The following is a 57,671-nucleotide window of genomic DNA, read 5'->3' on the forward strand; positions in this document are numbered from 1 at the left end:
CTTGTAATTGTTTCTTTGTCATGTTCTGTGAAACTCCTTTGTGTAAAACATAATTACTTTATTTATATATTATAAATCAGATTTTACCCTAGTGAAATGACATTATATTATATTTTGTATAACAAAATTACGATTTAAATAAACAAAAGAGCAGCCCTCAAGGCTGCTCCTCATCTGCATCATGTTTCAGTGCAAATGCTTACGGTATTGATTCGGGGACAAGCCCGCGGCTTTCTTGAACGAGGTGCTGAAATAATGCTGCGATTCGTAGCCCGTTCTCTCCGCGATTTCATTGATCGACAAGTCGGTTTCGCTAAGCAGGCGAATCGCTTGCTCGATTCTGGTATGGGTTAGAACGTTGATGAACGAGGCGCCCACTTCCTGCTTAAACAGCCTGCTCAAATAAACGGCGGATACGTTCAATTCATGGGCAACGCCTTCAAGCGACAAATCCCGGTCCGCGTAACGTTCCGCGACCAATGCCTTCGTCCGGCGCACGAGCGGGGTTAAGCGTGTTTCATTGTTCACCGAAGCCTTGGCCTCCGCGTAAAGCAGCGGCACGTTGCCGGCCTGATTCGGCAGGTAGCTGGCCACGATCGCGATCTTGAGATACTCGGCAACGTCCAGCTCGATTTGCCTGAATACGGATGCGCCCGGCTTGCCCCATATCAATAAGACAATAAGTCCGACTTCATCCCGAAAATGAATGCATGTGCATTTCCGAAGATGCTCCTCCACAATATTTTCGATCGCAAACAGGAGAAGCTGCCGGTCCTTCTCGGAATAAAACGCTTTGCCTTTCGATTGCTCGGGCCATCGGATAACGCCTACATAATCCGGGGCTTCTTCCGGCATCCTCAAGAAGGCAAGCTGTCCGGCAACTTCCTCCGGTCCGAGATCGCCCTTCATCCATTCCAGGCAGAACCGCTCGCGGAGAAGGGCAAAGTTTTTCTCGATCTGCCTTGACGCCATCTGCAGCAGTTCCTCGTTGACCGACGTTTCCTCCAGCTTATGAACCAGCTTTCTCATCACTTCGGCCAAAGCCGACGGATTGACCGGCTTCAGAATGTAATCGTCCACTTCCAGCTTAATCGCTTCATACGCATAGCTGAATTCGTCGTGGCCGGTTATAATAACGATCTTGCACTGCGGAAGCCGCTCACGGATATGGCTGATCAAGGTCATGCCGTTCATGATCGGCATGCTCAAATCAACCAGCAGGATTTGCGCTTGCTTCTCTATCGCTAATTCCAAAGCCTCTTCGCCATCCTCCGCCTCCCCCACGACCTCCAGCTTCAGCTCCTCCCACGGAATCGAAGTCCGGATTCCTTCCCGGATAATCGCTTCATCGTCCGCGATTAATGTCCTCCACTTGCGAATCATGTGCGTTTTCCCCCCTCCGACGAATAACGGGATGACAGATCTTCACGATCGTGCCGCTTTTCTCCTTGCTTTCTATCGTAAGTCCGTATGGCTCGCCGAAGCCGAGCCGAATGCGTTCCTGCACATTGCGCAAGCCGTAGCTTGCGGTTGCGGTTGATCCCTTCGCCGTTTTCGCGCTCGCAGCGGCTGCCGAGACAGACGCAAGCGTCTCGCGTAATTCGGCAAGCCTCGCTTCCGTCATGCCGACGCCGTCATCCTCGATGACCACTTCCAGCATGCCGGCCGTCACGCTCGCCCGAATGGCGATCATGCCGGGCCCTCTGCGTTCCTTAATGCCGTGATAAATCGCATTCTCCACCACCGGCTGGAGGATCAGTTTCTGCACGAACAGGTCGCCGCAGGTTTCGTCCACGTCGATGCTGTAGTTCAGCTTGTCCTTATAGCGGGTTTGCTGGATCTTCAAATAGCTGCGGATATGATCGAATTCATCGGCCAGCGGAATGATCTCCCGTCCTTTGCTGAGCCCGATCCGGAACAGCCTCGACAGCGCCTCCACCATTTCCGCCGCTTGCTGCGCTCCGTCCTTGCGTGCGAGCCACTGGATCGTATCCAGCGTGTTGTACAAAAAATGCGGCTGGATATGGGCTTGCAGGCTGCGCAGCTCCGCCTCCCGCTTCAACCGCTGCTCTTCCCATACTTGCGACAGCAGCCGGGTGATTTGCGACAGCATTTTATTGAAGCTGCGCCCCAGCATGCCGACTTCGTCCTCCCGCTCTTCGGGAATCCGGATGCTCATATTGCCTTCTTCCACCTTGCGCATGAAGGACGACAATTGCAAAATCGGGCGGGAGATCGAATGGGATAAATAATACGATGCGGCAATTCCGAGCATGCATACGACAAACACGAAAAAAATCAAATACAAGTTAATGTCCCGAATTTCCTGCGTGCTGTCCTGTATGTCGAACACGCCCACTGTCGTCCAATTGGTGAAGGCCGACTTCTGGTAAATAAACTGCAGCTCCTGCCCGTTCACTGTCTGAGAAAACGTGCCGGACGGCTGTCGGCCGAGCAGCGCCGTATCCACGCTCCCGATTTTGGAGTTCTGCGGAGCATAGATTTGTTCCCCGACATCGTTGATGACCATTAAATAGCCGGATTTGCCAAGCCTTACATTGCGGACGGTCTCGGCTACGACCCGCAGCTTAAGATCGATCAGCACGACCCCCTGCGTACGCTGCGTATCCGGATCTTGAATCGCCCGAACGACCGATACGACCTCGTTGTCCCGGTAATTGGCATGCGTCGTCACGTTCCGGTCGTACGGGTGCCCGATCATCGTGAATATACCCTTGGCGTCGACCGCTTTCCTGTACCAGTTCTCCTCCGTTAAGCTTCGGCTGCTCTTCGCGTACATCTCGTTGCTGAAATAGTCGCCGTTTGCCCTCACCACCATAATGCCGGCGACCTCGGAATAAAGCGTCGTGAAGCTTTGCAGAAATTTGGACAGCTCATACTGTTTTTCATTCTCGTCGACCGCAGGATAGCCTTCGTTCAGAAAGGACTGGACACCCGTATTCATCGCTATAAAGTAAGATATGTTTTGAATATTGCCGGCATGGGAATCCAGAGATTTATTGACGTGATCGATGAGCTGCATCGTGTGCCCGTTCGCCTGCTTCTCAACGATGCCGTTGACCGTCCACGCCATTAACAAGCCGATGCATAATGCCGGAAGGATGCTGATCAGCAGAAAATGAAAGATGAACTTGTAACGAATCGACCAGTTGTTAAGCTGAAGCCATTTTTGGTGCAGTTTGAATGCCATCTTGCGCTCACCTTCCGCTTGCCGCATATACGGATCTTTTATTTTGCATAAAAATGATCGACATTGGCTGATGTGACCACCGTAATGCCTGTATCGACATTGACCGGCAAAGGAGGCACGTCCGCTTGCCACCAATCCGGCATCGGGTCCGCAAGCTCATGGCGAAGATGGAAGAGCTGCATCAGCGACCAATACCCCATGCTCCACGTTCCTTGCGCAAGAGTGGCGGATATCGTACCGCTTTTGACCATATCCAGCGTCCTCTTGTCCGTATCAAAGCTGATAATGTTGACCTGATCCAGCTTGCCTGCCCGAAGGATCGCATTGCCGGCTCCCACGCCGCCGTTCGCTTCCGTTACGAAGATGCCCCGCAGATCCGGATTGTCCTCCAGCAGCTCCAGGGTTTTCTGCTCGGATACCATTTGGTCGCCTTTGCCGTCCATAATGCCGACGAGCCGCAGCTTCGGAAACTCTTCGCGAAGCGTATCCTTGAAACCGCGCGTCCGCTCCTGATGGTTTAATTGATTAGGATGGGTAATGATGCCGACTTTTCCGCTCCCGCCCGTTAACTCGGCCATCTTCCTCGCGGCCGTGACGCCGGCGTTATAATTATTCGTGCCGATAAAGGAATACGCTTTGCTGCCAGGCGCGTCCGAATCGAACATGACGACCGGAATGCCCGCTTCCACCGCTTTGTCGATCGCCGCATTTAGCGCTTCGGAATTGATCGCGCTTACGGCGATTCCCGCAGGATTGCGGGCGATGACCTGCTCCAGCACCATCACCTCTTCCTGCACGTCATATTGCGTCGATCCCCGGTACTCCACCGATACGCCAAGCGCCTCCGCGGCATCCTCGAACCCTTTCAAGCCGTTCTTCCAATAATCAATGCCGGTCAAAAAATTGACCATCACGTATTTCTCGTCCGTCTGCCCGTGCAGACCGGCCGTATCGTTCAGCAGCCCGCTGTCGTCCTCCCTGATAAAAGCCACATACAAATAGGCGATAAGCGTTCCGATCAGAACGAGATATACGAGTAAAAGCTTTTTCAACGCCGCTCCCCCTATCTAACAGCCTTAAACCGCTTTCATAATCATACGGCAACGAAGCGCGGGGGGTCCACTGCCGTGAACGCCTCCGCGCTTTTGCAAATCATTTAAAATTGAGGATGCCCTGCCTTAAGCGGACTTATTCTTGTTGTAGAGATCGAAAGCGACGGCCAGCAGCAGGACAAGCCCCTTGATGCCTTGCTGATAATCGATGCCGAGGCCGATCAACGACATTCCGTTATTCATGACGCCCATGACGAGTCCGCCGATAATAGCGCCGAGGACGGTGCCGACGCCGCCGGTAGCGGACGCCCCGCCGATGAACACGGCCGCGATCGCATCAAGCTCGAAATTCACGCCGGCTTTCGGCGTTGCCGCGTTCAAGCGGGCCGCGAATACAAGACCGGCCAGCGCGGCAAGAACGCCCATGTTCACGAATACCCAGAACGTCATCTTCTTTGTTTTGACGCCCGACAGCTTTGCCGCCTTCTCGTTGCCGCCAAGGGCGTAAATATGACGGCCCATTACCGTTTTGCGCATGACAAAGGTATACGCTACGATCAGAACGAAGAGCATGATCAGGATGTTCGGCAAGCCTTTATAGGATGACAGCACGAAAGTGAACAGGTTGATGATCGCAAGGACTCCCGCCAGCTTCAAGAGGAAGAAAGGGACCGGCAGCAGCTCAAGCTCATACCGTGTCTGAATCATGCGGCCGCGCCATTCCATGAACAAATAGAGCACGGACAGCACAATGCCGACGATAATCGTGAGGAGATGGATATCCCAATTCCCCGGAACATCCGGAAGAAAGCCCGTGCTGATCGCGCGAAACCCTTCCGGAAAAGGCGCGACCGATTTGCCGTCGAGCACGAGCATCGTCAGCCCCCGGAACAGCAGCATCCCCGCTAGAGTGACAATGAAGGACGGTATCCGTACATAGGCGACCCAGAAGCCCTGCCAAGCGCCGACTGCCGCGCCGATCAGGAGCGACAATACCATCGCGGCCGGGAAGGGCATGCCGTACTTCACCATCATGATAGCCGATACCGCGCCGACAAAAGCCGCAATAGAACCTACCGACAGATCGATATGGCCGGTTATGATGACGAGAAGCATGCCGATCGCCAGAATAAGAATGTAACTATTTTGCAAAATAAGATTCGTAATGTTAAGCGGCTTTAAAAGAATGCCGTCGGAAAGAAATTGAAACAAAAGCATGATTAAGATTAAAGCAATGAACATGCCGTATTGCCGCATATTGCTGCGCAATAATTTCAGAGCGGTCTCCACGCTGATTCTACCCCCTGGTCGTCGTCATATATTTCATAATCGTTTCCTGGTTGGCCTCGGCTCTCGGAACCTCCCCGGTAAAGCGGCCTTCGCTCATTACATAGATCCGGTCGCACATGCCGAGCAGCTCGGGCAGTTCGGAGGAAATCATCAGAATTCCTTTGCCTTGCTCGGCCAATTGATTAATAATCGTATAGATTTCGTATTTCGCTCCGACATCGATTCCCCGCGTAGGCTCATCCAAGATGAGCAAATCCGGACCCGTGAAGATCCATTTGCTGAGCACCACTTTCTGCTGATTGCCGCCGCTTAAGTTGCCTGTTTTCTGATGAATGCTCGGCGTTTTAATTTTCAGCTTCTTGCGGAAGCCTTCCGCCTCGGCGATTTCTTGATAATCGTCTACGACGAACCATTTGGATATGCCGCGCAGGTTGGCCAGCGTCGTATTCCGTTTGATGTCGTCCATCAGGACAAGGCCGTATTCCTTCCGGTCCTCCGTTACGTAAGCGATGCCTTCGTCAATCGCTTTACTGATGTCGTTCAGCTTGATCTCCCGGCCTTCTTTATAGAGTTGTCCGCTGATCTTGCTGCCGTAGGCTTGTCCGAAAATGCTCATCGCAAGCTCCGTGCGGCCCGCGCCCATCAATCCGGCGATGCCGACCACCTCGCCCCGCTTGACGTCGAAGCTGACATCGTCAATAACCTTCCGGTCCGCTTCCGCCGGGTGATACACGTTCCAGCGTCTCGCTTCGAACAGCACGTCCCCGATCTTCGGCTCCCGTTCCGGATAGCGGTTCGTCAAATCGCGTCCCACCATTCCTTTGATAATGCGGTCTTCCGTAATGCTGTCTTCCTTCACGTTCAGCGTCTCGATGGTTTGCCCGTCGCGCAAAATAGTAATCGAATCGGCTACCTTCATGATTTCATTCAGTTTATGGGAAATAATAATGGAGGTAATCCCCTGCTCCTTGAACGACAGCATCAGATTAAGCAAATTTTCGCTGTCCTCTTCGTTAAGCGCAGCCGTCGGTTCGTCCAATATGAGCAGCTTGACTTCCTTGGACAACGCTTTAGCGATCTCAACCAGCTGCTGCTTGCCGACGCCCATCGAACCGGCAACCGTATTCGGCGATTCCGGCAGTCCAACCGTGCTCAGCAGCTCCCGGGTGCGCACGATCGTCCGGTTCCAATCGATAACGCCGCGCTTCATCCGCTCGTTGCCGAGAAAAATGTTTTCCGCGACCGACAGCTGAGGGATAAGCGCCAGCTCCTGGTGGATAATAACAATGCCGAGCTGCTCGCTGTTCCGAATATTTTTAAATTCGCAGGTATTCCCCTTGAATAAAATGTCGCCTTCATAAGTTCCGTGCGGGTATACGCCGGATAACACTTTCATGAGCGTTGATTTGCCCGCTCCGTTCTCGCCCATCAATGCATGGATTTCGCCTTGTTTTACCTTTAAATTAACATTCTCCAGCGCTTTCACGCCCGGAAAGGTTTTGGTGATCCCGCGCATTTCCAATATCACATCAGTCAAAGCCATCACCATGCCTTCAAAGAAATTGAAAAGATGTAAGGACGGCCCGAAGGCCGCCGCGTTATAACTCCGTTGAGCGCCGCTGATAACCTTTATTTCAATTCGTCTTCGCTGTAATAGCCGGAATCAATCAATACGGCCTTGTAATTTTCCTTATCGACCGATACCGGCTCGAGCAGGAAGGACGGAACCACCTTCACGCCGTTGTCGTACGTTTCCGTGTCGTTAACCGTTGCTTCTTTCCCTTCGATGACGGCTTCAGCCATGCTTACGGCCACCTTGGCCAGCTCTCGCGTATCTTTGAATACAGTGGAAGTCTGCTCGCCGGCGATTATCGATTTAATGGAAGCAAGCTCCGCATCCTGTCCGCTGATGACCGGCATCGGCTTGTCGCCGGAGCCGTAGCCTACGCCTTTCAAGGAAGAAATAATACCGATGCTGATGCCGTCATAAGGCGACAGTACGGCGTGCACCGTATCGCTGGTATAATTGGCGCTGAGCAGATTATCCATTCGGGATTGCGCGGTCGCTCCGTCCCAACGAAGCGTCGCCACTTGCTCCATGCTGGTCTGGCCGCTCTTCACGACAAGCTTGCCGTTATCGATATACGGCTGCAGAACAGACATCGCGCCGTCGAAGAAGAAGTAAGCATTGTTATCGTCCGGCGAGCCGGCGAACAGCTCGATGTTGAACGGTCCCTTGCCGTCCTTCAGGCCAAGCTTCTCCTCCAGGTAAGAAGCCTGAAGGACGCCTACCTTAAAGTTGTCGAATGTCGCGTAATAGCTGACATGCTCGGTATTTTTGATTAAACGGTCGTATGCGATCACTTTAATGTCCTCGTCGGCCGCCTTCTGCAGCACGTCCGTCAGGGATTCGCCATCGATCGAAGCGACAACCAGAACCTTGACGCCTTTCGTGATCATGTTCTCGATTTGGGAGACCTGATTTTCGATCACGTCTTCGGCGTACTGCAGGTCTACCCCGTAACCGAGCGCTTCAAATTCGCTCTTCATGTTGGCGCCGTCGCCCACCCAACGCTCGGACGACTTGGTCGGCATCGAGATGCCGACCATTCCTTTGCCGCTGTCCCCTCCATCTGTGCTGCCGCCGTTCGATTGGGTGCCGCCATTGCCGCCGCAAGCCGCCAAAACCATAATAAGCGCTGTCATAACAATAAATGCCAATGTCTTTTTCATATCCGTCTAACCCCTCTCGCTTAATCGGTGAAATTTTGTTGATAGATGAATCATACATGGACAGGCCCGGCGAATCTTTGCAATTCGTTTACCTCTTTTTATAAAAAATAAACTTAAATGCTAGATAAGTTGAACCAGAGAATTGCGCGACTCGAGTGGAGAGATATGGCTGACACATGCCACTTGATTCGTTTAACGGACGCCACATACGTTATTTGCGCAATATCGGCCATTTTAAAAATGTAACGGAGCTGACAGACGCTATTTCCCGATTTCAGCTCATTTTCGGGCTGAAAATCTTCGGATAAGGCCTGTAGCAGCCGTTACAATTTTGAAACATGCTTTTTTAGCAAATTAGGGCTCAGACAAGGCTGTCGATTAAATGTGGGGGTTTTAAAACTTGCTGCATTCCACCGCCGTTGCCCGCTCTAACGGTTGCTGCAGAGGTTATTTGGCTTATTTGGCGCCCACTCAGACTCTAACGGTTGTGAGCGCGGCTATTATCGTGATTCTATTGATTATAGGAGCATTTCGCATCATTAGGTCCTGTGGCGACCGTTAGCATTGACAGTTAACCCGTTAGGTGACCATTTGGACTGCAAAAAGCGACCACTTCGTTTCTCCTGAACGATTGGCTCTCTCCGCTCCGCGGTTTCGTTTCTTATGTTTAACTTATATAGATGGATAGAAATAAAAAAAGCAGCAGCTAAAGACTCAAAAAATAAAGTCTTAGACTGCTGCTGCTTTATTAACTAACGTTACCCCGGCGTTACCTGTTATGCTGCCGATTTGTAAACCCGATAGCCGTTGATTTTTCTAACGGAGGATACAACCGCTATTGAAGCGATAACTGGTGTCTTGAAATACTAACGGAGCTGAACGCCACTATTAGTGGGAAACTTGAATCATTTCTTTAAAAATGGATCGAATAAGGGCGCTCCTTTCCGTTAGATTTAGATAAGCCGCTATTTGAGAAGAATTGTTTTTCCATCTATCTTCAAAACATATACTGAATCAATAAATGCCAATGCTTCTGAACATACGCAGCTGTTTCTTCATGGGATAGCTTATCCAAAATACGTTCTGATTCAACAAGCAATATTTCATCTATTTCTTTGTCACGCGGCTTTAAATCATTTTGATTTCCAATAAACTCAACAAGGAACATGGTTGTTTCCTGTCGTTCATAACCAATCCGTTTCCTGACGTCATCGGTAAAATCTAGCATTATTTTCTCAGGAAGTTCTTGTTTTACTATATATTTATCTGTTCCTGTCTCCTCATACAATTCTCGAATAACCGTATCCTCTAAGCTTAAATCCCCATCTTCCAAACCGCCTTTTGGAAAATCCCAAACTCCGGATGGCTCCCTAAAAGTATTCATTACTTTATGAATTAAAACGAATCGTTTCCCTTGATACGCTATAGCTCCCACCGCTTTTCGAACGGTTTGATAATGCGAAATATCCCCATGCAGTTCAATGTTGAAATCATTACCTTCAATAACAATTTTGTTTAATGCGGTAGGTTGAATGATTGGCGGAGTCCATAATTGTTCAAGGGGATCTCCCTTAAAAAAAGACATGATAACTTTAAGCGCAATTGCATGAGTAACAATTAGAACATTGCCACCCTTATGTTCAGATATCATATCTTTTACTTTTGGAATTAATCGATCTTGTAGCTGAAAAAAAGATTCGCCGCCGTTTGTAGGTTTATACAGATGCGGGTCATTCCAAAAGGCTTTATGCTCATCAGGGAAACTGCTTTCAATTTCCGCTCGTCGTTTCCCTTCCCAAGAACCCAAATTGATTTCCATCAGGCTGTCACATGAAGAAATATGTATTTTTCGCTTATCACGAATTATTTCGGCAGTGTGGCATGCTCTTTGACTCGCACTGGAGTAAATGGCATCGAATTCAATATCCTTGAGTGAGGTTCCCAGCCATATCGCTTGACGTCTACCCCATATAGTTAAAGGCGAGTCTTTATGACCTTGTAGTTTACCTTCAACATTCCATTCCGTTTCACCATGTCGAGTCAAATATAACGTCGTCTTCGTCATGAAGTGCCTCCTTTATCCTTCAATATCTCTTTAAATCCGTGCTATAGTTGGCTTTAAATTTGTATGTCGCAACCGTCAAAACGTTGATCGGATTGAATGAGTTTTACCGCATCCATTACTGCTTTCTGTTGAATTTCCGAGAGCCGACCTTCATCTCCATTCCAATTATGGAGCCACCAGAAAAACGAGCATATATTTCGGTAGTCCATAAACATCGGAATCTGCTGTAACCAGTGCTTATCAAGATCATTGTGCTTAATGTACCCTGTTAAGAAATCATTCAGGAAGCGCTTAGAGAATTCATTTTTTATTTTTCGATCATTGGCTGGGGATCCCCACCAGTTAGCATGAGTTGCCGCTATTGCAATGTCCAAGGCAAACCAACCATATATACTATCATCAAAGTCAAAAACCGTGATGTCTCCGTTATCTATATAAAAATTATTCATCCCGTTTTATACCTGTAGCATCATATGACTCTGAAAGTCGATGCATTTTCCCCATTGTTTCTCCCCACTTATTGAAAATAGCCGTTCCCCACATGTGTGGTTGGTCTTTTTCAAAGAATCGCCCTGTTGCCATCTCGAATGCCGTAGCAATGGCACACTTATCAGCATCATAATAAATAACGGCTAACTGACCATCATAGCTCTTAATAGGTAACGAAACATGTACTCCATTGTTGGCTAAGTAGTAGACCCACTCAACTTCTGCTTTTATTTTTCCAATAAAAGCAGAGGGCCGCTGAGATAACCGTAAGATATGAGGCTTATTGTTTTTAGTAAACCGGTATACTTCATTCGTTGAGTTACTAATAAAGAGCAAAGTCTCCAAATCGAATTGAAAGGACGTAGCCGCTTTTTTCAATACTCCTTCATTTACCATAATGCACCTCCACATATCTTAGTTCACCGGCCGGTATTAACTTAGACTAATACATATTTTCGGGAAATTGTAGACTTATCTTTTTGGCTCGATTAAACTAATAATTAAGTACAAGGTGATTTTCCATTATTACGTTAATAAAATACAGGCTGCCGTTTGATAACGGCAGCCTGTATTTTATTATAGTGTTCATTACCTTATGCTATTAGGCTTGCGTTATCGCTCGATAATCCCGGTGGTAATCTTCATGTTTGCGGCATAGGTCAGAGATACGTCGCACTTCTCTCCTTAAAGTCAGTGATAACGATTTCAGCTTGCCTCTTATAGTCTTGATCTTAACTATGGAAGGTATTCTTGCAAGAAGGGGGCAGCTTCAAAAGGATTGTCGACGTTAGTTAATCGCCCCCCATACAAAATGTCGAAAATTAGTCATTAAGGACTAAATTAAGCCAACAAGAAAGCTGACACTCATTCATAAGCGTCAGCTTTCTTCGAATATAAATATAATTATTCCGGGCCGTTAAACAGACTGCTAATCGTTTAATGCTTTCTTCAAGGCTTCCAGGTTGTTGGTCATAATGCCGATATAGTCGAGATTGTTTTTCTTGTCCTCGTCCGTCAGCCCTTCGATCGGATTAAGCACATCCGTTTTAGCGCCGATCTCATCCGCGATCGTCTGAGCGATCTTCGGGTCGACGAGCGTCTCAAAGAAAATCGTATTAATCTCATGCTCTTTCGCAAAAGCAACCACTTCCGCCATCTGCTCTGGAGACGGTTCCTGATCCGGCGACAGCCCCGCAATCGGAACCTGGGTCAGACCATATTCCTTGGCAAGATAGCCGAATGCCGCATGTTGGGTTATAAACTCGGTATGCTTAACGCCTTGAAGTCCGGATTTAAAAGCATCATCCAGTTCTTTCAGTTTAGTAATATAAGCATCCGCATTCGCCTTGTAATCATCCTTATGCGCGGGGTCAGCTTTCTCGAATGCTTCTTGAATCGCAAGCACCTCCTGCTGCGCCAACACCGGACTCAACCAGATATGCGGATCGAGGCTCCCCCCCTCTTCTTCGTGCTCCTCTTCGTGCTTTTCCTCCTCATGACCTTCTTCTTCATGGCCATCTTCTTCATGACCATGCTCTTCGCCTTCCATCAGCTGTATTCCGCCAATTGCTTCTACCACAATACGCTTATCATTTGGAGTGCTTTCTAGTGCTTGCTCTGCCCAGCCTTCGACAATTCCGTTATAGATGAATATATCTGCTTCTTTAATATTAGCCATATCCTTGGCGCTTGGCTCCCAATCATGCGGTTCGCTGCCGGCAGGAATCAAGCCAATGACGTCAGCGTGCTCTCCGGCAACCTGCTTACTGAATTCGTACATTGGATAAAAGGTTGTTACAACCTTCAACTTCTTACCGCTGTCCGCAGACTCGCCGCTGCTGTTATTCATACCCTCGTTATTTCCTCCGCACCCTGCCAATAGTAATGCGGTTACTGTAGAAATTAGAAATATTTTGCTAGACCATGCTTTCATTTTCTTTACCTCCGGTTGTATGAATGGATGAATTCTTCGTGAAACGAGGAAATGCGGTACTAACGGTGTCCGCTTTACGATTTGAATGTTTGCTTCTTAATTTGCCCGCATGTAACATCAGCTTCTTGGCAGCAATTCCGGCAACCAACAGAACTAAGAGTACAATCGCAATTGTCCCTCCGGGCGGCGTACTAAGTTCATATGAGGCGGTTAGACCTGAGAAGACGCCAATTAATCCAATTCCCATTGCGATGAACAGAGCAGATGTAAAGCTTGGCGAAACCCGGATTGCAAGCGCAGCGGGCAATACGATCAGTGAAGATACTAACAGCACGCCGACAATCGGCATAGCTGCAGCGACAATCATTCCGGTAATTATGCTGAAGATAAGCGAGATCCATTTGACCGGAATACCGTTCGTCGCGGCCGTCTCCTCATCAAAGGTTATTTGATACAAAGGTCTGCGGAACACAATAAAGAATATGGCCCCAATTAAGGCTACTGCGATCATTAAAGACAATTCGGTTTGATTCACCGCTACGACGGAGCCGAACAAATAAGACGAGAAGCTTTTATTCATGCCTTGATTCAAGCTCATTAGCACAACCGCACTGGACAAGCCGCCAATCATAATAATGGCTGTAGAGATCTCGCTGTACGTCTTGTACGATCTTCTTACATATTCCACAGCAATGGCTCCTGCAATCGCAATAACAAAACCCGTAAGCGACGGATTAAGTTGAAGATATGCGCCTCCTGCTACTCCCGCCAGCGAGACATGCGAGAGCATATCAGCCATCAGCGCTTGGCGCCTAAGCATGAGATACACGCCAAGAACAGAAGCAACCAGAGCGATTAGCCCGCCGGCGAAAAATGCCCGCTGCATGAAGTCGTAGTGCAGCATTTCCATCCTCCTTCCTCCTTCTTTTCCAGCTCAATAATACGGTCCAGGTAGGAGTGAACCTCTGTAAGACTATGGGTAACCATAACGACGGTCCGTCCATGCTCTTTCACATGATGATGCATCAACTCATAGAAGCCGAATCTGCTTTCCTGATCCATACCGGTAGTCGGCTCATCCATTATGAGTAAGTCCGGCTGCTGCGCTAATGCGCGGGCAATGCAAATTCGCTGCTTCTGCCCTCCTGAAAGCTCGCCGATCTTCCGGTTACGATGCTGCCACATGCCCACCTGGCGAAGCGCTTGCTCCGTAAAGGCGTGATCTCTATGGCTAAGCTTACGAAGCCAAGAACCCCTCACATAAGTGCCCGATAGAACGAATTCTAGAATCGTACTGGGAAATCCGCTGTTGAACGCGGCAATCTGCTGTGGAACATATCCAATAACCAGCTTCTTGCCGCTCTGATTCCGCTTAGCTAAGTAAACGTCGCCGCGCCAAGGCTTAATCAAGCCAAGCGAAAGCTTGAGCAGCGTCGTTTTGGAAGCGCCGTTAGGGCCCGTTACCGCGACGAATTCGCCGGAATAAATATCCATGTTCGCACTCTCTAAGCAGGGCACGTCGCTATAACCGAACACCACTTTATCCATGGAAGCAAGGAGCAATGGAATCATCCTTTCATTCATAAAATTTGAAGAAGGTTATGCCGACATCGTACCGGCGTCTTCTCCGATGCCTCGCCGCTGACAATTGCCGCAATAGCCGTAAATCTCAAATTTATGTTTTACAATCTGAAAATGATCAGGAGCCTGGAAATTGTCCATTGGGCATGTTTCGAGCGGAAAAACACGGCTGCATGTTAGACAGATTAGATGATGATGATGGTGATTCCGTTCGAAGCAGCCAACTCGATATTTAATGCTATCCTCAATCTGAAATCGCTCGATTACACCTAACTCCTCTAACAATTTCAAATTACGATAAACCGTATTAAAGCTAAGACCGTTGTATTTATCGACCATACCAAGAAACACTTCCTTAGCCGACAAAAATCCTGTGGCATTAGCGAACAGCCGGGCAATCGTTCTGCGTTGTTCTGTTATTCGCAGACCATGTCTGTTCATGGACTGAACAATAAGCTCTGCATCCCGTTCCTTCACTGGCCGCACCGCCCTTCTAAATTACTTCGTTTATAGTTAGTAATTATTACGATGTGAAAGCAAGAAAAAAACCGATCGAAATCGGTTAATAGTAATAATTACGCTTAATGTAGTTTATCAGCTGCCTTCTTATTCGTCAATTGATTAGTTTGGCATCTTGCTATAGCAACTTCTTCTTTCCCGGCTTGATTTACGGTTTTATAAATCTTCGACTTTATTTAAATTTTGCACATTAAACAAACGAGCATACCCTCCCTCTTTTCTCATTAGTTCATCGTGTGTACCTTTTTCTTTAATCACGCCGTTCTCGATAAGTACAATTTGATCCGCATGAGTAATCGTCGACAACCGGTGCGCGACAATCAGGGTAGTTCTGTCCTTAGCCAGTTTCTCAAGCGATGCCTGGATCAACTGCTCCGATTCCAAATCGAGCGCCGAGGTCGCTTCATCAAGGATCAAGATTCTGGGATTTTTAAGAAATACTCTGGCAATGGCAATTCTTTGCTTCTGTCCCCCCGACAGCTTTACGCCCCGTTCCCCGATCTCCGTCCCGTATCCGTCATGGAGGTTCGAGATAAATTCATGAGCATTGGCAGCCTGGGCCGCTTGAATGATTTGATCTTCCGATGCATCAGGATTTCCAAAGAGGATATTTTCACGGACGCTGCCGCTGAACAGAATATTATCCTGCAAAACCATTCCGATTTGACTCCGGAGACTTTTGATGGTGATATCTTTTATATCCGTATCGTCAAGCCGAATGATTCCTTCTTGAATATCGTAAAACCTTGGAATCAAACTGACTAGCGATGATTTGCCTCCTCCGCTCATGCCAACGAAAGCTACTGTTTCGCCTGGTTGGATACTAAGCTGTACATGATTAAGAATCCATTCTGAATTCGCTGTATAACGAAAACAGACCTCGTCAAAATCAATTTTTCCTTTTACATCGTTTATGGAATTCGCATTTGATGAATCAACAATTTCATAAGGTTCATTCATGAGTTCAATTACCCTCTCCAGCGAGGCAGATGCCTGAGTTAATTCCGTTGATGAATTAACGAGTCGGCGCAGAGGACTATAAAGTCGGTCTAAATAAGCAAAAAATGCGATAAAAGCACCTAACGTAATATTCCCAAGAATCACCTGGTAGCCTCCATAACATAAAACCAATAAGGGAGCCATGTCCGTTAGGGTGTTAATGATCGCGTTCGTTAATGCATTCCATTTGGTAAGCGCTAATGCCCTTTGCAAAAAGGTTTGATTTTTATGATCGAAATGGGCTCGTTCCACTTTCTCAAGCGTAAAACTTTTAATCACTGGCATACCGTTAACCCGTTCAAACAAATAGCTTTGCATATTGGCCAGCGCCTGTGACCTTGATTTCGTATACTCTCTTAATCTCTTGTACAATTTTTTGACCGATATTGCATATAAGGGAAAAACGGCAATGGAAACTAACGTCAGCTCAAAATCCATGTAGAACATAAATCCAAGAGCGATCGACAAAGTGAATATATCCAGCCATACATTCATCATCCCGGTTTCGACAATACTTTTTGTTTGTTCGGCATCATTGATCATCCTGGATATAATCTCGCCGGCTTTATGATTTTGATAGAATCTTAAAGACAATTTTTGGATATGGGCATAGAGCCGATTACGCAAATCGTAGAGAATCCGGCTTGTAATTAACTGGGCAAAGTATTGCCTAAAGTATTCAATAGGCGCTCTGATCAAGACAAAAAGTCCAAATGCAAGCAGCATAACATAGATTAGTTTTTCAACCTTCACATCCGTTGGCTGATTGCTTAGTATTAAATCGTCAACGACATATTTCATTAAAAGCGGAAGCGTCATGGGGATTGCAAATTTAATCATTCCAATAATTACAGTTACGAGTACAAGCTTCCAATACGGTTTCACAAACGAATAATAAGATTTAAATATGGACATTGCGTTCTCCTCATCTTTCAACAACACCTTAGCAGCGTATTCGTCCTCTCGCGCCTAATCGCTACCGTTTATGACCAACCAGAATCATTCGTGGAGAAACAGCTGCAACGTACTCCGAGCCCGAGTAATCACCATATGCTTGATCTAAGACAAGGGATGTGCCTTGCAGCATTCGCTCAAAATCAGTAAAGGTGTACAGCTTCACTTGCTCTATGTAGTGTCGCGGCGATCCTTCTTCTTCGCAGACTGCAATCTGTTTCTTCACCATGCCGTCTTCCACTCTTCTTACTTCACGAATCGTGACGCTGTTCTCTTTACGCTCAGATTCGTGTATCAAGCGTGAAACTACAACATCGGGGTTCAAGTAGTCGATGATCCATTTCCCGCGCGGCTTTAACACTTTGTCTATCTCCGAAAGCACCTTGCGGTTCTCCTCATCTTGATCAAAGTAACCAAACGAAGTAAACAAATTAACAACAGCGTCATACGCATGCCTCGGAAACGGAAGGCTGCGCATATCGCCTTGAACCCAGCGGACGTTAGAAGCTGTATCCTTCGCTCCTGCCTCCGCAAGCAGCACCTCCGAAAGGTCAAACCCTGTCACGTCAAAGCCGAGATCGGCCAGACGAAGCGAATGCCTTCCCATCCCGCAGCATAAGTCGAGGACTTTCGCCTGGTTTGGCAAACGAAGCCATTGCATCATTTGCGCGACTTCCCCCTCCGCCTGCTCCGCATTTCGATGGGTATATACGGTTAAATAATCGACGCCAAAGCTTTGTTCATACCAGGACATATTTGTTCCTCCTCTTGCAAGAAAAAAATTCGTCTGTTACCCCTTTGCTATTCCTTCGACCGCTCGGTCTGAAGCGATAAATTGCCGATCGAACGAGTACAAGATCTGCTCCTCCAACTGCTGCCCTTCAACATGCCTGCGGACTAACTGCCTGCCCGTTTCAGGGTTGATGTCTTTGTACCATACACCCTCGGGGTAAGCGATAACGACGCATGCGTCTGCACAACGTCCATTACAACGTGTCCGTGTCGTATGAATCAGCTTGTCGGCGCCAAGCTTCGTAATTTCATCCCGAATCGCTTGGGTTACTTCCTCGCCGCCCCGCTTCATGCAGCTGCCGCCGTTGCAAATGAGCAAGTGACACCGGGTCTGCTGCAGATTCCATGTTGTCATAGGATATCTCCTCTCCTCTTGCTTTGACAAAAAAAGGGCTAGTATCTATAATAAATCGTAACAATTACGATTATATGTGCAAATCATTGCATATACAAGGAGTAGACACATGTTTTCACACAAAAACTCTTTTCCTATCCGTTCCTTACTGTGGAATGCAGAAATGAGGAATCGATTCATCTGCATGACGCCGTTGCGAAGCTGAATGTAATCAAAGCGTAAGCGAGGGGAGATTATCATGAGCAAAGTTCCCGTAATTATTCTAAGCGGTTTTCTGGGAAGCGGTAAAACGACATTGCTTCAGAGACTGCTTCAAGAGGCGAATCGTCTCCAACTGAAATCAGCAGTATTAATGAACGAATTGGGACAGTCCGACGTGGACGGCGGGCTAATCCATTCCGACATGCCGGCCGCATCTCTGGAGAAATTGCTGGATGGATGCATTTGCTGCAGCAAAAAGTCAGAGGTTGCAGTCAGCGTAAGACGGCTAATAGATCAGCATCCCGATGTTCTATTCATCGAACTCACCGGTGTCGCAAATCCGGAGGAGGTAGCCGACGCGCTAACGGAGCCTTTCTTGCTGAACCGTGTGGAGCTTAGACATATCATTACGGTGCTTGACTCGGAATGGGTGCTGGAGTATAACAGTCTATTTAATACGGATCAAGCTCTTAAACGCACGCTGCGTCGTCAGATGGAGGTCGCGGATACAGTCCTAGTCAACAAAACAGATCTGGTTGCGTCTTCACAGCTGCTAAAAATCGAAAAAACGGTAAAAAAGCAAAACGCTACGGCCGTCATCCACTTCACCCAACACAGCGAGATGGTTATGACGGAAGTGTTCTCAGGCTTACGGACTTTAGTCTACAACGCACCAACGATAAGGAATAGCTTTAAAGTCGTTGGACCTATTCGTAAACAAGAAACGGCCGCCCCTACATACGATCATCAACATGAGCATAATGGTCAGGCAGACGCTGCTGCAACGGCTTCGTTCAGCAGAGTTCAAACCATCACACTACCTGTGGCTGAACATACAACGATTACGGTGAAACAGATCGAGCAATTTTTGCAGCAGTGGGGAGAACAGCTGCTTCGGGCGAAAGGGTATGTGACGGTATATGATAAAAAGAATAAAAACCAACTTGTCCAGTTTGCCGGGAGACGCATCAATTGGGAAATCACGGATTATCAGGGTCCCTCTTATCTCGTCCTTATTGGAATTGATTTGAACCGAGAGCGAATCGAGGAGGACTGGATTCATCTGCTAGGCTAACGTTGACAGATTAATTACATGGCTGGTCGGCGTTTCGCGGACAATCGCCCGGACGTGTATTTCGGTATTTGACAGAAGCTAAACCTGACTCTATACTCTTATTAGTAATAATTACGAATAAGTCAAAAAATATATTTAAGGAGTGATTTCCTTGTCATTTGCAGAAAACATAGATCAACGAATTCCTGTTTCTGTTCTGACCGGATTCCTTGGCGCAGGGAAGACCACATTGCTTAATCATATCCTGACGGCTGATCACGGGCAGAAGATTGCGGTCATCGTCAACGAATTTGGCGAGGTCGGGATCGATAACCAGCTTGTGGTCGGAGCCGACGAAGAAATTTTTGAAATGAACAATGGCTGTATCTGTTGTACCGTTCGTGGTGATTTGATTCGCATTCTAGGTGAATTAATGGATGCCAAGCGCGGTGTCAGCGACCGCAAAGCGGACTTTGATCGGGTTGTCATTGAAACAACGGGACTAGCTGATCCAGCGCCGGTAGCACAGACATTCTTTGTTGACGAGGAAATGGCTGAATTTTATAAACTGGACGCTATCATCACAATGGTCGATGCCAAGCATGCGCCGCAGCACCTGGATGAGGGTCACGAAGCCCAAGAGCAGGTAGCCTTCGCCGACGTTATTTTGCTCAATAAGACCGATCTTGTCGATGCAGAAGAGTTAAAAAAGCTGGAGCAAAGACTGCATGCCATGAATCCGTACTCCCGAATTTACCGGACGCATCAATCCAAAATCGATGTCAACCAAATACTCGGTATCCATGCGTTTGACCTCGATAAGAAGCTGGAGCTGGATCCAGGTTTCCTTGAGGAAGAAGATCATGACCATGACGACGATGTGACCTCGATCGTGATGAGCGACGAACGTCCGCTTGATCTGAACAAACTGGAGGCATTCTTCGGAAAATGGCTTCAAGAACACGGCCCGGATACGTTTCGTTACAAGGGGATCCTCAATATCCGAGGCGTAAAGCAGCGGATTGTTTTTCAGGGGATTCATATGCTATTCAGTTCTATACCGGATCGCGACTGGAGACTGGGCGAGACGAGAAAGAGTGAAATCGTTATAATCGGCCGGAATTTGGATCAGGCCTGGTTCCAGGAGCAATTTTCAGGGTGCATGATGGATACATCATCGCAGGTTAATTAGGGAGTGCCAGACATGTCTTCAGTTGAGGAACACCGGCGTCAAGCGCCCGCTTCGGTTCGCTGCATGATTATTACCGTATCCGACACGAGAACGCCGGATACAGATACAAGCGGGCGTCTAATGAAAGAGTTGCTGCAACAAGCAGGCGGCTTTGAAATTGTTGACTACTATATCGTGAAGGATGAGTATTCTTCCATTCAAACACTCGTTCGTAAAGCTGCAGACGGGAATGCGGTCGAAGCGGTACTGATCAATGGCGGAACGGGGATTGCCAGACGCGATACGACGTATGAAGCGGTTCGTGACCTTCTGGACAAAGAAATGCCGGGCTTCGGCGAAATTTTCCGTTATCTCAGTTTTGCCCAGGATATCGGCGCAGCTGCAATCCTCAGCCGCGCGGTTGCCGGCGTATACAACGATACCGCCGTTTTCTCCATGCCGGGTTCATCGGGCGCCGTCAAGCTTGCAATGAACAAGATCGTCATCCCTGAGTTGAAGCACGTCATGCGGGAGATTTATAAGGATCTTAAGTAGAGGGTAATTTACGTGAAGCAGTCTGGAACCAAGTACACTGGGTCAGACTGCTTTTCGATTTGTTATGTACCCTAACTTTCCCCTCGAAAATAAGTCTCTGATTCGTGGGAGATGGTTGAGCGCTCACCTTGCACCAATTAATGCTTTATTTTATTTTTTATTTTTAAAACTATTTGGCTTTCAATCATTAGCTGGAAGAATACATACAGTAACACGGTATTAAGAAGTAATACTTGCCCTTCGGCTGAACTCGTTATTAGTTCGGCTTTCATCGTATAGAATGCAATAATAAACATTGCCCAATACTCATAGCTGACTCGTGCCAGGGCACGCCATCCCTTATTGAAGAAACGTAAGAGAATGCCGCCCCATAACAGATGGATGATGGATATAGCAGCTAATCCTTCTCCACCTAATCGAAAAGTTACGAACTCTTCTATAAAGCGCTTGAACGAATGGTATTGAATCATATCCCAAGTGAAAGTGCTATACAAAAGTAAGAACATGGTGATACATACAAATGGATGTCGTATTCTTTGGATGACCCCCTGGTACAACAGGGTGCAAATAATAAGAAACATTAACGGGCCAGCTATGAATAGAAGCGTGTAATGCGCATTAATGAGCAGGCTAGGGCCAACGGACGCTGCGACCAAACAAATAAGCCAAATCAGGATTTCTTTACTCAGGTATTGTTTCCACGAAGGAATATGGCTTTTTTGAAATTCAGGCCGCAGCTGTTCGGGATCGCCGAATTGTTCCTTGGCTAGTTTCATCGCTTCCCGTTTGGATTGACCTTGCTCTATGAAATGGGTCATCAGCTCACGTAAATGCTGTTCCAGCTCTTCCCGCAGTTCTTCCTTTTCTTCTGGATTTAGAGACAATGCCTCGATAACGGACCTTACGTAATCCGTAAACTCCGTTTCCTTAGCCATGGGACACACCTACAATCTTGTTCATCACACGTTGGAACGCGGTCCACTCGTTTATTAAGCCGGATAATGCTTTTTTGCCCGTGTTGGTGATTTTGTAGTATTTACGGCGTGGACCTTCGGTGGAGTTCCGCCAATAGCTTTCTACGAACCCTTGAGTTTCTAACTTTTTCAGCGCAGGGTATAACGTCCCCTCCCGAAAACGGAGAAAACCTTCAGATTCATTTTCAATCTTTTGAGCTAGTTCGTACCCATACATAACCTGTTCTGATAACAGGGATAAGATAATGACTTCGGTACTGCCTTTGACCAGTTCGGTCTTACTCAATGGAATTTCACCTCTATATCGTGATCTGATGCAGTGTCTATATCGTAACCCGATATAGTGAATTAAGTCAAGTTAACGGGGAAAGCAGCCGAACAGGACCAACTGCTTCAAGTGTCTTTATTAAACTTAAGAATGATTCGAATCCATAAAATCAATATGTTTAAAACCCCATCCGAACATATCCGTCAAAACAGAACCCAATGTTTTTCCATGATCGGATAAAGAGTACTCAACCTTAGGAGGGATCTCCTGATAGATTCGTCTGATAATAAGACCGTCCCGCTCCAGCTCTCGAAGCTGATTAGTCAGCATGCCTTGCGTGACATTCGGTAACGATCGTCTTAGTTCTCCGAACCGCTTCGTCCCCTCATTCAGCAATATAAACAGTATGAGCGGCTTCCACTTGCCGCCAATCGCATACAGCGTGGCCAGTATTCCGTCCTTTGGAATAGGATCGATTGTCAATATCTCCTCAATGAACGCCATTATGCCTAATCCCCTTATCATCGCATACAGTTCTTCAAAGGCTGCCGTAACTAATTTATCTAAGAATTTAGCCGGGGAATTCGCGTCGCAAGGCATTCGCGTCAATACGGTAGCACCCGGACCAACCCGTACCGATATGTGGTCAGAAACAATAATTGGAACCGAAGAAGGAATCCATGAGACGGCTCTTGCCTTAGGCATTTCACTTGGCAGATTTGCGGAGCCCCATGAGATTGCCGAGCTGGTCCTATTTCTGGCATCCGACCATTCTTCAATGATTACGGGCGTGGATTACATTATCGATGGCGGCTTAGTCAAAACCATTCATTAAGGCTATAAGCCCCCATTAGAATGGACTGATGACATTGTGTTCGGCGCCTTGATTGGACCACTTATCTATATGCTAAGTTTTAATAGAATGTGGCGATCGGTCTCTTAAGCATCATTCTCTTCATCCGAAAACCCAGAGAAGCGCAACTTATAGAAAAGAGCTGTCCCCAAGGTCATCTTTAACCTTTCGGGATAGCTCTGATTCATTCATTTATTCATTGTACTGACGTTCGCTTCTTCAGTTTAGTCTGTGTCTGCTATTTAGAAATAGCATCATGCTCATATATTTTACTGGGGCGTCCCCACTCAAAATTGCTAAGTCCGATCTCTCGGAAACCATACTTCTCGTAATATCGAATATGGTCCGTCGTTAGGTAGACCTTTTCATACCCCAACTGACCTGCCGTTTTCCTTCCATGTTGCAAAAGCATCGCTCCTAAAGCCTGCCCTCGCTCACTCTTGTCGATAAACAAAGGCGCAATCCAGGGTGATAGATCTTTACGATCCAGATATTCCTGTTCAATCAGTTGATAGAAGCCGATAATCCGGTCATTCTTTAACACCAGGAAAGTTAATGGTAAACGGTTCGATGTTGCTAAACTTTCTTCCAATTGGGGGATCACGGCGTTCTTAACCGCTGGCCAAGCTGCAGAAATGTATGCTATGAACGCATTTCGCCGTTCAGGGCATTCCTTAATGGATTGGATTACAGTATTTTCATGAGAATACGTATTCGTTGCAATAGCAGCCGCATATATTTTCGTTTCCGTGCCATTAAAGATGTATCCGTTAGTGAAGTGGACCCACCCATACTTTTCGTAATAGCCTTCCAAATCGGTACAGAGGTAAAGGCTGTTATATCCCATTTTCCGGGTTTCGTGAAGCGCGTGCTGCAGCAATTCGGCCCCCATATTCCGCCCTCTGTATTCAGGTACGATATATAAACAAGCGAGCCACGGTAAGATGTCTTGACGGCTGATCAAGTCATTCCTTAATAACGCATATGTACCGATAATCGAATCATTTTGTACGGCAATATAAAAACGCGGCAAGTCGCTCTCCGTTTTCATGGAATGAAGCATACAGTCGTAATAAAACTTATAATTCTTATCGGTACCCCATTGGCTCCAAAACAATTGGACAGTTTTTTCAAATTGTTCGGCTTTATCTTTAAGATCGTATACTTGGATCACTGAATCCCTCCATTCAGGTTATCCTTCAAGAATACGTTAATGTTTAAAGCAATAATAGGGAAAAGATAAATTAAAACGAATCTTAGGGGAAATGATATTTCAGTATTACTGAGGGTGATTTTCGTCATGTCTACGGGTGACATTGATACTATCTTGGATTTTCCAACCCTCACCAAATGCCTCAACTACAAAATGGTCGTGAATAGTCTCGTCTTCCTCATATTTCCAAACACAATTCCAAATGTTTTTATTCCCTGATTCTTCGCAAACGATACCTTAGACAGTGACATAACGAAAGTTTTCAATATACGATTCTTTCTTTTGCTCCACTCGCCGTAAATGGTCATAGAAGCTGTGGGAAAATTTAAATACGTGGCCGTAATCCCAATCTTGCTCGCTATAGTTCTTTTCCCAGAACTTCATTTCGGACGGCAGCACGTCCGCCCGCTCCGCCGGCTGCAAAGGCAGATGATCGACAGGAGATACCAACTTGATTGCATCTCCAGGTTTAACATTAAGGCTGTAGCGCAGAGCTTTAATCAGCTTCATTATGGGCGGTAATCCTCTTTTGAAGAAGGAGACATGGCCAAGGTCATGCAAGATGTTTAACGCATGGGAGAAAGTCAGCATGTGTCCAATCAAATCATGATGCGATTCCGCGCGGTAAATGACCGGAAACTCGGCCAATTGTTCCAGCACAAGGAAAGAAAGCTCACTGGGATTCGCTATGGCCGGAAAGCCGTCCTCATCCGTAATCTCCATCCTCTTCACTTCGGAAGCAGAAAAACCAATCCATGACCGTCCCGGAATCGTCCTCTCAAACGAGTGAATGAGATCGGTTATTCCCGCAATATCCTCCGCGCTTCCCCAGCCTTTAAGTTCATGGATGGCCAATAAACTTGCCGCGCTGTAAATCACATTATGACCGACCCAATGCAGCTGATCGATCGTTTTATCAAGCGCCTCAAGTATGGCGGTTACGGCTGTTTGCTCGTCACATCCTGCACGGTGTTGTGCGCCGTCCGTCCCAAGAACCTTGTTGACCATCGCTGCAGCCTGCGCAGATACGAGTCCAGCCAGTTCTTGACTCCAATTATTAGTTGCAACGAAAAAATAACTCCCGATTGCGGCAGCGCCTATGTGAGCCTGCCAAATATCGCCTGTTTCTTTTTTGCATGAAGATATGATCGATAATCCGTCCCTCAAAATAGATGGATTTGGATTCAATATAATTCCCTCCCTTATTTATAAATCCTGTGATAAGCGAATCATATCCACAACTTGTATCCCGTTTTCAAATATTTTTTCATTATAATGTCTGACAAAAAAGTCTCTGTCAATTCCGGTTATTCGGAACCCGCATTTTTGATAAAGAGCAAGTTGACCTACACCTGAATTACCCGTACCGATTTCAATCGTTTTAAAACCAAGCAATTTGGCCTGATGAATGGCATGGTTCACCAACTGTTTCCCTATTCCTTTGCCTTGGCAGTTTTCATCAACTGCCAGATTTACCAACTCAACCGTCTCAGGTCTTGTTCGCAATAAGACATAGACGCCTATTATACGGTCAGCCGCTTCAGCGACAAAGCATTGACCTCTTTGCATGTATTCTTCAACAAGCTTCCGGGAAGGGTCCGCTAATAAAAGCAATTCCATTGGAGGCTGTTCGTTTTCATTTAACACTCTTATTTCCATTTATGAATCTCCTTATAAAACGGAATTTTCACACATGCGGTTAGATCTTGAATATCATTTTGATGACCATTTTTCACTTTTTCCTTTTTTTATTCAATATACCTTATTCGGAAATCCAATTGCTATTTATTTTTATTCATTCCACCTGTTAGCTTATAACTCAACATCAATCCAGGCGTTCGGGAATACCTCTCACATAAGCTCGTTCGCATGCTTTTCCAATTGATGAATACATTTAAGTATGACATAAACAGGAGGAACCAAACTTATGACACAACCCGGGCAATCGTTCATGAGAGGTACGCTGGTCTTGTCTGCCGCTGCTTTCATCAACCGTATTCTCGGCTTTATCAGCGGCATGTATATCGCTCGCGTACTCGGCGCGGAGGGAATCGGCCTCTTGATGATGGCGCATCCGCTCGTGCCGCTCGTCATTACGATTACGGAGCTTGGCTTGCCGGTGGCGATTTCAAAGCTGGTCGCTGAAGCCTCCGCTCGCGGCGAACGAATGAAAGTGAGACGTATCCTGCACGTCTCGCTCGCCGTTACCGGCGTTTTAAGCGTGACGCTTACGACTGTTTCCTTGCTCGGATCCGAGTGGATCGCATCCATCCTGCTGAGCGATCAACGCGCATATTACGCGATGCTCGCGATTACGCCGATCGCGCCGATTGTCGCCGTCTCCGCGGTGTTAAAAGGGTACTTCCGCGGCATGCAGCAGATGAAGACCATCGCCGCTTCCGATGTGCTCGAGCATACGGTGCAGATTGCCTGTGTCCTTGCACTGGTGCACCTATTGCTGCCATACGGCATCGCGTATGCGGCGGCGGGCGCAATGGCCGCCTCTGTCGTCAGCGAAGCGATCAGCCTCTTATTCCTGATGGCAAGCTATAAGCTATACGGCGAGAAGAAGACGCCGGGCGAGACATGGTCGAGCCACCTGAAGCACGGCAGAAGCACGCTCGGAGAGCTGATGCAGATCGGCCTGCCGACGACCGGACACGGCGTTATTCAATCGTTATACAGCACTTTCCAGCCGCTTCTCATTACAACCAGCCTGGCGCTGGCCGGCATCGGCACGGCGCTAGCCACGAAGCAATTCGGCCTGCTGGCCGGCTATGCTTTTCCGCTGCTTTTTATGCCAAGCTTTATCACGCAATCCTTATCCACCGCCCTCATTCCTGCGATCGGCGAAGCAGCGGCGAACAAGAACAGTCTGCTTATGCATGAACGGATGAATCAGGCGCTAAGCTTGGGACTTCTGATCGGCGCGCCGGCGACCGTCATCCTGTTCGAGTGGGCAACCCCGCTTACGACGCTGGTCTACAACGCGCCGGAAGCGGGATTGCTGCTAAAAATATTAGCGCCGATGTTTTTCCTGCATTATTTCGACGCTCCGCTGCATGCGATTCTGCTCGGGCTCGGCCGCGCGAGAGCTACGCTGTGGAACTACGTCGTAGCTACCGCATTCAAGGCTGTATCTATCTTCGTCTTCGGCAGCCAATTCGGCATTAATGGCGTTGCGTTCGGCATCGGCATCGGCATTGTCATGCAGACGCTGCTAAACTTCTTTTCCATCTCAAGCTCGATCGGATTTTATTGGAGCATTCGTCCTTATGTGAAGGTTGGGATCTGTATGATGCTAATGGCGATAGGAGGGCACTGGACCTTTGACTATCTGAACGCCCAAGGCCTGCCGCTGTTATGGAGCGTAATCGCTTCAATCGTCTGTTCCTTGCTCCTCTATTTCGCAGCACTCGTATTGACGGGTACGTTGAATTGGAAAAGCGCGCGACATAGGTTTTCAATCCCATGGTAGGCGCATTTGAACTAGAAAAAGCAGCCCTCATCGGCTGCTTTTTCTGAATGTTGTCTTACAACAAGGAAATACTTTTCTTCCAAGTCAGCTCCTTGCCATGCTCATTTCTGAAAATAAATATAACCTGGCCTTCCTCGCCTTTCATCGAATCCGGATAGAAGAAGCCCATAAATTGGCCGTCTCCGCTAATATAAAAGCCGTCTTCGCCGTTCCCGCCGTGTTCGACGGCTTCTTGAACCGTATTTTTCACCTGGCTCTTATCGGAAATCCACTGCATTTCAGCCAATGCGTATCCTTCGGGGAGCTTGTTCACGATAAAATCAAAGCTGTTTCCCTCAATCGGTTTTGGTGTCTGATCGATGATCATTAAAATTTCCTCGTCGGCATTCGACGATTCATCCTCCCCACTAGCCGTATCCCCATTGTCTGCGGTACTCTCTTGATTGGCTTCAGGCGGGTTCGTGTTTGCCCCCGTTTCCGAGTTTGCTTTTGCCCCGCACGCACTGACCAGCAGCAGTACGCACAAAGCGGCGGTCAAATAGACGACATTTTTTTTAATCATGAGGTTCTCCTCTGCTTTCATATAAGGTAAAAGAAAATGCGACGCCTTGCTTCGTATTCGCTGCGCCAAACTCGCTTTCATGAAGCTCCAGAATATGCTTGACGATCGCTAGCCCTAGACCCGTTCCGCCGGATTTACGGTCCCGCGAACGCTCAGCCCGGTAGAAATGATCCCAAATCCGGCTCAGGTCCTCCTCTGCGATTGGACGCCCGATGTTTTCGATGACTGTCTGTATCTTTCCGTCACCTGTCCGCCCAATACCGATTGTGATGTCGCTGCCCTCTTCCGCGTGCCGAATCGCATTACTCAATAAATTCAGAACGACCTGCTCGATTCGTCCAGAGTCTGCCATCACAAACATTTCTTCCTCAGAGTCGCTATTTAGCTTGACTTGAAGGCGCTTGCTCTCGAGCTGCTGAGAGAACGAATCAACCGCCGATTGAACAAGACGGGTGATAGAGAAGCTTCCGGACTGCAGCCGAACCGCCTTGACCTCAAATTTGGAAAGCTCCAGCATATCCATAATTAACGCATTCATCCGGTCCGTTTCATTCACGATGAGGGCAAGGTATCTTTCTCTTTTATCGTTCGCCACACCATCCTGAAGCCCTTCCGCGAAGCCTTTCACAATGCCGAGAGGCGTTTTCAGCTCATGGGAAATATTCGCAACCAGCTCTTTGCGGAGCTGCTCCGAGCGCTGCTTCTCTTCCATATCCTCCTGCAGCTTCTCATTCGCTCGGGTAAGCTCCTTTAAGGTCACATCTAAATTTCGGGATAACGCAATCATATGGCGGGACAGCTCGCCGAATTCATCCTTCGAACGGATTTCCGGCTGCTCGGTAAAATCCAGTCTGGCAAGACGCGCTGCCGAACGGTTTAACACCACTAACGGACGGGAAACCATTCTGGAATAAATCAAGGACAGAACGATGATAAGGATTAGAATGATCGGCGCCAAATAAACGACATATTGCTTCAGCGTTTCGACCGCTTCCCCGACGGGCTGTAGAGAAGTCATAACGAATAAATAACGGTCTCCATTCTTACCCTCTGATAGCGGTTGGATCAGAATGGCATACTCGACGCCGCTCCATGGGTCGGTCCACTCCATTTCCACTGTGGAGCCGCTCTGCAATTGAGTTTGATATCGAGCCGCATTCGGCCTCCAATCTTGGAGAGCATCATCGATCAGGGTATCCTGGTAGAGAGGGTTATAAGATCTGCGCTCCGGCAGCATCACATCCGTAATCTCGCCTTCCACTCGTACCAGCCCTGCGGCTGGTTCCGTGTTCGCCGCCGGCTGGAATTCCACAGGATGGAGGACCGTATCCTTCTCATCCATAAAGATCCCGTCAACCGCCATCCTGTCTCCGATTTGATAGCCTTGCGGGATCTCGTCGACGGTCATTCCTTCTATCGGCATCCGAATCGTAATGAACCTGCCGCCTGCTTGCAGCACCAGAAAATAAGGATTGATAGCCGTTTGAACAAATCGGTCGTTTAGGATGGACGTGCTCGTATCATTTTGATTCATGAAGGATCCAAGCAGCCGCGAAACCTGTTGATCATTCGATTCGGCTTGATGGAAATGCTCGGCAAATTGAGCCATTTTCCTCTCTAAGGCATGGATCTTGGACGTTCGGTAGAATCGCTCGAAAAACAAGCCTTCCGCCAGCATCACAAAGGAAAAAACGATCAAAATCAAAACAGACGTTACCACGAACAGCTTAAGAACGACGCCATGCCTTCTCATGGTTCCATCTCAAATTTATAGCCGGATCGAATGACGGTCCCTATATAACGGCCTTCGTCTCCAAGCTTGGCTCTTAATTTTTTGATGTGGGTGTCAACTGTGCGCAAATCCCCCACATAATCGTACCCCCATACCGCATCCAAAATATAATCACGAGGCAATACCTTGCCATAGTGCTTCATCAGAAGAAGAAGCAGTTCATATTCCTTCGGTGACAGATTAATTGCGCTTCCCGCCGCGGATACCGTATGATTCTTCCGGTTCACGACGAGCTCTCCGTACCTAATCAAACCATCATCGCGTCCAACCGTGCCTTCCTTCCTCTTCATTAATGCGGTAGCGCGGGCCACCAATACTCTCGGGCTGAGAGGCTTCGTCACGTATTCATCGGCGCCAAGCTCGAACCCCATCATGTGATCATCGTCTTCCGCTCTTGCCGTGATCATAATGATCGGGACGTCCGACTTCTCGCGGATGCGTCTGCATACCGACCACCCATCCATTTCCGGCATCATAATGTCCAGAACGATCAGGTCAACGGTGATCTGTTCGAAAAGCTCGAGCGCGAGCCTTCCGTTCTCCGCCTCAACCACTTCCCACTGTTCCTTCTTGAAATAGTCCGTTATAAATTCACGCATCAGCATATCGTCTTCAACTAATAATATCCTTCGCTTCATTGCCGAACACTCCGCATCGGAGCAGCAATCTGTTGCTCCATAATTTAAGCCTAGACTTGAGATATTATACCTACTTGTTATCATGCGTATTTACTAATGATTATACAATTGAATCTCATACGCATTATCGCACCTCCGCATTTGTGACCTCAAGACCAAGTATAGAGGTGAGTTGTGTACAACGTGTGTATTTTGCATGAATTTTAGAAGGACATATCAACAATTTCAGCCTTCGTAAGCTCTTCGCACCATGGACCGGTAAGCCTGCGGGGTAACGCCTTTATGATTCTTGAACATTTGGCAAAAATACGGCGTTCCCAGGCTGCCCACCTCACGTCCGATATCCCCGATCTGCTTGTCCGTTTTGGCCAAAAGCGCGCAAGCCTCCCGTATACGCCGTGCGGCAATATAACCGGTGATCGTTACCCCTGCATAACGCTTGAACAGATGGGAGACATGATATGGAGACAAATGGCAATCCTCCGCCATTCTGGACAGATCGAACGGCTCCCTGTAATGCGTCTCTATCCAGTCCATCATATGCTCGATATGGCCTGAAGCCTTTTCCGGCATGCTCGGAGACGCATCCTCCGCAGGAAATACATACAGCTGCAAATGCCGCAGAATGGCAAGCAGGAACAACGCTCCCTCCTCGTCCTGCGGGCCTTCCCCCCACTGCCTCCGGGACCGGTCAAGCTCGGCAAGCAGTTCGGGGAGACGGCTGTCGCTGCCCAGCCCGAATACCTGCTGAGCCAATAGCCCCTTCCATAGTCTGCGCAGAAACGATCGCAGCTTGGGAAATGGCTCCGTATACGATTCTATAAACCTCGGGTCAAAGGTCAGGTTGGTGCGGATATAAGAGCCGTCCTCGCTTGAAGGCACCTCAACCTTATGCAGTTGATAAGGCTGAAAGCAAATTAGCGTGCCCGGCCGCAGCGGATATGTCTTATTCTCCACCGTTATGCTGCCCGCTCCTTCATATACATACAAGAGCTCGCACCCTTGATGCGCATGATGCATCCGCCAGTGCTCGCCCTTCGTCTCTGTTCTGTAAGACAGAAAGAAAGGCTGCGCTCCGAGATCCAAAGGCTGAATTCTATTCATGGCCACCCCTCCGTTATCGCCGCAAAAAAAACGCAATATAGCTACATAATATCACAAGAAGACGCAACAAATCCGGCGTTATAATGGACACATGCAAACAAATTATCTATAGTTTAAGGGGGATTCGGACGAACATGTGGAAACAAGCGATTGAAGACGCATTAGTGGTTATACGGGCTGACATCGAGCGGTTCGGGGATAAATTCCCGCATGTCAGCAATGGCGACCGCATTTACCAGCTAAACAACAATACCGATTGGACCGAGGGCTTCTGGTCGGGCATGCTGTGGCTTAGCTACGAATACTCGGGTGATGCGGCATTCCGCGAGGCAGCCGTGAAGACGGTGGACAGCTTCCGCAACCGGATTGAGCGCAGGGTGAGCCTCGCCCATCATGATATCGGCTTCCTCTATTCACTATCCTCAAAGGCACAATGGATCCTTGAGAAGAACGAAGCGGCGAAGCAGTTGACCCTGCAGGCCGCCGATATTCTAATGGAGCGCTGGCGCGAGAAACCGCAAATCTTGCAAGCATGGGGACCTGAGGGCGACCCGGATAACGGCGGACGTATCATCATCGACTGCATGATGAATTTGCCGCTGCTCCATTGGGCATACCAGCATACGGGCAACGAAGCGTACCGTCAGGCAGCATCGATTCACTCCGAGAAGAGCCGCCGTTTCCTCGTTCGCGGAGACGACTCCTCCTATCATACGTTTTACTTCGATCAGGAAACCGGAGATGCGCTGCGCGGCGGAACGGCGCAAGGCTTCCGGGACGGCTCTACGTGGACGAGGGGTCAAGCCTGGGGAATCTACGGCTTCGCTCTCGCTTACCGTTATTTAGGACAGCCGGAGATGCTGGAGACGGCGAAAAGGCTGGCTCGGTATTTTATTGAAAGAATGCCCGAGGATCATGTCGTATACTGGGATTTCGATGCTCCCCAGATCCCGGAAACGAAACGCGACAGCTCCGCCTCAGCCATTGCCGCAGCGGGCATGCTCGAAATCGCCGGCTTCCTGAGCCAGGACGATCCCGATCGCGGGCTGCTGTTAGAGGCGGTTCACCGTTCGATGGCATCTCTTGTATCCAATTACGCGACGAGCGGCGAGGAAGATGCGCAGGGTTTGTTAAACCGCGGCTCATACTCGGTGAGATCGGGAGCCTCCCCTGACGATTACGTCATCTGGGGCGACTACTTCTATATGGAGACGCTGATGCGGCTGGAGAACGGGATTCCGGGGTATTGGTACGAGAGATAACGTAATGCTAAATGATAAACCCGGCTGCCAAGCAGCAGCCGGGTTTATCATTATTTTCCCAGCCCCATAATCGTTAATATTAAATATCATCCGTTTCGAGTACAAAATCCGAAATCAAGCCCCGGTAGGCCCTATCAAGCGTTTCCATCCAGCCTTCGCCAAGAAAACAAACCTTCCATCGTTTAGAGGAAGGTTTCCGTTTGAGGAATTTTTAAAAGAAGCAAACTTCTTTCCATCGTCTAGTAGAGTAACTATTAATTCTTCTGCAAGAAATCGAGAACGGCGTTCAGGAATTCCGCAGGCCGCTCGACATTAGGCATGTGCACGGCAGGCAGCATGATAAGCTTGGCATTGGGCACCGTGGCGGCGATCAATTCGCTATGGCCGGGGAGTGTCACCGTATCGTACTGGCCTGCGATCACCAAGGTCGGACTGCTGATCAGCGCGGCCGTCCGGCGCATATCCAAATCGCGGATGGCAGCGAAGCTACCTTCGAATCCTTTAGGGTCCGTAGCGAGAACCATGTCGCGGAACGACGACACGAGGGAGGTTTCCGGTTCCCGCATAGCGGGCGGGAACCAGTTCCCGATAAACATATCGGCGAGCTCCGACAGGTTTTCGCTCTTCTGAACGGAGGCGATCATGTAATCCCATTGCTCGGCTGGCCCCAGGTAGGATGACGTATTACTAAGAACCAGCCGCTCGATCCGTTCAGGCGTATGAATGGCTAGCCATTGCCCAACCACGCCGCCCATGGACAGCCCTAAGAAATGCACGCGGTTGATGTTCAACGCGTCCAAGAGTTCGATAACATCCCGTCCAAGCCTATCGAACGAATAGGCGCCTGCCGGGGCATCCGAGGAGCCGTGCCCCCGAAAATCGTAGCGGAGCACGCGGAAGCGCTCCGACAAAGCTTCGATTTGCCCGTCCCACATGTGGAGCGACGTCCCAATCGAATTCGATAGGACCAATACCGGCGCATTTGCCGGGCCTTCGATACGATAGGCGATCCGGTATCCGTCGCCGGTCGTCATGTATTCTGTTCTGCCAATCGCAGCAAGTTCGTTTGTTATTTTTGTCATGGTTTCCACTTCCCTTTTCGATTTATTAATGTCATTTTAGTTGATATCACGTACAATCGGAATGAGAAGTTGAAGGCAGTTTGGGCCTCAAAACTTAAATTTCACGTTTAATCAAACCCATCACTTTAATAAATGAGGTGTCATCTTAAATGGACCGCATCGACTATAAAATACTGGCTGCGTTGCATGATAACGCCCGGATTTCCATTTCCGAGATCAGCCGGATGATCGCCATGTCACAGCCGGCTGTAACGGAAAGGCTTCGGAAAATGGAGGATCAAGGGGTCATCACAGGTTACCGGGCGGAGCTGTCGCCAACGAAGCTTGGCAAGCACACTACCGCATTTGTTTTATTCAAATCGAATAGCTGCAAGGAATTTGAAGCTTTCGGCGAAGCGTCCCCTGAGATTATCGACCTTTACCGAACGAGCGGCGAGTATAACTACTTGATGAAGGTGGTCACCGAATCGAGCGAAACGTTGGCCGCTTTTCTTGACGCTTGCCACGTTTTCGGATTTTCAACGACGCTGGTGGTGCTGTCGACACGGTTTGAGGATAAAAGTCTTGTAGAGGGAATCGAGGATTGAAATCTGTTAGTATGCCTGTTACGGATTGAGTGGTTTAGTTTCGGTTCTCGAAACTAAACCACTGCGAAATGCATTATCATCGAATTTATTTTCAGTTTTTGACACTAACTTTACGTTACTTGCTGCTCTTGCGCTTAACCCCAACTATTCGGTTTTTTTCTCGTTCGGCGCGGTTCATCCAGAACAACACGGTAGTCGATTATATTCCCGTAACGATCCGCTTCGATCTCGCAGCAGCTGACCATCATTTCCTTAACCAGCTCCCTTCCCCGCTGCACTCTCGACTTCGCCCCTGAATAGGAGATGTCCAGATGCTCGCTCAACTGCTTCTGCGACATCCCTTTCAGCTCGACAAGATCAAGCGCCTCCCGGTATTTATCCGGCAAGCGGGCAAGGATAGACATCATGCCCGACGCTGCCTCCGGGGAACAATCCGGGACGGGCTCTTCCTCGGCAATATGAACCGCATCTGAAAGCTCGCCTGTCTTTCTCCCCTTCCGAAAATGATCCGTAATGCTGTTTCGTGCGATTTGAAAGACCCAAGCGCGTACTTTTTCTTCATCCCGCAAAAGAGCTATTCCCTCGTAAGCCTTCAGAAAGACATTCTGAACGATATCTTCGACATCGGTATGATTATTGGTTTTTTGCCGAACGAAATTCCGGACATGCTCATGATATTCATCCCATAACGTCTCCAGATTCATAGACAGACTCTCCCTCATATCCAAAAATATTTTTTCTTTTTTTGCGTCCATCGCAATGTACGCCCGTCACCATTAGTGTAATACAAAATCCAATCAGGAGGTAGAGAACAATGAGATACAACTTGCTCGGTAATACGGGAGTGCTCGTATCGGAAATCGGTTTGGGCACGATGACTTTTGGCGGCGGTGAAAAGTGGGGCATCTTCGGCGGGCTCGACGAGAAGGAAGCGGGTGTGCTGGTGGATCAGGCCATGGATGCGGGGGTGAATTTTTTTGATACGGCCAATGTCTATTCCGATGGGCAATCGGAGGAAATTCTCGGAAAAGCATTAAAAAACAAAAGACATCAAGCTCTCATCGCAACGAAGGTTAGAGGGCGCATGGGAAGCGCACCGAACGAGCTCGGTTTATCGCGGCTGCACATCATGAAGCAGGTCGAAGACAGTCTTAAGCGGCTCGGAACGGACTATATCGATTTATACCAAGTGCACAACCCCGACCAACTGACGGACTGGGAAGAGACGCTCCGGGCTCTCGACGATCTGGTCCGCAGCGGAAAAGTACGCTATATCGGCAGCTCTAACATGAATGGGTGGAGCATGATGAAAACCCGGGGGCTCTCGCAGCTGCATGGGCTTCACGCTTTCAAAAGCAGTCAATCCTATTATTCACTGGCCGCACGGGAAATTGAACGAGAAATCATTCCGGTTCTTCAGGATCAAAATATGGGTTTAATCGTATGGAGCCCCCTTTCCGGCGGATTCCTGTCGGGTAAATACTCGCGCCGCAATGCGGGAAGTAACAATGACCGTCATGCGCTGCTTTCGTTCCCTCCCGTAGACAAGGAAAAAGCTTATCCGATCCTTGATGTGCTACAGGAAATTGCCGACTCACGCGAGTCTACGGTAGCGCAAGTCGCTCTGGCCTGGGTGCTTAACCGGAAGGCTGTTACCAGTGTCGTTATTGGAGCGAAAAACCCCGGTCAGCTGCAGGATAATCTTGCGGCAAGCGGTATTCGCTTGTCTAATAATGAATTACTCAGACTGGATGAGGTCAGCCGCTTACCGATAGAGTATCCGGCTTGGCCGTTTTTGGAGGAGGATGATTCTATCATAAGAAAACATGAAAAGGTGTGAAGGGGGCCGTAGTGGTTAAGGTTTAGAAGAAGAAAAGGAATTGGACAAATGTCCTATTCATTCTTATTGATGTCATTTAAAATAGATAGAAAAGAAGGGGGCTTAAATCATAGCGTACAAGGGGATGAGAAAGTGGCTCAATCTATCGTTCATATTGCATTAGTTGTGAAAGATTATGACGAGGCAATTGATTTTTTTACAAATAAGCTAAATTTCATCTTAGTTGAGGACACTTATCAGCCTGAACAAGATAAACGCTGGGTAGTTGTATCTCCACCAGGTTCAGTCGGTACTACCATTTTGCTTGCCAGAGCATCGAGAACGGAGCAAGAGTCTTTTGTTGGCAACCAGACGGGCGGCAGAGTTTTTCTATTTTTAAATACGGATGATTTCTGGAGAGATTATAATGAAATGATCTTAAAGGGAATAGAATTTGTCAGGCCTCCCCAGGAACAATCCTATGGCATGGTCGCGGTATTTAAGGATTTGTACGGAAACTTGTGGGATTTATTGCAGCTGAGAGAAGATCACCCCATGAATAAACGAATAATGTAGCCATGGTAATGCATTTATTGAAGCTGATAAGGCTCAATCGTGTCTTCCGAATTCTATTTATAACAATGATTATAGTGTCAATAAACAGAGGAGATCGTATAAACGATCTCCTCTTCCGGCAGTCTAACTCCGTTAGAACCATTAACAACCGCAACCGTTAGCGAGGCAATCCGGCATCCGTTGAACTTTTGTTATTATACAGCAACCGCGCCTGCCATCTGACGGCATGCGTTAGCGCACTCACGGCAAATTTTTGCACAGTCCTGACAATGCGCATCTTTAAATTTCTCGCAATCCACTGCGCAGGCATCGCAAATTTGCGCGCACAACTCACAAAACGGTTTAGCGAATTGACTGTTTCTCGACATCAATTGAACGGCTTGGAAGCAAATTTCCGCACAATCGTTAAGCATTTTGATCATGCTTGTACGTGCCTGCACATCCGGTTCTTGCAGACAAGCTGCAAAACATTCTTCACAAGCTTGGGCGCATTTCGTGCAAATTTCGATACAATGGGCGTATGCAGCAGGTGTCGGTGAATTGGCAATATGGGTCATGATTTTTAAAGCCACCCTTTCCGATTGACAAATTTAAATTACAATATACTTTCTGTAAAGAGACTGAAAATTATCCTTTATCTCAACTGAATTGTCCCATATTTTTATAAAACCCCGGAGCTTTCATGGTTTTTGTCCCGATCGGGAAATTAATTAACGGTTCATATTCGACTTGTCGCCGCTAGCGGTTGTTCCTTGGCATAATAGGCTAATGATAAATAGAAAAAAGCCCACTACGAAGTGAGCTTGTTATTCAATCATCCCTTAAAGCAGTAATCCGCTTATTTCTTTCATATTTTCCAATGAATTCCGTTTAACCAGCGATTTGCTTTAACTGGTCAAGCGTTATTCGATCAATGAATTTACCGAATTTTTCTTTCCCTTTTGCATTTTCTTTATAATAATCAATAATGGCTGTAATAACCGGCACAAGCCGTTCTTCCGTTAACCCCGTTAGCAGCGGTTTGGCTATAGACGCTTTTAATCCTTTAGGCTCTCCTCCGACGTAAATATCAAACGTATTCCGCATTTTCACAACGCCAATGTCCTTTAGAAGCGGTTCGCTGGTTCCCAGCGCACATCCTGCATAGCCAATTTTAAGCGGAGAAGGCGTTTCAATGCCTGCAATAGCTTTATTTAATATTCGTGCCGCTTCCAATCCCGCCTCTTCCGCTCCTTTGCAAAAATTACAGGCAATCAAACTCTTGGTTGTAGAACCCGGCGGGTAAACTTCAAGTCCGGCAAGCTTGAGTTCCTCTGCAACGGCATCGCGCCGATCGAGCGGAACCTCCACATAGAGCTGTTTAAATGGTGTCATTTCAATCTCAGCATCCGTACCGGTAATAGCACCGATTATGGCAAACTGCTCCGGAGAAAATAAACTACCGCCAACTTGAATTTCAGGGGCAACCGCAATCTTCGTTTTCTCTCCCATATCCGATATCTCCCTTATCGTTTATTCGGATCTACTTGACTTCAACCACGAACGGGACGGTTATGACTTCCCCATTATGCTGAAATTGTCCCCATATTTTATAGGTGCCGCTTTGTGGGAACGTGGTTGCAAACTCCGCAACCGGCCCGGTCGCTTTCTCATCAAGCGGGTGAACATGGAGATAGTTCTCCGCATCGGCCGACAGGATGACAACATGGCCTACGGCTCCGAGATAAGGCTCCAGGTCTTCGATGCCTTCTTTCGTCCCCGCGTCGCGGATCGTAAAGGTAAGCGTCGTCTCTTCCTTCGGCTTCGTGCCGCTCAAGGCAAGCTCGAATTCCTTGCCATCGACTTCTTTCACCAGATTCGAGTCTGGCGTAATGTCGGCGTGCTCCCCTTCCTCGCCCTCAACTTCTATCCACTCGCTAAGCGTTGCATTCGTGCCGCCCGACGGAATAAAGTCGGCAAACGCCTTATATTCCCCGCCCGCCGGAAAAACCGTGTCCACCGTAAACTTGCCGTCCCCCTGGAATTCGGGATGGATATGGTTAAAGAACGACAAATCGTGATTCACGATGATCAAATGAAGCAATTTCTCATGACTGACCTCAAAATCGTTGATCGGTTTACCGTCGTCGCCCATAATCTGAATTGATATTTCCGTTTCCTCCTTCGCCTTCGCCCCGCCGGATACAAAGGTAAAGGAGGCCTCAGGACTGCCGCTCACCGGTTGTTCGTCTTCGCCATGTCCGCCATGGCCGCCGTTATCGCCGCTTTTGGCGTCATTCGCATTTTGACCGCCATGGCCCTCATGACCCGCTGTCTGATCATTGCCTTTGCCGCAGGCGGACAGCAAACCGATAGTAAGAATGATCGAGATAAGAAGGATCCATTTTTTATTCATCATTTGAATTTTCCATTCCTTTTCCATAAAAGTTTTAATGACGGATACGGACACGCTGCAAGCGGAGAGCGTTAAGGACGACGGAAACCGAGCTTAACGCCATCGCGGCTCCCGCGACCCATGGCGCCAATAGACCAATCGCGGCAATAGGAATGCCAAGCGTATTATAGCCCAGCGCCCAGAACAAATTTTGTTTAATGTTGCTCATCGTCTTACGGCTCATGTAGATGGCATCCGGAATGCTCGAGAGATCGCCGCGCATGAGCGTCACATCGGCCGCTTCCATCGCCACATCGGTGCCCGTTCCGATCGCCATCCCGACATCTGCCGTAGCCAGCGCAGGGGCATCGTTAATGCCGTCGCCGACCATCGCCACTTTTTTGCCGCTGGCTTGCAGTTTCTTCACTTCCTCCGCTTTGCCTTCCGGCAGCACTTCCGCGAGCACATGATCGATGCCGACCTGGTCCGCGATCGCTTTAGCCGTACGTTCGTTGTCACCCGTAATCATGATGACCTGTATACCCATTTCCTTCAGCCGGCTGATGGCAGCCTTTGACGTTTCTTTCACCGTATCCGCAACCGCAACGATCCCCGCATAATGGTTATCTACCGCGACAAGCATGGCTGTTTTGCCGGTTTCTTCAAGGCGGGACATCGTCTCATAAGCAGCCTTCGCGTCTACATCGAATTTCTCCATTAACCGGCGCGTGCCGATCAATAATTCCTTGCCTTCCACGACCGCTTTAATACCGAATCCAGGGATGGCTTCGAACGCTTCCGTACCCGGTAGCGTGACGCCTCTCTCCAGGATGCCCGTAACAATCGCTTCCGCAAGCGGGTGCTCCGAGTTTTTCTCCGCCGAACCCACAAGCCTAAGAAACTCCTGCTCGTCGTTATCCGTCAACACATCTGTCAATTCCGGTTTCCCTTTGGTGACTGTGCCTGTTTTGTCTAAAATGATGGCGTTAATTTTATGCGTCTGCTCCAGATGCTCCCCACCTTTGAACAAAACGCCCAGCTCGGCCGCACGCCCGGATCCCGCCATAATGGAGGTCGGAGTTGCCAGACCAAGCGCACACGGGCAGGCAATGACCAGAATGGCAATGGCTTTCTCCAAGGCTTCCGCAAATTCGCCGGGAGTGACAATGAAGTACCAGACCAAGAAAGCGGCGATTGCAATGCCGACGACAATCGGGACAAATATGCCCGAAATGACGTCCGCCACCCGTTGAATCGGCGCTTTGGATCCCTGCGCTTCCTCCACGACCTTAATGATCTGCGCGAGCGCCGTTTCTTTGCCCACTTTGGTCGCTTGAATTCGGAGCATTCCGTTTTTATTGATCGTCGCGCCGATGACGGCGTCGCCGGATTTTTTCTCGACCGGAATACTCTCGCCGGTCAGCATGGATTCATCTACCGATGAAGTTCCTTCCACAACCTCCCCGTCTACCGGAATTTTCTCGCCCGGCTTCACTAGCACGATATCCCCTGCGAGAACTTCGTCCACCGGAATGGCAATCTCTTGGCCTTCGCGTACAACCAATGCTGTTTTCGCTTGCAATCCCATCAATGATTTAATCGCTTCCGACGTACGCCCTTTGGCGAGCGATTCGAACAATTTGCCCATAATAACGAGCGTTATAAGTACAGCACTCGTCTCATAGTACAACGATGGCCCATGGTGAGCGGAGGCGCCGTTTAAGAACCATGCAATCGTGAGATACAAGCTATAGAAATAAGCTGCCGATGTTCCAAGCGATACAAGCACATCCATATTTGCGCTGCCGTTGCGAAGTGCCTTATAAGCACCTACATAAAATTGTCTTCCGACATAAAATTGAACGGGAGTGGCCAAGATAAGCTGAAACCATGGATTCATGAATAGGTCCGGCGTATAGATCCATGCAGTGAATGAAAAATGCCCGACCATGCTCCATAGAAGCGGAAGCGAGAGAATCGCGGATAGAAGCAAAATTCGTTTTTGATGCCGGATTTCTTTCTCGCGATGGTCGCCCTTATTTTCATTCTCTTGTTTCGTATTTGCCGTATAGCCTAGCTGCCGTACCTTATTCTGCATATCGGTTATTGAGATTTCACCCGGTGAATATTCTACCCGCGCTGTTTCCATAGCAAAATTGACCGCTGCATTCGTTACGCCCGGCAGCTTGTTAAGCCCTTTTTCAATCCGGTTCGCGCAGGCCGCGCATGTCATGCCTTCAATCTGGAAATCAACGGCCTCTTTTGCCGTACCGTATCCTAATTTAGTAATGCTTTTCTCCAGTTGGCCAATGCCGACGACGTTGGAATCAAAGGTAACGCTGGCTTTCTCCAGCGCAAAGTTTACATTGGCTGAGGAAACGCCCTCCAGTTTATTTAATCCCTTTTCAATCCGATTTGCGCATGCCGCGCAAGTCATGCCCGTTATTTGAAAGGTCACCTGCTTGCTTTCGTTCGTTGCGGTCGTTTCCACAGCCATTCTCCCCTTTAATTCGTTGTTTATACGACGTCGTAGCCTTGCTCTTCGATCGCTTCTTTTACTGCTGCAAGCGTAACTTGATTTTCGTCAAACGATACGTCCACAGTATGATTCTCAAGATCGACTTTTCCATTTACACCGATTCCTTTCAGTGCGCCTTCAATCGAATTCACGCAGTGCCCGCAGCTCATACCCTCTACTTGCAATGTTAGATTTGTCATTGTTTTTCTTCTCCTTTAGATTTGATTATTTGTCTTCATCGCTTCAAGCATTCATTTCCTCATTGTCTAGCCTTTAGTTGCTCAGGTGAGTATCTAACAATCATTGCCATCTCCTTCATAAACTTAGTATACCCCTCCACCCTATATTTAGTCAACATTTTTTTACGGTACCCCCGTAGTGTATTTTTTTCTCAATAAAAAGAAGCAGCATTTCTGCCGCTCCATCTTCGTTGCCCTTAACATAACGTTATTTAATTAGTTTATTCATTGTAGTCATCAATTCCGTCAGCACTTCCGTATCCCCATCCTGCAGACGTTCGATAACACAGCTTTTTAAATGATGTTCAAGTAAAAGTTTTCCCACACTGTTTAATGCAGATTGAACGGAAGCAATTTGATTCAGCACATCGTCGCAATACGTATCTCTTTCGATCATTCCTTTAACGCCGCGAATTTGACCTTCTATCCGATTGAGACGCGAAACCAAATTATTTTTTTCTTTTTCCGAATGATGGCTTTTTCGCCCCGATTCTTCCGGCCCGCAACATGATGAAGCCTCATGAGAGGTTGACTCTACAAGATCTGTTTGTTCACTCATTTCATATCCGCCTCCTTCCATCTCCATCTATTATACCATACGGCCATACCCTATAAATAGTCATCAAAATTGATCAATAATTATCGTCTTCTACTATTAAGCAAATAATATAAATCCATAAATGATGAGCAGGAATAGAGAATAAACAACAAGGACGACTATCCAATCTCCGGAACCGGAGCGAATATTGGCTCCGTCATAAGCAAATACAAACATAATCGGAATTTTACCGATAAGGGTCGACAAAATAATTATTTTAAATGACAAGTCGAACACGCCGGCATACAAATTGGTAAGCGGCGCAGGCATAATGGGAATCATACGTGCAATTAACAACGACCAGAATGAATGGTCATTTTAAACTTCATACGCTGTTCTCCCCATTGAAACTCCGCCCTAGCTTACAACGTTAGCACACACGAAGCTCAAAAAAAGCCGGCGCCTACTGCAATCGGCACCAGCTTTTAACCCGCGTTCGAATCTCTCTCAACGGCGCCTCCGGCTCGAAAGGCCGAACGCGCCGTATCATCCTGTTCGCCCGTCGGTTTAGGAGAGCGTGACGGGAATGCCGCCCTGGTCGGCCGATCGAATCTCGGCTTCGACGATCTCCAGCGTGCCGACCGCGCTCTCCGGCGTGCATACCGACACCGGATTGCCGCCGGCAACCGCTGAGAGGAAATACTTGATTTCACGATAATAGCCCATATCCGTCGCCAGACCGGCGACAAATCCCGGCTCGCCCGCCGGATGCACGCTCAGCTTGTCGTTCGCGAACACGAGGGTGGCTCTTTCGAAGTTGACCCGGAACGTCATCGAGAAGCCGACATCGCCCTGCAGCGACCAGTCGGCTTGGGCATTCACCACTTTTCCGTCCGGGTACGCGTAATTCGTCGAGACAGTGTCGTAAGCGCTGCCCGGAATAACGTTGCGCGCGATCGAAGACACCCGCTCCGGCTTGCCGAACAGCCAGTGAACCATGTCCGTGTCGTGGATGTGCATGTCCAGCATGCAGCCCCCGCTCCGGTCGCCATTCAGGAACCAGCCTTGCGGCGCATCCGATCCGCGGAAGAAGTAGCCTGCCGTCACGGCTCCGTAACGGCCGTCCTCGATGCATTCCTTCAAATATTCGTATGCCGGCCAGAATCGGAGGCACTGTCCGATCATGAGTGTCTTGCCTGTGCTTGCCGACGTCTCCGCCATCCTGCGCCCCTCCTCGGCATTCCTCGCCATCGGCTTCTCGCAGAGAACATGGTATCCACGGTTGAGCAGCCCGCAGGCCAGCTCGGCATGAAGATCCGTCGGCAGCGTAACGTCCACGACGTCGATTTCTTCGCTCGCCAGCATCTTCTCGATGTCGTCATACAGCCGGTACGGCGACAGATCGTACACTTCCTGACCGGTGGCGATGTTGCCGCCGCCCTTCGAATGCTTCAATTGTTCGATCTGCATATCGCAGATGGCAACGAGCTTGATGTCCGCCCCTTCCTGCATCAACCGCACATAGTTGTCAAAGTGCATTCTTCCCATGAACCCGAAGCCGATGAGTCCAATCTTAAGCATCATCATTTCCTCCCTAGAATCGCATCCATCGCGGCGGATGTATTGAAGATGATCTGTTCCGAATAATGAACGTAAGGCGGAATCATCTCCGCGGTGACATAATTGTCGTAACCAACCGTTGCCAGAGCCTCCATCACCGCGGGATAATCGACATCGCCTGCCAGCAAATCTACAAAGCCGTGCAATCCGCCCGCTTGACGCCGATAGTCCTTGAAGTGGACTTTCTTGATCCGACGGCCGAGAATGCGAATCCAGTGCTCCGGGTAGCCGTTCGCTACCGTATTGCCGACGTCGAAATAAGAGCCGACGTAATCTGAACCGATCGCATCGATGAAAGAACGCATCTCAAGCGGCGACAGCAGAAACTTATTCCACACATTCTCGATGCCGATGGAGACGCCCGCCTGCTGCGCGAACGGAGCCAGCTTGCTGACCGCTTCAAGCGCCCTTTCATAAGCGCGTTCATAATCGACCGCTTCCGAACCGGGAATGAAGTCTACGCCGACAGCGCCCGGAATGACCAAAATCGTGTCGACGCCAAGTATCGATGCGAATTCCAGCTGCTTCTTGCAAATGTCAATCGCCTTCTCCCGGGTAGACGCGTTATCGCTCGTCATCGGGTAGGACCAGTACAAGCCGGTCGCGAGCCCCGCAATGCCCAGCTCCGCTTCCTCCAGGCGTGCGGCGATGCCGCGAAGCTCCCGTTCCGTCGAGCCGATTCCAAGCTCCCCCTCCTCGTTCAAGCCCAATTCGATGCCGTCGAAGCCGGCCTTCTTCGCCAGCTTGATACAATCCGCGATCGGCGTTCCTTCCCGGAACGACCAAATGTTGATTCCTTTCTTCATACCGCTTCCTCCTCATACGATTAAAATTTATAAGTCCACTTACGTCAGCACGACCGTTCCGAACCGGGACGGCATATGGAAGTTGATCTTCCCCGTCGGTCGCCAAGCCTGATACTCCCGCATGCCGGACTCATCTTCGTCAATCCGGTAAAAATTCGCCCGCCACTGAACGCCCGGCGCGAGCGGCGCCTCGAAATGAGCCGCAGGAATGGAGATCAAGTACTCGCGGCAATCCGGTTCAATCAGACGGACGCCCGTTCGCAAGCCTTCCAGATTCCATTCCTTGTCTAACCCCGTGACACGCTCCCGGCCGTCATGCTCGATCCATGCGTCGAACACCACGTTGCGGGGACTGACTTCCAGCTCCAAGTACTTCCGACCGTCGCCTTCCTCATCGATGAACAGCTCGACGACATCTTGCTCATATAACGGGTCATCCCGGTTCTCGAACTTGGACACCGCGTAAGTATCACGACACACGAAGCGGACATAGAAGCGTTCCGGGCTCCAGCAGCACTGAACTTGCGTCTCCTCTCGGGGCGGTAAGCCGGACGCCGTGTCCGACAGCCGGACGATAGGGCAGCCGCTCCAATCGAGCGTTTCGTCGCTGCCGTCGAAGCGAATAAAGCAAGCCGGCGCGCAGAAATATGGATCGGACAAATTCTTCACCTCCATTTAACTGATTCCGATATTTTCGAAGTTTGTGGTTGTGCAATAATATCTTTATCATAAACGATGAAATCGGAATTTTCTTTAGCAATAAAAGCGATTGTTTGGATGATTCCGTTATCGATTAGTCTACTCCGTTAGAAGTGCTCTATCTCTGAAAAGCAGCAGCGAAAAGCCCGTAAGATCAACGAATTGATCTTACGGGCTCAAATGGTGCCGGCACTTAGAGCCACCAGCCGTTGTCTTTGCGATTAAGCAGCTATGCAGAGATCCGGTTCCAGGCAAAGCGCTTCTCTTCTCCATTCAGAAGCCAGACGTCCGGTATGACGATTCAGGAATGTTCTCACCTCCTCCCCCCTTCCTTTTATGATTCCAACTAAATTGTAAGCGCAATCATATTTTTTTGTTGCATGGTATAAATTCTATAAGTATGTCGTTTGGATCATACTGATAAGGCTCCTATACCCATGACGGCGATGTCATACATGATAGCTTCGCCTGCCCGGCTAAATGAGCCGGGATGAAAATTTCAATAAAGAAATCTCATCAAGCCTTAACTTAACCTTTCCAAGTTCCGACAAAGAGTATAACAAGATATTAGGGGAGATAAATTTGTCACCAAATAAAAGAAACAAACGATACAAGTCGCGTGCGCTTCTGGCGATTATGGAGCGGATATCGTTATTTCTAAACCCGGGAAAACCATTGTACAAACCAAATGCCGGCGGCCGCATATTCGTAATCATCGCGTTACTATTCGCGTGCATCGGCATATTCGCGGGCTCTGCGGCGGGACTCTATGCAGTCCTCGAGCTGTGGTTCGGTCTTGGCATGACTTACGGGGAATGCTGCGTAATAACAGCAATCTTATTCATAACGGCGGTAATTTTAATGTTTAAGGATGCGCGTGAACTTGAGGAGGATTAAACGCAAAATAAGCGTCAGTATCAAGCCGGGGGATCCGATTTTTAACTGAGGTAAAGATGGTCGTTATCGCTTCCGTGATGCCCCTGCGATTGAGCATACGCATTGGTAAGACTTAACACTAATTTAAACCATTCGGCATGACGATAAAGGGAGTATCACACTTATCCGGAGGCTCTATATAATATGAAGAAAAGATCCATGTTTTATCGCAGCGGTGTATTGGCGTTCTTGTTCGCATTTGTCGTAACAACCGTGTTTGTTCCGATCGGTAAAGTTGGAGGTGAAAGCATTATGCTAAAGACAGGGAACTATCTTCATAGCCCTGCTCCGAACGGAGGGAACTCTCCCGACTGGAAAAATGCCGGGATCATATCCTCAGCTGACGGCGTATTGTTCGATGGAGCCCCGGCTTACGCAGGATGGATGGGCAGCGCGACCTCTCACGCAACTGTGAATGTGGTTATTGATCTGTTGAAGGACTACCCCTTGGACCAGATCCGCGTAGTGCTGAATTCACCCAACAAATATTGGGGATTTAAGGACATTACCGTAAAGTACCGTCCCGAGTCGGCAACGGGGTATTACATTGCAACCAGACACGTAAGAACGGGAACCGAATTGAACTATTCGGTAAGCGTACCGATGTCAAACAAGATGGTCAGGTTTATCGTGTTGAACATTAAGCGTACCCAAGCCTATCAACATATTCCGCTGACGGAAGTCGAGATTTATAGAGGTACGGGCATTGAAGGGCCAAATGCGAAAGCCGCTCTTACCGCGGAAGGATTGAAAGCTGAATTGAAGAAGGAGGCCCTGCTCGCGGACAGGTTCGGGCAATGGATGAATGAAACCTGGTTGGGAAAGGTAACATCCGACGCTCAGATGCGGCAGGAATATGCGAATGAGGCCGTCGCCTTGGCGAACGTTTCGCTGGATCCTACAAGATACGATCAATATGGAGGCATCAGAAGCTTAGGAAAGCAAGCAAGCACCGGGTACTTCAGGCTTCAACAAATCAACGGCAAGTGGTGGTTTATTACGCCGGACGGATATCCCTTCATTGTTAAAGGAGTGGATGCAACAAGTTTGTGGGAGTACGGATATAAAACGCCGATCCTGAAACCAGACGGCACCCCCAAGCAAATTTTTGAGGGGCTGCCCGATCGGACTGCTTACTCTCCCGCTTACACCAGCGACGCCAACGGTGAATACGTCAGCTTCGTCGTCGCCAATGTCATGAAAAAATACGGAAGCGGATATGAGTCGAAATGGGAGGATATCACGAAGAAGCGTTTGATCCAGTGGGGCTTTAACACCTTCAGCAAGTGGACCAAACCGAGAAACATAACGTTTCCGTACATTCAATCGCTGCAAGACCCCTCGAATTTGAGAAGGATACAATGGACGTACGACGTTTTTGATCCGCAGAGCGGACCCATCATCGAGAACGCACTGAAGACGCAGCTTCATAATGCGAGATACAGTAAATGGCTGATCGGCTATACCTACGATAATGAAGCGGGTTGGAATACCGAAATCGTAAAACAGGTGCTGACCTATACTTCGTCCTCACCGGCGAAAAGCGCATTCGTGGATTTTCTTGCGCCAAGATATAATGGCAACATTGCCGAAGTTAATCGGCTTCTTGGCACGAATGTTGTATCGTTTGACGCTTTGAAAGATACCCCGATCGATATCGCCAAAGTTCCCGCGGCCGATGTATCGGAATATATCAGGCTGGCATCCAGAACCTACTACTCCATGATCAGGGACATTATTCAAAAATACGATCCGAATCATCTGTTCCTAGGCACGTCTATCGTTCCTACGTGGCGAACCAGCTTGGATTGGGATCAAGCGGCTATGGCGTTTGTAGATGCCTTTTCTGTAGACAGTTATACAAGAGATGGAAGTTGGATTTCCAGATATGAAAATTACGGAAAGCCCCTATTGAATCTGGAATATTCATTCGGCTCGTCCGAACGCGGACTTTCTTATATCAGTGCGGCTACGAAGACAACGAGCATAAGGGAAAGAGGAATGGCTTACCAAGCCTTTGCGGAAAGCCAGGCCGCACATCCGTTGTTTGTCGGATCAGGTTGGTATGCCTATTACGATCAGCCGGTTACCGGGCGTCCGGATGGCGAGAGCTACAACGTCGGCCTGGTCAATCAGCAGGATCAGCCGTATGCGGATATGGTCAACATCATGAAGACGACAAATGCCGGATTGGAAAATATTCACCTTAATGGGGGCTGACTTGTTTGATCTAATAAAGAAGCGCTGGAGCTCCTAGAGTTCCAGCGCTTCTTGTATGGCAACGTCTATCGAATAATGCCAACCTTGGCAAGACGGAAATTCGATCCCGAGCAGTCCGGCCGATTGCCATGAATAACCTCCGCCTCGAAACGGTGCTTCCCCGGCTTCCAATCGTCACCGTAATAGCTTAGCCGGTACCAGCCGTCGGCGCTTACCCAATCAGGCCGCTCCCGCTTCTCGGTCCGCCATTCTCCGCCGCCGATCCGGTAGCGGAATTCCGCCGACGCTTTGCCGAAATCGAAGCCGATCGCCAGCTCTCTCCCTTCAAATTCGAAGGAAAGACGGGCACCGATGGCTGCCGTTTCCAATACGCGATCAATCAATCCATTCGTAATACGGCCATCTGCGAATCGTCCAAGCTCCTGTCGTGCTAATGCTCTCCAGCGGGAGCTCGAACACATCATCCCAGCATTTCGGATCCAGAGGCGGCGGCATCTCGCAGCTTCGCGCGAATTAGTCCTTCGCGCGATCGGCCGCGTTGCTCGGGCGGCGTGCCTTCATCGTTAACGGCATATTCGACGAATACGAGGTCGCAGCCGCGATCGATCAGGTCCCTCTTCGCGCGAAATGCCGCCAGATCGCTGCCCGTCGCACCGATTGCCGCATTCTCGACCGAGATGCGGGCGTCCGGGAATTGCTCCGCCAGCCAGCCGATCACCGGCTCCGGCTAGTTGTGCCTTGGCCTTGCATCGGTAATCGAACCGCCGATACAACCGACCGTCAGTCGGCCCTCACGTATTTGAGCCCGAGTAAGAATCAAGCTGCCTCTATGCTTCCATAACTGTAACGTCATCCTAGATTTCTCCTCCGCCCATTTCTCTTATTTAATCCTTCTCCGGTTGCGATTCCGTATTAGAATCCCCGCTGTCACTCCAGCCATCAAGACGGTAAGACCAATCGCGCCTGCCGCCATCATGCCATTTCCGGATGTATCTTCGCCGCTGCCCTCCGCAGCTGCAGGCGGCGGAGATTGCTCACCCGCCATTGCTGCGGATGCACCGTCCGATGCCGACGAATCACCTTCGCCGGCCTCCGACTGAGCCTGCTCAGACGTCGCTTCCGGATCATTCGACGATACGCCGACGATACCTGTACCCGTCTTCGTAATGGCATAATCGATGACCTCGCCGCTCCAGAAATGCATCCGCAGCTTTACTTCGCCATCCTTCAACTGCTCCAGAAACTCCTTCGTTAGCGTAATCTCATTCAAGTCATATGCCGGCTTATAAGAATGCGCCATTTCCTTATAAGACGTCCACTCATTCGGGGCAGTGTTGCCGCCGCTCGCGTAAGCGGCCTCCATCGTCGCAAGACGATCGCCCTTGAAGGCCGTCGGAATGGACAGACCGCCGCTCGTTCCTTCCGCATTCCTTAGAATCGGCGTATGATAGCGAATGATATCGAAATGCCAATCTGCGCCGGCCGAGAAGGAAGCAGTAAGAGTACCCTGTACGCCATATTCCTCCGTCAGCAACGACTCGAAAAGACCCGCTTTAATCGTAAGAGATTCGCCGTTCAGACCGTAATCGACTCCCTTCGCAAGCAGGCGGTCTCCATGCCGAAGCTCGGTGAAGGTGTTGCCGTTCAGTTGAAGCGTGACCGCTTGATCCGTTACGGCCGTATCCCTCTTTACGAATAGCTGATCGGTAGACGCAGTCGAGGATCGGCCGCTAAGAGCGGCTTCCATTACGGCATAAAGCTCGGGATCCTTCCATTCGAAGGCTCGCCTGTCATAATGCTGCCCGTTGTCCCAGAGCATCGTTGTCAATTGCTTCTGCTTCGCATAATAGCCCAAGTACTCGAAATATTTGAGCTTCTCGCCCTGCTCGATCGTATCGACGGACTTGTCGAAGCCCAGCAGACCGAACTCCCCGACAATGACCGGGATGCCCTTGGCCACGAATGTCGCATGGACGCGATCGAACGTTTGAATCAGATCATTCCGGGCTTCCTCGTTAAACGTTGTCACCCCTCCCAGATTGACGCTGAACGGATAGAAGCCGTAATAGTGAACCGTTGCAATAATCCGGTTATCGTCCAGCTTGGCGATCGTCTTGTTCAGCTCATCCAATCGCTTCTGCGAAGCGGATGCCGTCAATGTCGACAGCACGAGCGGCCTCTCCTTGTTGGATCCGCCGGAGCCGCGGACAATATGATGAAACGACGTATTCAGGACGTCAAGCATATCGAAGTACCCTTGCGTATCCCTGCCCCAATCGTCGGAAAATCGCGGCTCGTTGATGCCTTCGAACATCAGCTCCATCGGGTAATTCTTGAAGCGGTCCGCGATTTGCACCCATGCCGCCTTGTATCTGGCAAGCACGTCATCATAGTTCGACTCCATATCGAATATCCAATGCGAATCGTGATGAAGATTAATCATGACATACAGTCCCGCATCCAGCGACCAATCGACGACTTCCTGAATGCGGTCCATGAACGCCCCGTCTATGTTATAATCGGGCGCATCTCCCATCCTGTGCTTCCATGTGATCGGAATTCGGATGCTCTTGTAGCCTTGGCCGGCTAGCTTCCCGATCAACTCCCTGGTCGTTGACGGGTTGCCCCATGACGTCTCCGAGCCGGTAGCGTCGAACGTATTGCCCAAATTCCAACCTGGCTGCATCGCATCTGCATAAGCTTGCATATTCATCTCGGCTCCCTCCCTTTTCTGTTCCGCATAGAGCGGCTGTATCGGCGAGCATCCCCCTGCCAGCACGATGGCAACGCATACAATCACAATTGCAGACAAGCTGAGCTTTCTCATCCCACCTGTCCCCTTCCTTGAATAATTGCAGCTTATATACTAACGCGTAATTATAAATGCCATATCCGCTCGTTCGCCTGCCGGAGCAGTCAGCTTAAGAACGCCATTAACCGGCTTCACAATGGCCGCTCCAGCCTCCTCGCCGGTCCACGTATCGAACCAAGTTACGCCAGCCTCGGTTTCCCCGAACCCCGCAATATCCGCCGTTTTCCCTCCTATTGCGCCATTCTCGCTTACGAGCCATCCGTACGACGTTTTCTCTCCGACCATGGCCCAGCCTTCGCTGTCGTTCATCTCGACGGTTGGCGGCTCTGCGGCACTAAGACGCGGATTGCGAACCTTTATAACGGCCGCTTCCGCAGCCTTGTCGGTACTATTCGCGTACACTTTAACGCCCCAGCCGGCAATCTTGTCCAGCTGCCCGGCCGTAATCTGCTTTCCTTCCCGCCAATAACCTGCCGGAACATCCTTCAGCGGCACGCGCAGCGTCGTCCATTCGCCGCTCCGCAGTATGTTGTCACTAGCGCTGTCGCCTTCCGTCCAATTGCCGACCGGCATAAGCACCGGCCTTGCCTTGAGCGGCTCTGCACCATCATATTCGGTATATATGTCCACTAACAGCTCGTCGTAGCCTTGCCAATCGGACCTCCCGCCGACTTGTTGAAGGAAGCCTTGCGAGAAGCTACCCGTAGCGAACAGCATCGACGTCTGGATAGAACCGTCCAGACCCTCCGGCTTGAACAAAGCTCCCGTACTGTCCTTATTCGCCTCAGGCCAGTCGGGCATCACCCAATCCGCAGCATCTGCCCCATCTTCCAACAGCACTTCTTGCTCCAATTGCTTGTCGACCTTCGGCGTCTGCATCGCGACAGGCTGCCGCAGCTCGGCGAAATCGATTTTCCGAACGAATGAAGCGAACACGTTCATTTGCTTATACATCTCATCGTTATAGCTCTCAAGCGCCCACCAGATCGGCCCGGATGCCGCGCCGTTCGCAAGCGAAGACCACATCGAGTTATGATGGATCACGGCATCCGTTACGTTGCCGGTCTCACCGGTCATAACAGGCTTCTCGTATTGCTTCCATCTGTTCTGAATATCTTCAGCGTAAGCTCCGAAATTCAAATCGTAATAGTTCTCGCGATCCGCTATATCGAGCGTCTTGTAGCCATGATCCCAGAAGTCCTCTCCACCGCCGGCCATCGAGCCCATCGTTGGATGCCCGTAAGGATCGTTCTCCTTGAAATAATGGTGCACCTTCGCTACCCAAGCGTTCGCCTCATCTTCGCGGCCAAACGCCCAGCCGTCCGTACCGTTGATCTCGGTAATCAAGTTCCAAATACCGATAGACGGGCTGTAGCCCCAACGTGCAATGATGTAGCGGTACAGTTTCTCCTGATACTTCCACATCTCCGCGTTGCTGTAGAAATCCTCCGCCGCCCCAAGCGTGGAATACGCACCGCGCGTCCATGTCGCCGGCCAGTTCTCGATTTTGTCCGCTAAGGAATCATGGGGCCAAATGACGAAATTCATAAGCAGATTGCGGGCTTCGAACCAGTCGACCAGCTCATCCATGCGGAAGCCCTTCAGCATATCGTAGCTCCCTATTCCCGATAGGATGGACTCAAGCTGCTCCTTGCCGCCTCCCATTCCCGCATTGTCGTAGTTGCCGTTCCAATACGTAACGAGATTGCCGCCATTATCTGCGATCTTCGTCAAGTTATCTTCCGTAATTCCCCACGGATACGCAACGCCAACCCCGTAGAAGGACGAGCCGTCGTCGTATTCGAAGAAACGTTTGTTGTGATCGGACACGCGAATCCAGCCCTTGTTCCCGCTCTTCTCCGCAATGAATAGCGCTTCTTCGCTAACGGTTGTTCCGGTCTTATCCGTCACGGCTACCTTATAGCGCCATTCTCCGCTCTCGTTCGGCGTGAACCGCAGCCTCCACGCCGCTCCGTTATAGAAGCCGTTAATGCGCCACTCCTTGCCGCTGGGAGCAAGGAATACCGCCCGCACGTCAATCTGCTCCGGATCATACGGATTCGCATAATCGGCTTTCAGATCCAATGCCAGTTCAAGCTTGTCATAGGCCGGAAGCGAGATAGATTCCGCCGTTGCCTGATCCGTCTCTGATTCATCGTCCCCTGCCCTTGTTTGAACGGAAGTAAGCTCAGGCCCTTCATCGCCGTCCGGGTCGGGCAGATCAATGAGTGACGACTGAACGGGATTGCCACTATCCGCAATCTGCCATGCCGCGATGACTACCAGTATAATAAGTAGGATTGAAGCTCCAATGACGATCAAACGTTTTGTTTTAAACATATCGGCCCCCTGAAACATAAATACAATCGCAGTCTTATGGAATAAAAAAGCTGGAGAACCTTCTTGCCCGTCTCCAGCCTTTTGTTCCTATCTGTCTATACAACTTCGACCTGGCTTTCGGCCAAATAATCAATCATCGAGCTAACAGCAATCGCACCTGACGCGGACGGCTTGCTTAAGGCTTCGCCAACCTCGCGATTCACGAATTGAACGACCTTCGGAACGCCTGGGATAAGATCGAAGAAGTTGTCGGAGAAGCGACCGGCTTGCTCGGCCTTCAGCCATACTTGCTTCGCCAGCTTATCCGCCGCAAGCTCATATGCCGTTCCCGCGCTGCCTGCCACTTCCCTCACCGTAATCGACGCTGGCTCCAGACGCAGCTCCTTCGTGCTCGCGAAGTAGTACTGCTTGCTGATTGCAGGCTCCCCGCCGGCGTCTGAAGCAAACTCCGCATGCAGCACTACCGAGCCGGCCTCGCTTCCGCCAAGCCATTCGTTTTCGTTCAAGGAGTAGACGACCGAAGCGCTGTTGCCCTGCAAAGCTGCCGAAGCGGCGTCCTCCCTTAGACATACACCGCTGAAATCGTACAACGCAACTTTCAGAGACCCGCTTATCGTTTGAAGCTTATCCGTTACAAGATGAATATTGACCTGTCCGTCGTCCGAGCGGTCGAACGATAGAATCGTATCTTCGAAGCTATGCTTCGCGTAATGCTGCATCGCCTTCCATTTGCCATAGTAATCGATGCCCGCCCAAGAAGCGACCGGCCAGCAGTCGTTCATCTGCCAGTAGAGCGTGCCCATGCAATAAGGCATTTTGCGGCGATGCGCCTCGATAGCCATCTTCATCGCTTCCGCTTGGAGCACTTGGCTCATGTACAGGAAGGAAGGGAAGTCCTTCGGTTCGTTCATATAAATGTCCATATATTGCTTAATGAGACGGTTGCCGTCGCCGTTCTTCTGATGGGCGCGCATGACCTTCGAATCCAGCGCCAAGTCCTGCTCGGTAGCGAACGTCATCACCGTATCGTACTCAGGGAACGACTGGAAGCCGTATTCGCTCATGAAGCGGCCGATCTTCAAGTTATAGTTCTCGAACGGCTCTACCGCATGCCATACTCCCCAATAATGGACGTCGCCCTCCGTCGTCAGCGGATGCGCATGCTGGTTAATGTCGCCGGATACCGACACAATCGGCGATGAAGGCCAATAATCGATGCCCGGGGCAAAGCTTTCCACGGCCTCGGGCAAGATGCGATGGAAGATCGCTTCGTAATCCGCCCAGATTCGCTCGCGCTGCTCGGCTGTATAGCTCTTTTTCCAACCCCAGCCGCCTGTCTCGTCGTACTGCGCCCATGCGGAATCAATCTCATTGTTGCCGCACCACAATACGATGGAAGGATGATTGCGCAGCCGCTTCACGTTCTGCTCCGCTTCCGCCTTCACGTTAGCAAGGAATTGTTCGTCGCCCGGATACATGCTGCAGGCGAACATGAAGTCCTGCCAGACAAGGATCCCGTATTCATCGCATAGCTCGTAGAAGATCGACTGCTCGTAGATGCCGCCGCCCCACACGCGCAGCATATTCATGTTCGATTCAGCCGCCGAAGCAATCTCATGTCTATACCGGTCGGCCGTGACATCCGTAATGAAGCTGTCATTCGGAATATGGTTGGCACCCTTCGCGAATACGGGCACGCCGTTCAGCTCGAAGTAGAAGCTTGCGCCAACGGCATCTTTTTCCCTGACGAGCTTAATCGAACGCAGGCCCGTACGGGCCGTCTTGTCCGCGACAACCTGCCCGCCTGCGAACAGCTTCGCCGAGAAGCTGTACAGATGAGCTTCGCCAAGCCCTCTGCTCCACCATAGCTTCGGATTCGGAATGACGACCGGCACGCTTACGTTGTTTTTACCGGACTTGACGGCTACTTGGCTCTCCCACGTCAGGCCGTCCGCATGCAGGCTCAGCGTACCGTTCCAATCCCGCTCGGACTCGATCTCGACATGCAGCGTCAGCCGCGCTTCGGCAGCCGCTACCTCATTCTGCTCGACGAACAGATCCGTAATGACGCACTCGGACCAGCCTTCCAGCCGAACCTCCCGCCAAATGCCGCTCGTCACGAAGCGCGGACCCCAATCCCAACCGTAATGGTAAGGCGCTTTGCGTGCAAAAATACTAATTTTATTGTCTCCCAGTCCGCCAAGCTCCGACTGGTCGTTCGATGCCGGGAGATTGTAGCCAAGCACGTCGATCTTAGGCAAATCCGCTTTTACCGGCGAGCGGAACTTGATATGCAGCGTATTTCCTTGTTCTCTTACAAGATTCTTCACATCCGCTCGCCAAGCGCGGAACATATTGTCTGCCGACAGCACATGAACGCCGTTTACAGAAACGTCCGCATAAGTATCAAGCCCGTCGAACGCGAGCTCAATCGATGATGCCGCAAACAAGCTGCGCGGCACGTCGAAAGTAGATTCGTACTCCCAATCTATTTTGTCGATCCACTGCAAATCATGTTCATTCGTCGCGTAGAACGGATCCTTGATCACGCCGTTCTTCAGCAAATCCGTATGGACGCAGCCCGGCACGACGGCCGGAAGCCACTCCTTCTCCTCGCATGCTTTAAATTTCCAGTCGCTCAATAACGGTAAAGTTTCTCTCATCACTCTTCCTCCTGTAGTCTATCTTCTGTGTATTCCTATCACTGCTATATTTCTCTTTCTTCCTGCTATAAACATCTTCCGCATCGGAAGCTAGCGCAGCGGATAGCTCCTCAGATCGGGTACCTCATCTCTCGTCACCGAGAACGGATGGTTGTAGAACTTTAGCAGCTGCTCCAGCTCCGTATATTCGCCTGAATATTGCTTTCGTCCGTCCTTCACCGTATAGACGAAGTTGCCGTACCACGTACAATTCCAAGCCCAAAGCGCTTGATCGCGCAGCATCAGATCCGGGTCCGGAATCGGGCCATTCTCCGATAAAGCGATGATCTTGTTCATCTTCGTATACGACCGGGCCGCTCGGAATCGCTCGGCCTGCGATTCATAATGCTGGGCCGGCGGATAAATATCTTCTCCGATAATATCGACGTATTCATCGCCCGGATACCAGTCGGAATGCTGCCCGTTCCATACCCATATCAGATGGTTCAGCTTATGCATGTTCGTCATTCTGTCATACATCAGCTTCCATAGCTTGACGCAAGGCTCGGCCCCCTTCGCCCCCCACCAGAACCAACCGCCTGACGCCTCGTGCAGCGGACGCCATAATACCGGTACGCCTGCTTCCTGCAAGCGCAGCAGTTGGACCGAGATCGCGTCGATATCCCTAATGAGCAGCAAGTAGTCTTCCGAAGATTCGTCGTCCATTGCCTTCTTCACATCGAACGTCGTTGCGTTCGTATAGAA

The 57,671-nt window shown here is 49.4% G+C and carries 56 protein-coding genes and 1 pseudogene (2 of these 57 cut by a window edge); 11 read left to right on the forward strand and 46 right to left on the reverse strand.

Going from position 1 to position 57,671, the window contains the following annotated elements; all coding sequences use genetic code 11:
• The 17 genes from H581_RS35950 to H581_RS35965 form a co-directional block, all read right to left on the reverse strand.
• Nucleotides 1-22, reverse strand: the beginning of a protein-coding gene (locus H581_RS35950; RefSeq protein ID WP_036720678.1) for an alpha-L-fucosidase. The gene continues 1,262 nt to the left of window position 1, outside the view; the window shows 22 of its 1,284 coding nt (coding positions 1-22); it begins with the start codon at nt 20-22; its stop codon lies beyond the left edge, outside the window.
• Nucleotides 23-186: 164 nt separating this feature from the next.
• Nucleotides 187-1,383: a response regulator gene (locus H581_RS0130765; RefSeq protein ID WP_029192601.1), complete on the reverse strand. Its 1,197-nt coding sequence runs from the start codon at nt 1,381-1,383 to the stop codon at nt 187-189.
• The gene (locus H581_RS0130770; RefSeq protein WP_029192602.1) at nt 1,346-3,211 is read right to left on the reverse strand and encodes a cache domain-containing sensor histidine kinase; all 1,866 of its coding nucleotides are present in this window, start codon (nt 3,209-3,211) and stop codon (nt 1,346-1,348) included. Before H581_RS0130770 ends, H581_RS0130765 begins: the two co-directional genes overlap by 38 nt.
• 38 nt (nt 3,212-3,249) lie before the next feature.
• A complete protein-coding gene (locus tag H581_RS0130775; RefSeq protein ID WP_029192603.1) occupies nt 3,250-4,263 on the reverse strand; it encodes a substrate-binding domain-containing protein in 1,014 nt (337 codons plus the stop codon).
• A 126-nt stretch (nt 4,264-4,389) separates the two neighbouring features.
• Nucleotides 4,390-5,553 (reverse strand): multiple monosaccharide ABC transporter permease, encoded by a 1,164-nt coding sequence (mmsB, locus tag H581_RS0130780; protein WP_029192604.1) that lies wholly within the window; start codon nt 5,551-5,553, stop codon nt 4,390-4,392.
• Between the two features lie 7 nt (nt 5,554-5,560).
• A complete protein-coding gene (mmsA, locus tag H581_RS0130785) occupies nt 5,561-7,090 on the reverse strand; it encodes a multiple monosaccharide ABC transporter ATP-binding protein (RefSeq protein WP_029192605.1) in 1,530 nt (509 codons plus the stop codon).
• Between the two features lie 92 nt (nt 7,091-7,182).
• Nucleotides 7,183-8,286 (reverse strand): multiple monosaccharide ABC transporter substrate-binding protein, encoded by a 1,104-nt coding sequence (gene chvE, locus H581_RS0130790; protein WP_029192606.1) that lies wholly within the window; start codon nt 8,284-8,286, stop codon nt 7,183-7,185.
• 997 nt (nt 8,287-9,283) lie between these two features.
• The gene (locus H581_RS37530; protein WP_084134878.1) at nt 9,284-10,351 is read right to left on the reverse strand and encodes a histidine phosphatase family protein; all 1,068 of its coding nucleotides are present in this window, start codon (nt 10,349-10,351) and stop codon (nt 9,284-9,286) included.
• Nucleotides 10,352-10,404: 53 nt separating this feature from the next.
• A complete protein-coding gene (locus H581_RS0130805) occupies nt 10,405-10,800 on the reverse strand; it encodes an aminoglycoside phosphotransferase/kinase family protein (protein ID WP_029192607.1) in 396 nt (131 codons plus the stop codon).
• Complete coding sequence (locus H581_RS0130810; RefSeq protein WP_029192608.1) at nt 10,793-11,236, reverse strand: aminoglycoside phosphotransferase/kinase family protein; 444 nt, start codon at nt 11,234-11,236, stop codon at nt 10,793-10,795. Before H581_RS0130810 ends, H581_RS0130805 begins: the two co-directional genes overlap by 8 nt.
• Nucleotides 11,237-11,768: 532 nt before the next feature.
• A complete protein-coding gene (locus tag H581_RS0130815) occupies nt 11,769-12,773 on the reverse strand; it encodes a metal ABC transporter substrate-binding protein (RefSeq protein ID WP_029192609.1) in 1,005 nt (334 codons plus the stop codon).
• Nucleotides 12,757-13,683: a metal ABC transporter permease gene (locus tag H581_RS35960; protein WP_084134879.1), complete on the reverse strand. Its 927-nt coding sequence runs from the start codon at nt 13,681-13,683 to the stop codon at nt 12,757-12,759. Before H581_RS35960 ends, H581_RS0130815 begins: the two co-directional genes overlap by 17 nt.
• Entirely contained in the window at nt 13,629-14,336 is a 708-nt protein-coding gene (locus tag H581_RS38685) for a metal ABC transporter ATP-binding protein (protein WP_029192610.1), read from the reverse strand. The genes H581_RS35960 and H581_RS38685 overlap by 55 nt, the downstream gene beginning before the upstream one ends.
• A gap of 36 nt (nt 14,337-14,372) precedes the next feature.
• On the reverse strand, nt 14,373-14,831 hold the full coding sequence (locus tag H581_RS38690) for a Fur family transcriptional regulator (RefSeq protein WP_245600209.1): 459 nt from the start codon (nt 14,829-14,831) through the stop codon (nt 14,373-14,375).
• 198 nt (nt 14,832-15,029) lie between these two features.
• On the reverse strand, nt 15,030-16,787 hold the full coding sequence (locus H581_RS0130835) for an ABC transporter ATP-binding protein (RefSeq protein ID WP_029192612.1): 1,758 nt from the start codon (nt 16,785-16,787) through the stop codon (nt 15,030-15,032).
• Nucleotides 16,788-16,848: 61 nt separating this feature from the next.
• A complete protein-coding gene (locus H581_RS0130840) occupies nt 16,849-17,580 on the reverse strand; it encodes a class I SAM-dependent methyltransferase (protein WP_029192613.1) in 732 nt (243 codons plus the stop codon).
• A 36-nt stretch (nt 17,581-17,616) separates the two neighbouring features.
• Nucleotides 17,617-17,973 carry a (2Fe-2S) ferredoxin domain-containing protein gene (locus H581_RS35965; protein ID WP_036720684.1) on the reverse strand — a complete coding sequence of 119 codons (357 nt, stop codon included), beginning with the start codon at nt 17,971-17,973 and terminating at the stop codon, nt 17,617-17,619.
• Nucleotides 17,974-18,211: 238 nt separating this feature from the next.
• Here H581_RS35965 and H581_RS35970 point away from each other — a divergent pair, with 238 nt between their 5' ends.
• From H581_RS35970 to H581_RS0130860, 3 genes are all read left to right on the forward strand, one after another.
• Entirely contained in the window at nt 18,212-19,249 is a 1,038-nt protein-coding gene (locus H581_RS35970; protein WP_036720687.1) for a CobW family GTP-binding protein, read from the forward strand.
• A gap of 151 nt (nt 19,250-19,400) precedes the next feature.
• A complete protein-coding gene (locus H581_RS0130855) occupies nt 19,401-20,420 on the forward strand; it encodes a CobW family GTP-binding protein (protein ID WP_029192614.1) in 1,020 nt (339 codons plus the stop codon).
• Between the two features lie 12 nt (nt 20,421-20,432).
• Complete coding sequence (locus H581_RS0130860; RefSeq protein ID WP_029192615.1) at nt 20,433-20,954, forward strand: MogA/MoaB family molybdenum cofactor biosynthesis protein; 522 nt, start codon at nt 20,433-20,435, stop codon at nt 20,952-20,954.
• A gap of 137 nt (nt 20,955-21,091) precedes the next feature.
• On the opposite strand, the gene H581_RS0130865 is transcribed toward H581_RS0130860, so the two are convergent.
• The 3 genes from H581_RS0130865 to H581_RS0130875 all read right to left on the reverse strand — a co-directional run bounded on the left by H581_RS0130865 (nt 21,092) and on the right by H581_RS0130875 (nt 22,700).
• Nucleotides 21,092-21,889 (reverse strand): permease prefix domain 1-containing protein, encoded by a 798-nt coding sequence (locus H581_RS0130865; RefSeq protein ID WP_029192616.1) that lies wholly within the window; start codon nt 21,887-21,889, stop codon nt 21,092-21,094.
• Nucleotides 21,882-22,214: a PadR family transcriptional regulator gene (locus H581_RS0130870; RefSeq protein WP_036720688.1), complete on the reverse strand. Its 333-nt coding sequence runs from the start codon at nt 22,212-22,214 to the stop codon at nt 21,882-21,884. Before H581_RS0130870 ends, H581_RS0130865 begins: the two co-directional genes overlap by 8 nt.
• Nucleotides 22,215-22,340: 126 nt before the next feature.
• Complete coding sequence (locus H581_RS0130875; RefSeq protein WP_051251492.1) at nt 22,341-22,700, reverse strand: winged helix-turn-helix transcriptional regulator; 360 nt, start codon at nt 22,698-22,700, stop codon at nt 22,341-22,343.
• A gap of 1 nt (nt 22,701) precedes the next feature.
• Here H581_RS0130875 and H581_RS35975 point away from each other — a divergent pair, with 1 nt between their 5' ends.
• Complete coding sequence (locus tag H581_RS35975; RefSeq protein WP_245600210.1) at nt 22,702-23,031, forward strand: SDR family NAD(P)-dependent oxidoreductase; 330 nt, start codon at nt 22,702-22,704, stop codon at nt 23,029-23,031.
• A gap of 256 nt (nt 23,032-23,287) precedes the next feature.
• Here H581_RS35975 and H581_RS38180 read toward each other — a convergent pair whose 3' ends face one another.
• The 3 genes from H581_RS38180 to H581_RS0130900 all read right to left on the reverse strand — a co-directional run bounded on the left by H581_RS38180 (nt 23,288) and on the right by H581_RS0130900 (nt 25,921).
• Nucleotides 23,288-24,223, reverse strand: coding sequence for a GNAT family N-acetyltransferase (locus H581_RS38180; RefSeq protein WP_156889740.1), 936 nt, complete (start codon nt 24,221-24,223; stop codon nt 23,288-23,290).
• A 276-nt stretch (nt 24,224-24,499) separates the two neighbouring features.
• Complete coding sequence (locus H581_RS0130895; protein WP_036720690.1) at nt 24,500-25,450, reverse strand: hypothetical protein; 951 nt, start codon at nt 25,448-25,450, stop codon at nt 24,500-24,502.
• Nucleotides 25,451-25,468: 18 nt separating this feature from the next.
• The gene (locus H581_RS0130900) at nt 25,469-25,921 is read right to left on the reverse strand and encodes a GNAT family N-acetyltransferase (RefSeq protein ID WP_029192621.1); all 453 of its coding nucleotides are present in this window, start codon (nt 25,919-25,921) and stop codon (nt 25,469-25,471) included.
• Between the two features lie 268 nt (nt 25,922-26,189).
• On the opposite strand from H581_RS0130900, the gene spoVB reads away from it, so the two are divergent.
• Nucleotides 26,190-27,740, forward strand: a complete 1,551-nt coding sequence (gene spoVB, locus H581_RS0130905; protein WP_029192622.1) for a stage V sporulation protein B — start codon at nt 26,190-26,192, stop codon at nt 27,738-27,740.
• 55 nt (nt 27,741-27,795) lie between these two features.
• Here spoVB and H581_RS0130910 read toward each other — a convergent pair whose 3' ends face one another.
• The 4 genes from H581_RS0130910 to H581_RS0130925 all read right to left on the reverse strand — a co-directional run bounded on the left by H581_RS0130910 (nt 27,796) and on the right by H581_RS0130925 (nt 31,836).
• Entirely contained in the window at nt 27,796-28,302 is a 507-nt protein-coding gene (locus tag H581_RS0130910) for a hypothetical protein (RefSeq protein ID WP_029192623.1), read from the reverse strand.
• A complete protein-coding gene (locus H581_RS0130915; protein ID WP_029192624.1) occupies nt 28,295-30,055 on the reverse strand; it encodes a sensor histidine kinase in 1,761 nt (586 codons plus the stop codon). Before H581_RS0130915 ends, H581_RS0130910 begins: the two co-directional genes overlap by 8 nt.
• Entirely contained in the window at nt 30,052-30,732 is a 681-nt protein-coding gene (locus tag H581_RS0130920) for a response regulator transcription factor (RefSeq protein WP_029192625.1), read from the reverse strand. The genes H581_RS0130915 and H581_RS0130920 overlap by 4 nt, the downstream gene beginning before the upstream one ends.
• A 225-nt stretch (nt 30,733-30,957) precedes the next feature.
• The gene (locus H581_RS0130925; RefSeq protein WP_029192626.1) at nt 30,958-31,836 is read right to left on the reverse strand and encodes an AraC family transcriptional regulator; all 879 of its coding nucleotides are present in this window, start codon (nt 31,834-31,836) and stop codon (nt 30,958-30,960) included.
• A 134-nt stretch (nt 31,837-31,970) separates the two neighbouring features.
• Here H581_RS0130925 and H581_RS0130930 point away from each other — a divergent pair, with 134 nt between their 5' ends.
• Nucleotides 31,971-33,098, forward strand: coding sequence for a glycoside hydrolase family 88 protein (locus H581_RS0130930; RefSeq protein ID WP_029192627.1), 1,128 nt, complete (start codon nt 31,971-31,973; stop codon nt 33,096-33,098).
• Nucleotides 33,099-33,352: 254 nt separating this feature from the next.
• On the opposite strand, the gene pcaD is transcribed toward H581_RS0130930, so the two are convergent.
• Nucleotides 33,353-34,180 (reverse strand): 3-oxoadipate enol-lactonase, encoded by an 828-nt coding sequence (pcaD, locus tag H581_RS0130935; RefSeq protein WP_051251494.1) that lies wholly within the window; start codon nt 34,178-34,180, stop codon nt 33,353-33,355.
• 149 nt (nt 34,181-34,329) lie between these two features.
• Here pcaD and H581_RS0130940 point away from each other — a divergent pair, with 149 nt between their 5' ends.
• The gene (locus H581_RS0130940; protein ID WP_029192629.1) at nt 34,330-34,767 is read left to right on the forward strand and encodes an Lrp/AsnC family transcriptional regulator; all 438 of its coding nucleotides are present in this window, start codon (nt 34,330-34,332) and stop codon (nt 34,765-34,767) included.
• Between the two features lie 134 nt (nt 34,768-34,901).
• Here H581_RS0130940 and sigZ read toward each other — a convergent pair whose 3' ends face one another.
• A complete protein-coding gene (sigZ, locus tag H581_RS35985) occupies nt 34,902-35,471 on the reverse strand; it encodes an RNA polymerase sigma factor SigZ (RefSeq protein WP_051251495.1) in 570 nt (189 codons plus the stop codon).
• Between the two features lie 110 nt (nt 35,472-35,581).
• Here sigZ and H581_RS0130950 point away from each other — a divergent pair, with 110 nt between their 5' ends.
• Nucleotides 35,582-36,607, forward strand: a complete 1,026-nt coding sequence (locus H581_RS0130950) for an aldo/keto reductase (RefSeq protein WP_029192630.1) — start codon at nt 35,582-35,584, stop codon at nt 36,605-36,607.
• A 132-nt stretch (nt 36,608-36,739) separates the two neighbouring features.
• Complete coding sequence (locus H581_RS0130955) at nt 36,740-37,162, forward strand: VOC family protein (RefSeq protein ID WP_029192631.1); 423 nt, start codon at nt 36,740-36,742, stop codon at nt 37,160-37,162.
• A gap of 194 nt (nt 37,163-37,356) precedes the next feature.
• On the opposite strand, the gene H581_RS37540 is transcribed toward H581_RS0130955, so the two are convergent.
• The 10 genes and pseudogenes from H581_RS37540 to H581_RS0131000 form a co-directional block, all read right to left on the reverse strand.
• Nucleotides 37,357-37,719, reverse strand: a complete 363-nt coding sequence (locus tag H581_RS37540) for a four-helix bundle copper-binding protein (RefSeq protein ID WP_084134883.1) — start codon at nt 37,717-37,719, stop codon at nt 37,357-37,359.
• Between the two features lie 313 nt (nt 37,720-38,032).
• Complete coding sequence (locus H581_RS0130960; RefSeq protein WP_029192632.1) at nt 38,033-38,653, reverse strand: NAD(P)/FAD-dependent oxidoreductase; 621 nt, start codon at nt 38,651-38,653, stop codon at nt 38,033-38,035.
• A 31-nt stretch (nt 38,654-38,684) separates the two neighbouring features.
• Nucleotides 38,685-39,560 (reverse strand): hypothetical protein, encoded by an 876-nt coding sequence (locus H581_RS0130965; RefSeq protein ID WP_029192633.1) that lies wholly within the window; start codon nt 39,558-39,560, stop codon nt 38,685-38,687.
• Nucleotides 39,561-39,591: 31 nt separating this feature from the next.
• Nucleotides 39,592-42,027, reverse strand: coding sequence for a heavy metal translocating P-type ATPase (locus tag H581_RS0130970; RefSeq protein WP_281169591.1), 2,436 nt, complete (start codon nt 42,025-42,027; stop codon nt 39,592-39,594).
• A 26-nt stretch (nt 42,028-42,053) separates the two neighbouring features.
• Nucleotides 42,054-42,254, reverse strand: a complete 201-nt coding sequence (locus H581_RS0130975; RefSeq protein ID WP_029192635.1) for a copper ion binding protein — start codon at nt 42,252-42,254, stop codon at nt 42,054-42,056.
• A 247-nt stretch (nt 42,255-42,501) separates the two neighbouring features.
• The gene (locus H581_RS0130980; RefSeq protein ID WP_029192636.1) at nt 42,502-42,852 is read right to left on the reverse strand and encodes a metal-sensitive transcriptional regulator; all 351 of its coding nucleotides are present in this window, start codon (nt 42,850-42,852) and stop codon (nt 42,502-42,504) included.
• 96 nt (nt 42,853-42,948) lie between these two features.
• Nucleotides 42,949-43,191, reverse strand: a pseudogene (locus H581_RS39815) (VTT domain-containing protein); the annotation flags it as partial.
• 207 nt (nt 43,192-43,398) lie between these two features.
• Nucleotides 43,399-44,412, reverse strand: a complete 1,014-nt coding sequence (locus tag H581_RS0130990) for a Gfo/Idh/MocA family protein (RefSeq protein WP_029192638.1) — start codon at nt 44,410-44,412, stop codon at nt 43,399-43,401.
• A gap of 2 nt (nt 44,413-44,414) precedes the next feature.
• Entirely contained in the window at nt 44,415-45,257 is an 843-nt protein-coding gene (locus tag H581_RS0130995; protein WP_029192639.1) for a sugar phosphate isomerase/epimerase family protein, read from the reverse strand.
• Between the two features lie 39 nt (nt 45,258-45,296).
• The gene (locus H581_RS0131000) at nt 45,297-45,917 is read right to left on the reverse strand and encodes a carbohydrate-binding family 9-like protein (protein WP_245600211.1); all 621 of its coding nucleotides are present in this window, start codon (nt 45,915-45,917) and stop codon (nt 45,297-45,299) included.
• A gap of 621 nt (nt 45,918-46,538) precedes the next feature.
• On the opposite strand from H581_RS0131000, the gene H581_RS0131005 reads away from it, so the two are divergent.
• Nucleotides 46,539-46,853, forward strand: coding sequence for a hypothetical protein (locus tag H581_RS0131005; protein WP_029192641.1), 315 nt, complete (start codon nt 46,539-46,541; stop codon nt 46,851-46,853).
• A gap of 183 nt (nt 46,854-47,036) precedes the next feature.
• A complete protein-coding gene (locus tag H581_RS0131010) occupies nt 47,037-49,112 on the forward strand; it encodes an alpha-amylase family protein (protein ID WP_029192642.1) in 2,076 nt (691 codons plus the stop codon).
• Nucleotides 49,113-49,177: 65 nt separating this feature from the next.
• Here H581_RS0131010 and H581_RS0131015 read toward each other — a convergent pair whose 3' ends face one another.
• From H581_RS0131015 to H581_RS35995, 7 genes are all read right to left on the reverse strand, one after another.
• Complete coding sequence (locus H581_RS0131015) at nt 49,178-49,576, reverse strand: hypothetical protein (RefSeq protein WP_156889741.1); 399 nt, start codon at nt 49,574-49,576, stop codon at nt 49,178-49,180.
• A complete protein-coding gene (locus tag H581_RS0131020; protein WP_029192644.1) occupies nt 49,573-49,830 on the reverse strand; it encodes an SGNH/GDSL hydrolase family protein in 258 nt (85 codons plus the stop codon). Before H581_RS0131020 ends, H581_RS0131015 begins: the two co-directional genes overlap by 4 nt.
• A 9-nt stretch (nt 49,831-49,839) precedes the next feature.
• Entirely contained in the window at nt 49,840-49,965 is a 126-nt protein-coding gene (locus H581_RS39435; RefSeq protein WP_281169592.1) for a hypothetical protein, read from the reverse strand.
• Nucleotides 49,966-49,992: 27 nt separating this feature from the next.
• Nucleotides 49,993-51,939 carry a cellulase family glycosylhydrolase gene (locus H581_RS35990; protein WP_084134884.1) on the reverse strand — a complete coding sequence of 649 codons (1,947 nt, stop codon included), beginning with the start codon at nt 51,937-51,939 and terminating at the stop codon, nt 49,993-49,995.
• Between the two features lie 39 nt (nt 51,940-51,978).
• The gene (locus H581_RS0131030) at nt 51,979-54,264 is read right to left on the reverse strand and encodes a DUF5060 domain-containing protein (protein ID WP_029192645.1); all 2,286 of its coding nucleotides are present in this window, start codon (nt 54,262-54,264) and stop codon (nt 51,979-51,981) included.
• 95 nt (nt 54,265-54,359) lie between these two features.
• Nucleotides 54,360-56,927: a beta-mannosidase gene (locus H581_RS0131035; protein ID WP_029192646.1), complete on the reverse strand. Its 2,568-nt coding sequence runs from the start codon at nt 56,925-56,927 to the stop codon at nt 54,360-54,362.
• A gap of 90 nt (nt 56,928-57,017) precedes the next feature.
• A protein-coding gene (locus H581_RS35995) for a glycosyl hydrolase (protein ID WP_036720694.1) crosses the window boundary here: on the reverse strand, nt 57,018-57,671 show its 3' portion. It continues 378 nt past the right edge of the window; only the last 654 of its 1,032 coding nucleotides appear in the window; its start codon lies beyond the right edge, outside the window; it ends in the stop codon at nt 57,018-57,020.

Source organism: Paenibacillus harenae DSM 16969 (assembly GCF_000422465.1).
In the GTDB taxonomy this organism is placed as follows: Bacteria; Bacillota; Bacilli; order Paenibacillales; family Paenibacillaceae; genus Pristimantibacillus; species Pristimantibacillus harenae.

Bases quoted from the DNA above. Each gene is read 5' to 3' on its own strand.
- H581_RS0130765 (WP_029192601.1), bottom strand. From the start codon at position 1,383: ATGATTCGCAAGTGGAGGACATTAATCGCGGACGATGAAGCGATTATC.
- H581_RS0130770 (WP_029192602.1), bottom strand. From the start codon at position 3,211: ATGGCATTCAAACTGCACCAAAAATGGCTTCAGCTTAACAACTGGTCG.
- chvE (WP_029192606.1), bottom strand. From the start codon at position 8,286: ATGAAAAAGACATTGGCATTTATTGTTATGACAGCGCTTATTATGGTT.
- H581_RS37530 (WP_084134878.1), bottom strand. From the start codon at position 10,351: ATGACGAAGACGACGTTATATTTGACTCGACATGGTGAAACGGAATGG.
- H581_RS0130805 (WP_029192607.1), bottom strand. From the start codon at position 10,800: ATGAATAATTTTTATATAGATAACGGAGACATCACGGTTTTTGACTTT.
- H581_RS0130810 (WP_029192608.1), bottom strand. From the start codon at position 11,236: ATGGTAAATGAAGGAGTATTGAAAAAAGCGGCTACGTCCTTTCAATTC.
- H581_RS0130815 (WP_029192609.1), bottom strand. From the start codon at position 12,773: ATGAAAGCATGGTCTAGCAAAATATTTCTAATTTCTACAGTAACCGCA.
- H581_RS35960 (WP_084134879.1), bottom strand. From the start codon at position 13,683: ATGGAAATGCTGCACTACGACTTCATGCAGCGGGCATTTTTCGCCGGC.
- H581_RS0130835 (WP_029192612.1), bottom strand. From the start codon at position 16,787: ATGTCCATATTTAAATCTTATTATTCGTTTGTGAAACCGTATTGGAAG.
- H581_RS0130840 (WP_029192613.1), bottom strand. From the start codon at position 17,580: ATGTCCTGGTATGAACAAAGCTTTGGCGTCGATTATTTAACCGTATAT.
- H581_RS35965 (WP_036720684.1), bottom strand. From the start codon at position 17,973: ATGACAACATGGAATCTGCAGCAGACCCGGTGTCACTTGCTCATTTGC.
- H581_RS35970 (WP_036720687.1), top strand. From the start codon at position 18,212: ATGAGCAAAGTTCCCGTAATTATTCTAAGCGGTTTTCTGGGAAGCGGT.
- H581_RS0130860 (WP_029192615.1), top strand. From the start codon at position 20,433: ATGTCTTCAGTTGAGGAACACCGGCGTCAAGCGCCCGCTTCGGTTCGC.
- H581_RS0130865 (WP_029192616.1), bottom strand. From the start codon at position 21,889: ATGGCTAAGGAAACGGAGTTTACGGATTACGTAAGGTCCGTTATCGAG.
- H581_RS0130875 (WP_051251492.1), bottom strand. From the start codon at position 22,700: ATGGCGTTCATTGAGGAGATATTGACAATCGATCCTATTCCAAAGGAC.
- H581_RS35975 (WP_245600210.1), top strand. From the start codon at position 22,702: ATGCCTAATCCCCTTATCATCGCATACAGTTCTTCAAAGGCTGCCGTA.
- H581_RS0130900 (WP_029192621.1), bottom strand. From the start codon at position 25,921: ATGGAAATAAGAGTGTTAAATGAAAACGAACAGCCTCCAATGGAATTG.
- spoVB (WP_029192622.1), top strand. From the start codon at position 26,190: ATGACACAACCCGGGCAATCGTTCATGAGAGGTACGCTGGTCTTGTCT.
- H581_RS0130910 (WP_029192623.1), bottom strand. From the start codon at position 28,302: ATGATTAAAAAAAATGTCGTCTATTTGACCGCCGCTTTGTGCGTACTG.
- H581_RS0130915 (WP_029192624.1), bottom strand. From the start codon at position 30,055: ATGAGAAGGCATGGCGTCGTTCTTAAGCTGTTCGTGGTAACGTCTGTT.
- H581_RS0130920 (WP_029192625.1), bottom strand. From the start codon at position 30,732: ATGAAGCGAAGGATATTATTAGTTGAAGACGATATGCTGATGCGTGAA.
- H581_RS0130925 (WP_029192626.1), bottom strand. From the start codon at position 31,836: ATGAATAGAATTCAGCCTTTGGATCTCGGAGCGCAGCCTTTCTTTCTG.
- H581_RS0130930 (WP_029192627.1), top strand. From the start codon at position 31,971: ATGTGGAAACAAGCGATTGAAGACGCATTAGTGGTTATACGGGCTGAC.
- pcaD (WP_051251494.1), bottom strand. From the start codon at position 34,180: ATGACAAAAATAACAAACGAACTTGCTGCGATTGGCAGAACAGAATAC.
- H581_RS0130940 (WP_029192629.1), top strand. From the start codon at position 34,330: ATGGACCGCATCGACTATAAAATACTGGCTGCGTTGCATGATAACGCC.
- sigZ (WP_051251495.1), bottom strand. From the start codon at position 35,471: ATGAATCTGGAGACGTTATGGGATGAATATCATGAGCATGTCCGGAAT.
- H581_RS0130950 (WP_029192630.1), top strand. From the start codon at position 35,582: ATGAGATACAACTTGCTCGGTAATACGGGAGTGCTCGTATCGGAAATC.
- H581_RS37540 (WP_084134883.1), bottom strand. From the start codon at position 37,719: ATGACCCATATTGCCAATTCACCGACACCTGCTGCATACGCCCATTGT.
- H581_RS0130960 (WP_029192632.1), bottom strand. From the start codon at position 38,653: ATGGGAGAGAAAACGAAGATTGCGGTTGCCCCTGAAATTCAAGTTGGC.
- H581_RS0130965 (WP_029192633.1), bottom strand. From the start codon at position 39,560: ATGATGAATAAAAAATGGATCCTTCTTATCTCGATCATTCTTACTATC.
- H581_RS0130975 (WP_029192635.1), bottom strand. From the start codon at position 42,254: ATGACAAATCTAACATTGCAAGTAGAGGGTATGAGCTGCGGGCACTGC.
- H581_RS0130980 (WP_029192636.1), bottom strand. From the start codon at position 42,852: ATGAGTGAACAAACAGATCTTGTAGAGTCAACCTCTCATGAGGCTTCA.
- H581_RS0130990 (WP_029192638.1), bottom strand. From the start codon at position 44,412: ATGCTTAAGATTGGACTCATCGGCTTCGGGTTCATGGGAAGAATGCAC.
- H581_RS0130995 (WP_029192639.1), bottom strand. From the start codon at position 45,257: ATGAAGAAAGGAATCAACATTTGGTCGTTCCGGGAAGGAACGCCGATC.
- H581_RS0131010 (WP_029192642.1), top strand. From the start codon at position 47,037: ATGAAGAAAAGATCCATGTTTTATCGCAGCGGTGTATTGGCGTTCTTG.
- H581_RS0131015 (WP_156889741.1), bottom strand. From the start codon at position 49,576: ATGATGTGTTCGAGCTCCCGCTGGAGAGCATTAGCACGACAGGAGCTT.
- H581_RS39435 (WP_281169592.1), bottom strand. From the start codon at position 49,965: ATGACGTTACAGTTATGGAAGCATAGAGGCAGCTTGATTCTTACTCGG.
- H581_RS35990 (WP_084134884.1), bottom strand. From the start codon at position 51,939: ATGAGAAAGCTCAGCTTGTCTGCAATTGTGATTGTATGCGTTGCCATC.
- H581_RS0131030 (WP_029192645.1), bottom strand. From the start codon at position 54,264: ATGTTTAAAACAAAACGTTTGATCGTCATTGGAGCTTCAATCCTACTT.
- H581_RS0131035 (WP_029192646.1), bottom strand. From the start codon at position 56,927: ATGAGAGAAACTTTACCGTTATTGAGCGACTGGAAATTTAAAGCATGC.